The sequence below is a fragment of the Azospirillum sp. UENF 111221 genome (assembly GCF_058780625.1).
Window position 1 is genome coordinate 500,001 of sequence record NZ_JBSNCH010000001.1, and the last position, 55,127, is coordinate 555,127.

The 55,127-nt window shown below is 67.5% G+C and carries 54 protein-coding genes, 2 rRNA genes and 1 pseudogene (2 of these 57 cut by a window edge); 31 read left to right on the plus strand and 26 right to left on the minus strand.

Features of this window, described 5'->3' with window-relative positions:
* From ACWPN3_RS02260 to ACWPN3_RS02275, 4 genes are all read left to right on the plus strand, one after another.
* Positions 1-1,841 (plus strand): 23S ribosomal RNA (locus ACWPN3_RS02260) (it extends 906 nt beyond the left edge of the window).
* Between the two features lie 148 nt (positions 1,842-1,989).
* Positions 1,990-2,105, plus strand: a 5S ribosomal RNA gene (gene rrf / locus ACWPN3_RS02265).
* 220 nt (positions 2,106-2,325) lie between these two features.
* The gene (gene ada / locus ACWPN3_RS02270; protein WP_492242668.1) at positions 2,326-3,414 is read left to right on the plus strand and encodes a bifunctional DNA-binding transcriptional regulator/O6-methylguanine-DNA methyltransferase Ada; all 1,089 of its coding nucleotides are present in this window, start codon (positions 2,326-2,328) and stop codon (positions 3,412-3,414) included.
* A complete protein-coding gene (locus ACWPN3_RS02275) occupies positions 3,414-4,109 on the plus strand; it encodes a 2OG-Fe(II) oxygenase (protein ID WP_492242667.1) in 696 nt (231 codons plus the stop codon). Before ada ends, ACWPN3_RS02275 begins: the two co-directional genes overlap by 1 nt.
* 4 nt (positions 4,110-4,113) lie before the next feature.
* Here the strand turns inward: ACWPN3_RS02275 and ACWPN3_RS02280 are convergent, their stop codons facing one another.
* The 4 genes from ACWPN3_RS02280 to ACWPN3_RS02295 are packed head-to-tail and all read right to left on the minus strand — an operon-like array spanning position 4,114 to position 7,910.
* A complete protein-coding gene (locus ACWPN3_RS02280; protein WP_492242666.1) occupies positions 4,114-4,932 on the minus strand; it encodes an ABC transporter permease in 819 nt (272 codons plus the stop codon).
* Positions 4,929-5,693, minus strand: coding sequence for an ABC transporter ATP-binding protein (locus ACWPN3_RS02285; protein ID WP_492261036.1), 765 nt, complete (start codon positions 5,691-5,693; stop codon positions 4,929-4,931). The genes ACWPN3_RS02280 and ACWPN3_RS02285 overlap by 4 nt, the downstream gene beginning before the upstream one ends.
* Positions 5,694-5,715: 22 nt before the next feature.
* Complete coding sequence (locus ACWPN3_RS02290; RefSeq protein ID WP_395454852.1) at positions 5,716-6,693, minus strand: YVTN family beta-propeller repeat protein; 978 nt, start codon at positions 6,691-6,693, stop codon at positions 5,716-5,718.
* Positions 6,690-7,910, minus strand: coding sequence for an ABC transporter substrate-binding protein (locus ACWPN3_RS02295; RefSeq protein ID WP_492242665.1), 1,221 nt, complete (start codon positions 7,908-7,910; stop codon positions 6,690-6,692). Before ACWPN3_RS02295 ends, ACWPN3_RS02290 begins: the two co-directional genes overlap by 4 nt.
* A gap of 259 nt (positions 7,911-8,169) precedes the next feature.
* On the opposite strand from ACWPN3_RS02295, the gene ACWPN3_RS02300 reads away from it, so the two are divergent.
* The 6 genes from ACWPN3_RS02300 to ACWPN3_RS02325 all read left to right on the plus strand — a co-directional run bounded on the left by ACWPN3_RS02300 (position 8,170) and on the right by ACWPN3_RS02325 (position 14,058).
* Positions 8,170-9,045 (plus strand): substrate-binding periplasmic protein, encoded by an 876-nt coding sequence (locus ACWPN3_RS02300; RefSeq protein ID WP_492242664.1) that lies wholly within the window; start codon positions 8,170-8,172, stop codon positions 9,043-9,045.
* Positions 9,046-9,090: 45 nt separating this feature from the next.
* A complete protein-coding gene (locus ACWPN3_RS02305; protein WP_492242663.1) occupies positions 9,091-9,945 on the plus strand; it encodes a quinoprotein dehydrogenase-associated SoxYZ-like carrier in 855 nt (284 codons plus the stop codon).
* Complete coding sequence (locus ACWPN3_RS02310; RefSeq protein WP_492242662.1) at positions 9,942-10,907, plus strand: quinoprotein relay system zinc metallohydrolase 1; 966 nt, start codon at positions 9,942-9,944, stop codon at positions 10,905-10,907. Before ACWPN3_RS02305 ends, ACWPN3_RS02310 begins: the two co-directional genes overlap by 4 nt.
* A gap of 237 nt (positions 10,908-11,144) precedes the next feature.
* Positions 11,145-12,908 carry a methanol/ethanol family PQQ-dependent dehydrogenase gene (locus tag ACWPN3_RS02315; RefSeq protein WP_492242661.1) on the plus strand — a complete coding sequence of 588 codons (1,764 nt, stop codon included), beginning with the start codon at positions 11,145-11,147 and terminating at the stop codon, positions 12,906-12,908.
* Between the two features lie 206 nt (positions 12,909-13,114).
* Complete coding sequence (gene pedF / locus ACWPN3_RS02320; protein ID WP_395454860.1) at positions 13,115-13,543, plus strand: cytochrome c-550 PedF; 429 nt, start codon at positions 13,115-13,117, stop codon at positions 13,541-13,543.
* A gap of 56 nt (positions 13,544-13,599) precedes the next feature.
* Entirely contained in the window at positions 13,600-14,058 is a 459-nt protein-coding gene (locus tag ACWPN3_RS02325; protein WP_492261037.1) for a cache domain-containing protein, read from the plus strand.
* A gap of 120 nt (positions 14,059-14,178) precedes the next feature.
* Here the strand turns inward: ACWPN3_RS02325 and ACWPN3_RS02330 are convergent, their stop codons facing one another.
* Positions 14,179-15,975, minus strand: coding sequence for a tetratricopeptide repeat protein (locus ACWPN3_RS02330; protein ID WP_492242660.1), 1,797 nt, complete (start codon positions 15,973-15,975; stop codon positions 14,179-14,181).
* 190 nt (positions 15,976-16,165) lie between these two features.
* On the opposite strand from ACWPN3_RS02330, the gene ACWPN3_RS02335 reads away from it, so the two are divergent.
* From ACWPN3_RS02335 to ACWPN3_RS02350, 4 genes are all read left to right on the plus strand, one after another.
* Positions 16,166-17,149: a L,D-transpeptidase gene (locus ACWPN3_RS02335; protein ID WP_492261038.1), complete on the plus strand. Its 984-nt coding sequence runs from the start codon at positions 16,166-16,168 to the stop codon at positions 17,147-17,149.
* 103 nt (positions 17,150-17,252) lie between these two features.
* A complete protein-coding gene (locus tag ACWPN3_RS02340; RefSeq protein WP_098737640.1) occupies positions 17,253-18,122 on the plus strand; it encodes a branched-chain amino acid ABC transporter permease in 870 nt (289 codons plus the stop codon).
* On the plus strand, positions 18,119-19,138 hold the full coding sequence (locus tag ACWPN3_RS02345; RefSeq protein ID WP_492242658.1) for a branched-chain amino acid ABC transporter permease: 1,020 nt from the start codon (positions 18,119-18,121) through the stop codon (positions 19,136-19,138). Before ACWPN3_RS02340 ends, ACWPN3_RS02345 begins: the two co-directional genes overlap by 4 nt.
* A gap of 1 nt (position 19,139) precedes the next feature.
* Positions 19,140-19,868 (plus strand): ABC transporter ATP-binding protein, encoded by a 729-nt coding sequence (locus ACWPN3_RS02350; RefSeq protein ID WP_109450069.1) that lies wholly within the window; start codon positions 19,140-19,142, stop codon positions 19,866-19,868.
* A gap of 11 nt (positions 19,869-19,879) precedes the next feature.
* On the opposite strand, the gene ACWPN3_RS02355 is transcribed toward ACWPN3_RS02350, so the two are convergent.
* The 4 genes from ACWPN3_RS02355 to ACWPN3_RS02370 form a co-directional block, all read right to left on the minus strand.
* Positions 19,880-20,683 (minus strand): family 16 glycosylhydrolase, encoded by an 804-nt coding sequence (locus ACWPN3_RS02355; protein WP_492261039.1) that lies wholly within the window; start codon positions 20,681-20,683, stop codon positions 19,880-19,882.
* Positions 20,684-20,853: 170 nt separating this feature from the next.
* Positions 20,854-22,020, minus strand: coding sequence for a rod shape-determining protein RodA (rodA, locus tag ACWPN3_RS02360; RefSeq protein WP_492261040.1), 1,167 nt, complete (start codon positions 22,018-22,020; stop codon positions 20,854-20,856).
* Between the two features lie 200 nt (positions 22,021-22,220).
* On the minus strand, positions 22,221-23,411 hold the full coding sequence (locus ACWPN3_RS02365; RefSeq protein WP_492242656.1) for a GGDEF domain-containing protein: 1,191 nt from the start codon (positions 23,409-23,411) through the stop codon (positions 22,221-22,223).
* A gap of 197 nt (positions 23,412-23,608) precedes the next feature.
* Positions 23,609-24,238 carry a TetR/AcrR family transcriptional regulator gene (locus ACWPN3_RS02370; RefSeq protein WP_492242655.1) on the minus strand — a complete coding sequence of 210 codons (630 nt, stop codon included), beginning with the start codon at positions 24,236-24,238 and terminating at the stop codon, positions 23,609-23,611.
* 237 nt (positions 24,239-24,475) lie between these two features.
* On the opposite strand from ACWPN3_RS02370, the gene ACWPN3_RS02375 reads away from it, so the two are divergent.
* From ACWPN3_RS02375 to ACWPN3_RS02385, 3 genes are all read left to right on the plus strand, one after another.
* Entirely contained in the window at positions 24,476-25,585 is a 1,110-nt protein-coding gene (locus tag ACWPN3_RS02375; RefSeq protein WP_492242654.1) for an HlyD family secretion protein, read from the plus strand.
* A 163-nt stretch (positions 25,586-25,748) separates the two neighbouring features.
* A complete protein-coding gene (locus tag ACWPN3_RS02380; protein ID WP_109450080.1) occupies positions 25,749-27,302 on the plus strand; it encodes a DHA2 family efflux MFS transporter permease subunit in 1,554 nt (517 codons plus the stop codon).
* A gap of 94 nt (positions 27,303-27,396) precedes the next feature.
* Positions 27,397-27,924 carry a hypothetical protein gene (locus ACWPN3_RS02385; RefSeq protein WP_109048318.1) on the plus strand — a complete coding sequence of 176 codons (528 nt, stop codon included), beginning with the start codon at positions 27,397-27,399 and terminating at the stop codon, positions 27,922-27,924.
* A gap of 30 nt (positions 27,925-27,954) precedes the next feature.
* Here ACWPN3_RS02385 and ACWPN3_RS02390 read toward each other — a convergent pair whose 3' ends face one another.
* Both ACWPN3_RS02390 and ACWPN3_RS02395 read right to left on the minus strand, forming a co-directional pair.
* Positions 27,955-29,169 (minus strand): E22 family MetX-like putative esterase, encoded by a 1,215-nt coding sequence (locus ACWPN3_RS02390; protein WP_377810818.1) that lies wholly within the window; start codon positions 29,167-29,169, stop codon positions 27,955-27,957.
* A 98-nt stretch (positions 29,170-29,267) separates the two neighbouring features.
* Positions 29,268-29,588, minus strand: a complete 321-nt coding sequence (locus ACWPN3_RS02395; RefSeq protein WP_109450084.1) for a heavy metal-binding domain-containing protein — start codon at positions 29,586-29,588, stop codon at positions 29,268-29,270.
* 163 nt (positions 29,589-29,751) lie between these two features.
* On the opposite strand from ACWPN3_RS02395, the gene ACWPN3_RS02400 reads away from it, so the two are divergent.
* From ACWPN3_RS02400 to ACWPN3_RS02425, 6 genes are all read left to right on the plus strand, one after another.
* Positions 29,752-30,387 carry a hypothetical protein gene (locus ACWPN3_RS02400; RefSeq protein WP_109450086.1) on the plus strand — a complete coding sequence of 212 codons (636 nt, stop codon included), beginning with the start codon at positions 29,752-29,754 and terminating at the stop codon, positions 30,385-30,387.
* A gap of 318 nt (positions 30,388-30,705) precedes the next feature.
* Positions 30,706-31,668, plus strand: coding sequence for a YqaJ viral recombinase family protein (locus ACWPN3_RS02405; RefSeq protein ID WP_492242652.1), 963 nt, complete (start codon positions 30,706-30,708; stop codon positions 31,666-31,668).
* The gene (locus tag ACWPN3_RS02410) at positions 31,656-32,525 is read left to right on the plus strand and encodes a hypothetical protein (protein WP_492242651.1); all 870 of its coding nucleotides are present in this window, start codon (positions 31,656-31,658) and stop codon (positions 32,523-32,525) included. The genes ACWPN3_RS02405 and ACWPN3_RS02410 overlap by 13 nt, the downstream gene beginning before the upstream one ends.
* A 9-nt stretch (positions 32,526-32,534) precedes the next feature.
* Positions 32,535-32,810 carry a hypothetical protein gene (locus ACWPN3_RS02415; protein WP_492261041.1) on the plus strand — a complete coding sequence of 92 codons (276 nt, stop codon included), beginning with the start codon at positions 32,535-32,537 and terminating at the stop codon, positions 32,808-32,810.
* A gap of 100 nt (positions 32,811-32,910) precedes the next feature.
* On the plus strand, positions 32,911-33,171 hold the full coding sequence (locus ACWPN3_RS02420) for a hypothetical protein (protein ID WP_109450090.1): 261 nt from the start codon (positions 32,911-32,913) through the stop codon (positions 33,169-33,171).
* Between the two features lie 133 nt (positions 33,172-33,304).
* On the plus strand, positions 33,305-33,940 hold the full coding sequence (locus ACWPN3_RS02425) for a LysE family translocator (protein ID WP_492242649.1): 636 nt from the start codon (positions 33,305-33,307) through the stop codon (positions 33,938-33,940).
* Between the two features lie 3 nt (positions 33,941-33,943).
* On the opposite strand, the gene ACWPN3_RS02430 is transcribed toward ACWPN3_RS02425, so the two are convergent.
* The 4 genes from ACWPN3_RS02430 to ACWPN3_RS02445 form a co-directional block, all read right to left on the minus strand.
* Positions 33,944-36,298 carry a Tex family protein gene (locus ACWPN3_RS02430; protein WP_492242648.1) on the minus strand — a complete coding sequence of 785 codons (2,355 nt, stop codon included), beginning with the start codon at positions 36,296-36,298 and terminating at the stop codon, positions 33,944-33,946.
* A gap of 405 nt (positions 36,299-36,703) precedes the next feature.
* Positions 36,704-37,147: a periplasmic heavy metal sensor gene (locus tag ACWPN3_RS02435; RefSeq protein ID WP_492242647.1), complete on the minus strand. Its 444-nt coding sequence runs from the start codon at positions 37,145-37,147 to the stop codon at positions 36,704-36,706.
* A complete protein-coding gene (locus ACWPN3_RS02440; protein ID WP_492242646.1) occupies positions 37,144-37,572 on the minus strand; it encodes a hypothetical protein in 429 nt (142 codons plus the stop codon). Before ACWPN3_RS02440 ends, ACWPN3_RS02435 begins: the two co-directional genes overlap by 4 nt.
* Positions 37,569-38,144 carry a sigma-70 family RNA polymerase sigma factor gene (locus ACWPN3_RS02445; protein WP_109450100.1) on the minus strand — a complete coding sequence of 192 codons (576 nt, stop codon included), beginning with the start codon at positions 38,142-38,144 and terminating at the stop codon, positions 37,569-37,571. Before ACWPN3_RS02445 ends, ACWPN3_RS02440 begins: the two co-directional genes overlap by 4 nt.
* A 301-nt stretch (positions 38,145-38,445) precedes the next feature.
* Here ACWPN3_RS02445 and ACWPN3_RS02450 point away from each other — a divergent pair, with 301 nt between their 5' ends.
* The 7 genes and pseudogenes from ACWPN3_RS02450 (at position 38,446) to kdgT (ending at position 44,961) form a co-directional block, all read left to right on the plus strand.
* Positions 38,446-38,547, plus strand: a complete 102-nt coding sequence (locus tag ACWPN3_RS02450) for a small membrane protein YohP (protein WP_492242645.1) — start codon at positions 38,446-38,448, stop codon at positions 38,545-38,547.
* A gap of 487 nt (positions 38,548-39,034) precedes the next feature.
* Positions 39,035-40,132 (plus strand): annotated as a pseudogene (locus ACWPN3_RS02455) (GAF domain-containing protein); the annotation flags it as partial.
* A gap of 121 nt (positions 40,133-40,253) precedes the next feature.
* Entirely contained in the window at positions 40,254-41,258 is a 1,005-nt protein-coding gene (locus ACWPN3_RS02460) for a sensor histidine kinase (RefSeq protein WP_492261042.1), read from the plus strand.
* 4 nt (positions 41,259-41,262) lie between these two features.
* The gene (locus ACWPN3_RS02465) at positions 41,263-41,736 is read left to right on the plus strand and encodes a response regulator (RefSeq protein ID WP_109048332.1); all 474 of its coding nucleotides are present in this window, start codon (positions 41,263-41,265) and stop codon (positions 41,734-41,736) included.
* A complete protein-coding gene (locus ACWPN3_RS02470) occupies positions 41,736-43,256 on the plus strand; it encodes a sensor histidine kinase (protein ID WP_492242643.1) in 1,521 nt (506 codons plus the stop codon). The genes ACWPN3_RS02465 and ACWPN3_RS02470 overlap by 1 nt, the downstream gene beginning before the upstream one ends.
* Positions 43,253-43,621, plus strand: a complete 369-nt coding sequence (locus tag ACWPN3_RS02475; RefSeq protein WP_247873188.1) for a response regulator — start codon at positions 43,253-43,255, stop codon at positions 43,619-43,621. Before ACWPN3_RS02470 ends, ACWPN3_RS02475 begins: the two co-directional genes overlap by 4 nt.
* Positions 43,622-43,944: 323 nt before the next feature.
* On the plus strand, positions 43,945-44,961 hold the full coding sequence (gene kdgT, locus ACWPN3_RS02480; RefSeq protein WP_492242642.1) for a 2-keto-3-deoxygluconate transporter: 1,017 nt from the start codon (positions 43,945-43,947) through the stop codon (positions 44,959-44,961).
* A 54-nt stretch (positions 44,962-45,015) separates the two neighbouring features.
* Here the strand turns inward: kdgT and ACWPN3_RS02485 are convergent, their stop codons facing one another.
* The 8 genes from ACWPN3_RS02485 to ACWPN3_RS02520 form a co-directional block, all read right to left on the minus strand.
* On the minus strand, positions 45,016-45,546 hold the full coding sequence (locus tag ACWPN3_RS02485; protein WP_109450106.1) for a copper chaperone PCu(A)C: 531 nt from the start codon (positions 45,544-45,546) through the stop codon (positions 45,016-45,018).
* A gap of 210 nt (positions 45,547-45,756) precedes the next feature.
* Positions 45,757-46,098 carry a DUF2946 family protein gene (locus ACWPN3_RS02490; protein ID WP_492242641.1) on the minus strand — a complete coding sequence of 114 codons (342 nt, stop codon included), beginning with the start codon at positions 46,096-46,098 and terminating at the stop codon, positions 45,757-45,759.
* 229 nt (positions 46,099-46,327) lie between these two features.
* Entirely contained in the window at positions 46,328-47,005 is a 678-nt protein-coding gene (locus ACWPN3_RS02495; protein ID WP_492242640.1) for an ABC transporter ATP-binding protein, read from the minus strand.
* A gap of 34 nt (positions 47,006-47,039) precedes the next feature.
* Positions 47,040-47,807, minus strand: coding sequence for an ABC transporter permease (locus tag ACWPN3_RS02500; protein ID WP_492242639.1), 768 nt, complete (start codon positions 47,805-47,807; stop codon positions 47,040-47,042).
* A 4-nt stretch (positions 47,808-47,811) separates the two neighbouring features.
* Positions 47,812-48,789, minus strand: a complete 978-nt coding sequence (locus ACWPN3_RS02505) for an ABC transporter substrate-binding protein (protein ID WP_492242638.1) — start codon at positions 48,787-48,789, stop codon at positions 47,812-47,814.
* 141 nt (positions 48,790-48,930) lie between these two features.
* Entirely contained in the window at positions 48,931-49,635 is a 705-nt protein-coding gene (locus tag ACWPN3_RS02510; RefSeq protein ID WP_109450112.1) for an ABC transporter ATP-binding protein, read from the minus strand.
* A 47-nt stretch (positions 49,636-49,682) separates the two neighbouring features.
* Positions 49,683-50,420: a sulfite exporter TauE/SafE family protein gene (locus ACWPN3_RS02515; protein WP_109450114.1), complete on the minus strand. Its 738-nt coding sequence runs from the start codon at positions 50,418-50,420 to the stop codon at positions 49,683-49,685.
* A gap of 4 nt (positions 50,421-50,424) precedes the next feature.
* A complete protein-coding gene (locus ACWPN3_RS02520; RefSeq protein ID WP_492242637.1) occupies positions 50,425-52,041 on the minus strand; it encodes an acyl-CoA synthetase in 1,617 nt (538 codons plus the stop codon).
* A 180-nt stretch (positions 52,042-52,221) separates the two neighbouring features.
* Between ACWPN3_RS02520 and ACWPN3_RS02525 the strand changes: the two genes are divergently transcribed.
* Complete coding sequence (locus ACWPN3_RS02525) at positions 52,222-52,731, plus strand: RT0821/Lpp0805 family surface protein (RefSeq protein ID WP_109450119.1); 510 nt, start codon at positions 52,222-52,224, stop codon at positions 52,729-52,731.
* A gap of 16 nt (positions 52,732-52,747) precedes the next feature.
* On the opposite strand, the gene pseG is transcribed toward ACWPN3_RS02525, so the two are convergent.
* The 3 genes from pseG to ACWPN3_RS02540 form a co-directional block, all read right to left on the minus strand.
* A complete protein-coding gene (gene pseG, locus ACWPN3_RS02530; protein ID WP_492242636.1) occupies positions 52,748-53,830 on the minus strand; it encodes a UDP-2,4-diacetamido-2,4,6-trideoxy-beta-L-altropyranose hydrolase in 1,083 nt (360 codons plus the stop codon).
* 158 nt (positions 53,831-53,988) lie between these two features.
* Positions 53,989-54,714 carry a nucleotidyltransferase family protein gene (locus ACWPN3_RS02535; RefSeq protein ID WP_109450123.1) on the minus strand — a complete coding sequence of 242 codons (726 nt, stop codon included), beginning with the start codon at positions 54,712-54,714 and terminating at the stop codon, positions 53,989-53,991.
* Positions 54,715-54,868: 154 nt separating this feature from the next.
* Positions 54,869-55,127 carry the 3' portion of a hypothetical protein gene (locus ACWPN3_RS02540; protein ID WP_492261043.1) on the minus strand. 200 nt of this gene lie beyond the right edge of the window, so only the last 259 of its 459 coding nucleotides appear in the window; its start codon lies off the right edge, out of view — the gene reads right to left on this strand; the stop codon is at positions 54,869-54,871.

A 55,127-nucleotide genomic window follows, 5' to 3' on the forward strand; every position in this document is an offset into this window, starting at 1 on the left:
CGCGAGCAGAGCGCGGCAGACAGACGGTGGGTGCTAAGGTCCATCGTCGAGAGGGAAACAGCCCAGACCGCCAGCTAAGGTCCCCAAATCACGGCTAAGTGGGAAAGGATGTGGGAAGGCCATGACAACCAGGAGGTTGGCTTAGAAGCAGCCATCCTTTAAAGAAAGCGTAATAGCTCACTGGTCTAGTTAAGCCGGCCTGCGCCGAAAATGTATCGGGGCTCAAGCCGTGTACCGAAGCTGCGGATGTGATCTTCGGATCACGTGGTAGCGGAGCGTTCCGTAAGCCTGCGAAGGGTGTCCGTGAGGCCGCCTGGAGGTATCGGAAGTGAGAATGCTGACATGAGTAGCGACAAACAGTGTGAGAAACACTGTCGCCGAAAGTCCAAGGGTTCCTGCGCAAGGTTAATCCACGCAGGGTGAGCCGGCCCCTAAGGCGAGGCCGAAAGGCGTAGTCGATGGGAACCACGTTAATATTCGTGGGCCTGGCGGAGGTGACGGATTGGAAAGCGTGTACGATCTTATCGGATTGATCGTGCTGTGGACCGGTTCCAGGAAATAGCCCCGCCTTACAGACCGTACCCCAAACCGACACAGGTGGACTGGTAGAGTATACCCAGGCGCTTGAGAGAATGGTGTTGAAGGAACTCGGCAAATTGCCCTCGTAACTTCGGAAGAAGAGGGCCCCGTTGTGGCGCAAGCCATGGCGGGGGGCACAGACCAGGGGGTAGCGACTGTTTACTAAAAACACAGGGCTCTGCGAAGCCACACAAGGCGACGTATAGGGTCTGACGCCTGCCCGGTGCCGGAAGGTTAAGAGGAGGAGTGCAAGCTCTGAATTGAAGCCCCGGTAAACGGCGGCCGTAACTATAACGGTCCTAAGGTAGCGAAATTCCTTGTCGGGTAAGTTCCGACCTGCACGAATGGCGTAACGACTTCCCCGCTGTCTCCAACACCAACTCAGCGAAATTGAACTCTCCGTGAAGATGCGGAGTTCCCGCGGTCAGACGGAAAGACCCCGTGCACCTTTACTACAGCTTTGCAGTGGTGCTAGGGACTTCATGTGTAGGATAGGTGGGAGGCTTGGAAACATGGGCGCCAGCTCGTGTGGAGCCAACCTTGAAATACCACCCTTGAAGTCTCTGGCATCTAACCGTGGCCCGTTATCCGGGTCCGGGACCCTGCATGGCGGGTAGTTTGACTGGGGCGGTCGCCTCCCAAAGTGTAACGGAGGCGCGCGATGGTGGGCTCAGAGCGGTCGGAAATCGCTCGTCGAGTGCAATGGCATAAGCCCGCCTGACTGCAAGACTGACAAGTCGAGCAGAGACGAAAGTCGGCCATAGTGATCCGGTGGCTCCACGTGGACGGGCCATCGCTCAACGGATAAAAGGTACGCCGGGGATAACAGGCTGATGACTCCCAAGAGTCCATATCGACGGAGTCGTTTGGCACCTCGATGTCGGCTCATCACATCCTGGGGCTGGAGCAGGTCCCAAGGGTTCGGCTGTTCGCCGATTAAAGTGGTACGTGAGCTGGGTTTAGAACGTCGTGAGACAGTTCGGTCCCTATCTGCCGTGGGTGTCGGAGTTTTGCGAGGATTTGTCCCTAGTACGAGAGGACCGGGATGGACATACCTCTGGTGCACCGGTTGTCACGCCAGTGGCATGGCCGGGTAGCTAAGTATGGACGGGATAACCGCTGAAAGCATCTAAGCGGGAAACCCACCTCTAAACCAGAGCTCCCTTGAGAGCCGTGACAGACCATCACGTCGATAGGAGGCATGTGGACGGGCAGCAATGCTTGAAGCTAAGCCTTACTAATCGCTCGATCGGCTTGATCTCGACACCACTAACCGCGCCATGCGCAGCAGCAAGCCTGCTCCAAAGCAGTGCTTGACCAGCGCATCGCCGTTCGATACATCCTCAACTCACTTGCACTGAACAAGCATCAAGCGCTTTCGGTAACAGCGTCGGTCTTGTGCCTCGGTGACCTGGTGGTCATGGCGAGGTGTCAAACACCCGATCCCATCCCGAACTCGGCCGTGAAAAGCCTCCGCGCCAATGGTACTGCGTCTTAAGACGTGGGAGAGTAGGTCGCCGCCAGGTCGCTCAGGCACATGAGACGCTCAATACACAAAGCACGCATGCTTGCATCTTCATCCAGATCACGAACGCCCCGCCTCGAAAGAGACGGGGCGTTTCGCTGTTCGGGCCGTACATTTGCAATTCAAAAGCAAGCGGCGGAGTGTACCGGTTTGTCCGGTGGCTCAGACTGCTCCCTCATCACCCCACGGAACCTGTAAGGTTCGTGCAGAGAGAGGGACACATGACCGTCGCACTCGATACGGCCACATCTGAAATCATCGATGTCGAGGCGGAGCGCTGGGAGGCGTTGCGCCGTCGCGATCCTGTCGCCGACGGGCGGTTCGTTTATGCGGTCCGCAGCACCGGCGTCTATTGCCGGCCAAGCTGTGCCGCACGGCCGGCACGGCCGGAGAATGTCGCCTTCTATGCCACCAACGCCGAGGCCGAACGGGCAGGATTCCGGCCCTGCAAACGCTGCCGGCCCGATGGGCCGAGCCAGGGCGACCGCCGTGCCGGGGCGGTCGCCGCCGCCTGCCGCCTGATCGAGGAGGCGGAGGAAGCGCCGCAGCTGGACGAACTTGCGACCGTGGCGGGGATGAGCCCGCACCATTTCCACCGCATTTTCAAGCAGGTGACCGGGGTTACCCCGCGGGCCTATGTCCAGGCCCAGCGTGCCGCCCGCGTCGCCAATGCCCTGCAGCAGGCCGGCAGCGTGACCGAGGCGATCTATGAGGCCGGCTACGGATCCTCCGGACGGTTCTACGAAACCGCGGGAGTGCGCCTGGGGATGACGCCCACCAGCTACCGCAGGGGCGGAGCGGGGGAGACGATCCGATTCGCGGTCGGCGTTTGCTCGCTGGGCTCGATCCTGGTGGCGGCGACGGAGCGCGGGGTCTGCGCGATCCTGCTCGGCGACGATCCCGATCTGCTGCTCCGCGATTTGCAGGACCGCTTTCCGAAAGCGGACCTGATCGGGGGCGACCCGGCTTTCGAGGCCATGGTGGCGCAGGTGGTGGGGTTCGTCGAGGCACCGGGGACCGGCCTTACCCTGCCGCTGGATATCGGCGGCACCGCTTTCCAGCAGCGGGTATGGCAGGCACTGTGCGCCATTCCCGCCGGCAGGACCGCCAGCTATGCCGAGATCGCCACCGCCATCGGCGAGCCCGCGGCGGTGCGGGCGGTGGCGCGGGCCTGTGGGGCCAATCCATTGGCGGTGGCGATCCCCTGCCATCGGGTGGTGCGGTCGGATGGAGGTCTGTCCGGCTATCGCTGGGGCGTGGAGCGCAAGCGGGACCTGCTGGATCGCGAGCGCAAGGAGGCGACGCGGTGATGGTGATGCAGACTTTGGATTGGACGCGCATCGGCATGGAGCTGGACTCCGTTGGCCATGCCGTCGTGGGGCCTCTGCTGGACGGGGAAGCCTGCAAGGCACTGGCGGGGCTCTATGGGCAGGATAGTCCTTTCCGCAGCCGGGTGGTGATGGAGCGGCACGGCTTTGGAAAAGGCGAATATAAATATTTCAGTTACCCGTTGCCGGAACCGATCGCGGCGCTGCGCGCACCGCTTTATCGGCGGCTGGCGCCTGTGGCCAACCGCTGGGCCGCAGCGATGGGGCTCGACATCCGCTATCCGACGGAGCATGGGGAATTTCTGGAGCGCTGCCACACGGCCGGACAGCGTCGTCCCACGCCGCTGCTCCTGAAATACGGTCCCGGCGACTATAATTGCCTGCACCAGGATCTGTATGGTGAGACGGTGTTCCCGTTGCAGGTCGCCATCCTGTTGTCGGAACCGGGACCGGACTTCACCGGCGGCGAGTTTGTCCTGACCGAGCAGCGGCCACGCATGCAGTCGCGTGCCACCGTCGTGCCGCTGGGGCTGGGAGATGCGGTGATCTTCGCGGTCGATCAGCGCCCGGTGCAGGGCACCCGCGGCATCTACCGCGTCCGGCAGCGGCATGGCGTCAGCCCGGTGCGCTCCGGCGAGCGCTACACAACCGGCATCATCTTCCACGACGCAGCTTGAGACCTCACCCTGCCGCCGACGGGGCCCGCGATCCCATGCCGCGCGCGGGCGAGTAGCCGCGCACCGCAAGTGCTGCGAACAGCAGGGTGGATCCGGCGACGACCGCCAGCGCCAGCCCGTCGACCCGGCCATAGAGGGCGAAACGGATCAACTCCACCCCATGGGTGAAGGGGTTGAGGCTGCACAGCCACCACAACAGAGGGCCGGCCTCCTCCATGCGGTAGAGCGGGTAAAGGGCGGAGGACAGGAAGAAGAGGGGGAAAACCACGAAGTTCATCACCCCGGCGAAATTCTCCAGCTGGCGGATGGTGGAGGCCAGCACCATGCCGAGCGCCCCCAGCATCAGCCCGTTCAGCAGCAATGCCGGCAGCACGGTCAGCGGCGCCCAGACCGGAAGGTCGATGCCATAGAGCCAGACGATTAGCAGGAAGGCCGCCACCTGGAGGATCGACACCACCACCCCGCCCAGGAGCCGCGCCACCAGAAGGAAGGCGCGGGGCAGTGGGCTGGTCAGCAGGATGCGCATGCTGCCCATCTCGCGGTCGTAGACCATCGACAGCGACCCCTGCATGCCGTTGAACAGCTGGATCATGCCGATCAGCCCGGGCACGATGTAGACCTCGTAGGGAATGTAGGTCTCGTAGGGCGGGATGATGGCGATGCCGAGCGCCGCCCGGAACCCGGCGGCGAAGACGAACAGCCAGACCAGCGGGCGCACCAGCGCGCCGAGGAAGCGCTCACGCTGGTGGATGAAGCGCAGCACCTCGCGCGCGACGATTCCCTGGAAGGCGGTTCCCCAGACTTTCAGCTGCCGTCCGGTCATGCCGTGGCCTCCACATCTGCGGCCGGTCGGGCAGCGGTCAGCCGGTCGAAGCTCTCCGCCACGCTGGCGCAGCCGGTTTCGGCATTCACCGCGGCGACCGGTCCGCAGGCGCGGACGCGGCCACGGTGCAGGACCACCACATGGTCGGTGGCGGGATCGATCTCGTCGATCAGGTGGGTCGCCCACAGCACCGAGATGCCGTCCTCCGCGCACAGGGCATGGACATGGCGGATCAGGGTGCGGCGGGCGGGGATGTCCAGCCCGACCGTGGGTTCGTCCAGCAGCAGCAGGGTCGGGCGGTGCAGCAGGGCACGGGCGATCTCCACCCGCCGGCGATGGCCGCCGTTGAGCGCCCGCACCTTTTCCCCCCGCCGTTCAAACAGCGACAGGCGGGTCAGTTCCGTCTCGATCCGCCGGTCGGCCTCGCGCCGGCCGATGCCGTGCAGGGCGGCGAAATAGCGCAGATTCTGCAAGACCGTCAGGTCGAGGTCGAGGGTGGGCTGCTGGAACACCACGCCCAGTTCCGCCAGCGCCTTGCCCGGCGCCTGCACGATGTCGTGGCCGTGGATGCGCACCCGCCCGACATTGGGCCGCAGCAACCCGGTGGCCAGCGCGAACAGCGTGCTCTTCCCCGCCCCGTTCGGACCGAGCAGGCAGGTGAAAGCGCCGGGCATCACGCGGAAGCCGACATCCTCCAGCGCAAGGCGGTTACCGCCGTAGCCGTGGCGCAGCCCCTCGACCTCCAATGCCGGCACCGTCATTCCGCCTTCCCCTTCCTGTGCCTCAGCCCTTGACCGCCACGCCCCAGGGGTAACGGCCGACCTTGACCGTCTTGGTCACCTTCAGGCTGTCGACGTCGATCACCGACACGTCGCCGCTGACGCCGTTGGTGGTGTAGAGCATCTTCTGGTCCGGCGTCAGCGCCAGATGCCAGACGCGGCGGCCGACCAGCAGGTAATCCTTCACCTCGAAGGTCTTGGCATCCACCACCGCGACATGGTTGGCCGGGCCGAGCGCCACGAAGGCATAGCGGCCGTCGTCGGTCAGCTTGACGCCCACCGGCTGGATGCGGTCCTTGGCGACGCCCTTGATGTGGAAATCGACGACCTTCTTGACCTGCCGGGTGGCGGTGTCGATGACGCTGACCGTCCCGCCGATCTCCGACGAAACCCACAGCTGCGAGCCGTCCTTGGTGAACTGGGCGTAGCGCGGGCGCGGGCCGACCAGCGTGTTGTCGACCACCGCGCGCTTTTCCATGTCGATCCAGTGGACCATGCTGGTCGTCTCGGAGGTGTTGACGCCCCAGCGGCCGTCGGGACTGACATCCATTCCCTCCGGCTCCACCCCGACATCGACCTGGAAGGCGACCTTGCGCGTCGGCACGTCGACCACGGTGACGATGTTGCTGTCCTCGTTGGCGATGATCAGGCTCTTGCCGTCGGGGCTGAGGGCGAACTGTTCGGGATCCTCGCCCGACGGCAAGTTGTGGACCACCGTCTTGCTGGCAAGGTCGAAGACCTGCACCGTGTGGTCGTCGCTGGCGCAGATGAACAGCTGGGTTCCGTCCCTGGACAGGGTGATGCCGCGCGGGCGCTTGCCGACCTTGATGGTGTCGGTGACCGCCATGGTCTTGCCGTCGATCACCGACAGCGTGTTGTCCTTCTCGTTCGACACATAGATGGTCTGGGCCGAGGCGGCGGAGGCCAGGGTGGCGGCGATCAATGCGGCCAGGGATATGCCGGTGAAGCGGGCGGCGGTCATGGCGTGGTTTTTCCTCGCGTCTTGCAGAGCGTTTCCGGTTGGTCGTAGCCCAGGCTGTCCAGCTCGGTGCGCGGGTGGAGGAATCCCTCCTGTGGCGACACTGACACCAGCGAGCGGTCGGCGGCCAGCAGCACCGGCTGGCGCAGCTGCCCGTCCCAGGGTCGCAGGCTGAGCGGTGTGCCGCGGAAGGCGGACATGGTGAAGTCGGGCGACTGGATGAAGGCGATCAGGCGGTCGGGATCGGCGGTGCGGGCACGGGCGGCAGCCTCGCCAATGACGCGGACGGCGGTCCAGTCATTGTGGTCGCGCGCCGTCATCGGGCGCTTTGCCGCCGCCTTGAAGCGGGATTGCAGCTGTGCAGCCCCCCATTGCTCATGCGTGCGGTGCCAGACGGTGGGGACCAGCCCCTGGGTGCCGGCGACCGCGCGCGGATCGGCGGTGCGGTAGGACAGATAGTCGCCGAACTCCCCGACCTCGTCGGCGACGACCAGCACGTCATAGGCCTTGGCCTGGGTGAAGACCGGAATCTCGGATTCGGCGGTGCGGTTGACGTCGCTTTCGGCGGTCCAATCCTTCTCCGCGACGATCTGGGCGCCGAAGCGCTTGGCGGCGCGGCGGACGGCGTCGGCGTACAGCTTGTCCTCCGGCCGGCGGCCGGTGACCAGGAACCAGCGCGGCCAGCGCTTCTTCACCAGATATTGCCCGAGCGCGTCGGCCAGCATCGCCCGGCTGGGCGCCACATGGATGAGGTTGGCGGCGCAGGCGCTGCCGCGCAGGGCGTCGTCGGGCGCGGTGGCATTCAGCAGAAGCAGGGTGCGTGCCTCCGGCAGCCTCGACAGCGCCTCCACCGTCGCACCCGGCGCGTCGACGACGACGAAGCGGTCGCCGCGGCCGGCCAGTTCGCGCAGGGCGGCGGCGGCATCGCCGTCCGGCGGAACCTCCACGCTGTCGAGAACGAAGGACTGCTTCAGGAACTTGCCGGTCGTGTTGTTGTCGGCGATGGCGAGCGATGCTCCGGCCAAGCCGTCGTCGGCCGCCGGCTCGTCCGGGTTGGCGACGGAGGGCGGCGGCTCGGGCGTCTGCGACAGGAAACCGATGCGGATCTCGCCGACGACGTCGGCGGCTGTGCCGACACCGGGCGCCCCGGCCAGCAGCAGGGCGCCGAGTGCCGCCAGCGACACGCTGTTGAGAAGGCGGGGCAGGCGGAGCTTCGTCATCGTATCCGTCGCATCGTATCCGTCGGAATGCCAACAGTTTGGAGTACAGCCTATCGGGCGAACCACAACTCCGGAATGCGACTATGGAAGCATGGACAGGAGACGGGGTGGGCAGGGCCGGCCAGCCGGGGCTTCCCGAACCGGGGGCGGCCGGGCAAGCAGGGGGCATCTTGTACGAAAGTCCAATTATTGGCTATGCGGAGCGATGGCTATCCTGCCAGCCCGTTCCCTGACGAACCCACCACTGCCGGGACCTGCCATGGCGATTGTGACCCGCCGCCGTTTCCTGTCCGGACTGGCCGCAAGCTGCGCGTCCGCCGGGGCTGCGTCCACGCTCGGTGTCGGACAGGCTGCCGCCCGGCCGCTGGACGAGGTGATGGAGCGCGGGCGGCTGCGCGTGGCGGTCTATCGCGAGTTTCCGCCCTTCTCCTTCCAGCGCGACGGTGCCCTGGTCGGCATCGACGTCGATCTGGCGCGGGCGATTGCCGGGAAGCTGGGCGTCAAGGCCGACATCTACGAGCAGATCCCCGGAGAGACGGTGTCGGACGATCTGCGCGTGGCGGTGTGGCGCGGCAGCCTGTTCGGCGGCGAGCTGGCCGACATCATGATGCACATCCCCTATGACAAGCGCTTCGGCTTGATGAATCCGGAAGCGGTGCTGTTCGGCCCCTATCATCAGGAGGTCTTCGCGCTCGCCCGCGATCCGCAGCGGGTGCGTTCCGCCGTGCTGGCGACCCTGCCGGACGAACCGATCGCGGTGGAGATCGACAGCGTTCCCGACTTCTTCCTGCTGGGTTTGCAGGGTGGCCGGCTGCGCAGCCGCATCATCCATTGCCCGACGCCCGAAGCCGCCATCGAAAAGTTGACCGCCGGCGAGGCGGCGGCGGTGCTGGCGCCGCTGAGCCAGATGCAGGCGGCGCTCGGGGCCAGGATGGAGCAGTTTCCGGTCACCACCGTGACCCTGCCGGGCATGATGACCTCCAACTGGAACATCGGCATGGCGACCAAGGAGAATTCCCGCGACCTCGCCTACAGCATCGGCGACGCGGTGACGGCGCTGACCGAGGACGGAACGATGGCGAAGATCTTCGCCGCCTACGGCGTTACCCACACGCCGCCGCCGCTGGTGGAGTGAGGCGGGGACGAGCGAACGGTTTGCCGTATGGGTCGGGAGGGGTGGATGAGAGACGCGCTGCGCCATGTGGGACTTACCGGTGCGATGCTCGCCGTCGCGGCACCCGCCCTCGCCGCAAGCTCCCCGTCCGATCCACTGAAGTCCGTGATGTGGGACATATTGCGCGACCAGTATTTCGCCGGCGCCCCGGTCGTGTTCGACGCTGCCGTCAAGGTGACCGCTCCGGCGGCGGCGGAAGACACGCGCGCGGTGCCGCTCTCCGTCGACGCCACGGCGCTGGGACAGGTGGTTGAGATGGTGGCGATTGCCGACCTGAACCCCTTCCCGCTGGTGTTGCGCTACCACCCCGGCACTGCTGCGCCCTACATCGCCACGCGCATCAAGATCCAGCAGGCCACCGCGGTGCGCGGCGCCGCGCGCACCGCCGACGGGGTCTGGCATGTCTCCGGCGTGCTGGTCGACGCGGCGGGCGGCGGGTGCAGCGCGCCGCCGGCATCCTATGCCCAGAAGGACTGGGCCGACCATGTCGGCGAGGTGCAGGCCCGGCTGTGGCCGGCGGCTGACGACGGGGTGGCGCGGCTGCGGCTGCGCATCCGCCATCCCAACGACACCGGGCTGGTCGACGGCATCCCGGCCTATTTCGTCGAGACCCTGCAGGTGGATGCGCAGACCCCCGGCGGTTCTCCGACGCTGGCGCGGATCGACAGCCTGGAGCCGGTGTCGGAGAATCCGGTCTTTTCGCTGGATGTCCGCCCGCCGCCGGACGCCACCGCGCTGATCCTGCGTGGCCGGGACAACCAGGGCGGCGAAATCCGGGCGACCATCCCGATGCCGCCGACCGGCGCCAAGCCGGCGATGTCGCTGAAACCTGTCGGGCAGCCGTGGAGTGTCGGGCAATGAGCGTGCCGCTGTTGCGCCGGCTGGTGCTGTCCGCCGCCTTTGCCGCCGTCCTGGCCGCCGGGCTGATGTCGGGTGGCGCATGTGCCGCGGGGACGCTGACCTACGATCTGAAGCCGACGCGGATCGCCCCCGACACCTACGTCTTTGAAGGCTCCACCAAGCATTTCACCCGCGCCAACGGCGGCAACATCCTGAATTCCGGCTTCATCGTCACGGCCGACGGGGTGATCGTCATTCAGACCGGCCCGTCCCGCCGCTATGGCGAGGAGATGCGCGCGGCCATCCGCAAGGTCACAGAGAAGCCGATCCGTAAAGTCTTCGTCAGCAACCTGCATCCGGATTACTGGCTGGGAAACCAGGCTTTCGCCGACGTGCCCGTCGCGGCGCTGCCCGGCACCATCGCCGGCATCCAGGAGGAGGGCAACGGCATCGCCGAGAACATGTACCGGCTGGTCGGCGATTGGATGCGCGGAACCGAGGTGACGCTGCCGACCGAGCCGGTCTATGGATCGACCGTGAAGTTCGGCGACCACCAACTGCGGCTGATCCCGCTGAGCGGCCACACCGCCGCCGACCTGATGATCCTGGACGAATCGACGGGCGTGCTGTTCACCGGCGGCGTGGTGTTCTGCGACCGCACCCCGACCACGCCGCACGCCACCGTCGCCGACTGGCTGAAGGAGTTGGATGCGGTCGATGCGCTGGACATCCGGTTGCTGGTGCCCAACCACGGCCACATCCGTCCCGACAAGGCCTGCGTCGCCCAGACCCGCGACTGGCTGACCTGGCTCGACGGCACGCTGCGCCATGCCGTGGAGTCCGGCCTCGATATGGCCGAAGCGCTGGAGCTGCCGATTCCGGAGCGGTTCCAAGTGCTTGACGTGCTGCGCGAAGAGTATCGCCGCTCCGTCGCCCATCTCTGGCCAAGGATCGAGCAGGCAAGTCTGCTGCGGGTCAATTGACGGCCCGGTGACCCGGAGGAGAACTGACGCTTACGCCTGCTACTATCCGACAATTTACCCGACCGATCATCCGTCTACACTGCCGAATATCGTAGAGCGACGCGGCCCCTCCGGCCGCCAAAAGCTTGAAAAGCCGCCCCGATTCCGTTCGCCACCGCCGGACCCGCCCGTCCGGCGGCAACGGGCGGGTCTTGCCCGGGCGGTGCCGTCATCATCAGTTTTGGGAGGCAACCGCACATGAAGCGCCTGGTTACAAGTCTCGCCCTGGCAGCCTCGCTGACCGCGTTCAGCGCCACCGGCGTCCTCGCCGCCGACGCCGGTGGCCCGTCCAGCGACGATCTGCTGAAGAGCGCCACCAACACCGAAGCGGTTCTGACCTATGGCATGGGACCGCAGGCCCAGCGCTTCAGCCCGCTGACCGACCTGAACGCCGACACCGTCAAGAAGCTGGTTCCGGTCTGGTCCTTCTCCTTCGGCGGCGAGAAGCAGCGCGGGCAGGAAGCCCAGCCCATCATTTATGACGGCACCATCTACGTCACCGGTTCCTACTCCCGCCTCTACGCGGTCGATGCCCGCACCGGCCACAAGAAGTGGGAATACAACCACCGCCTGCCCGACGGCATCATGCCCTGCTGCGACGTGGTGAACCGCGGTGCGGCGATCTACAAGGACAAGATCTACTTCGCCACGCTGGACGCCCGCCTCGTCGCGCTGAACCGCGAGACCGGCAAGGTGGTGTGGAACAAGAAGCTGCAGGAATACAAGGAAGGCTATTCCAACACCGCCGCCCCGCTGATCATCGACGGCAAGATCATCACCGGCAATTCCGGCGGCGAGTTCGGCGTCATCGGCATGGTCGAAGCCCGCGATGCCGAAACCGGCGAACTGGTCTGGCAGCGCCCGACCATCGAAGGCAACATGGGCACGCTGAACGGCAAGGAGTCGACCGTCACCGGCAAGACCAACGCCAGCTGGCCCGGCGACATGTACAAGACCGGCGGCGGCGCCACCTGGCTGGGCGGCACCTACGATCCGGAAACCAAGACGCTGTTCTTCGGTACCGGCAACCCGGCGCCCTGGAACTCGCACCTGCGTCCGGGCGACAACCTCTACACCTCCTCCACGCTGGCCATCAATCCGGACAACGGCGAGATCAAGTGGCACTACCAGACCACGCCGCATGACGGCTGGGACTTCGACGGCGTCAACGAGTTCGTGTCCTTCGACCTGAAGAAGGACGGCAAGGTCATCAAGGCCGGCGGCAAGGCCGACCGCAACGGCTTCTTCTACGTCATCGACCGCAACACCGGTAAGCTGATCAACGCCTCGCCCTTCGTCACCAAGATCACCTGGGCCAAGGGCATCGACATCGAGACCGGCCGTCCGATCTACAACGACGACAACCGTCCGGGCGCCCCGGCGACCAGCGATGCGCATGACGCCAAGGGCAAGTCGGTCTTCGCGGCCCCCGCCTTCCTGGGTGCCAAGAACTGGATGCCGATGGCCTACAACCCGCAGACCGAGCTGTTCTATGTCCCGGCCAACGAGTGGGGCATGGACATCTGGAACGAGCCGATCACCTACAAGAAGGGTGCGGCCTATCTCGGCGCCGGCTTCACCATCAAGCCGCTGTATGACGACTACATCGGTGCGCTGCGCGCCGTCGATCCGAAGACCGGCAAGATCGTCTGGGAATACAAGAACCCGGCCCCGCTGTGGGGCGGCGTCCTGACCACCGCCGGCAACCTCGTCTTCACCGGCACGCCGGAAGGCTATCTGAAGGCCTTCGACGCCAAGTCGGGCCAGGAGGTCTGGAAGTTCCAGACCGGCTCCGGCGTGGTCGGCAGCCCGGTCACCTGGAAGATGGATGGCGAGCAGTATGTCGCCGTCGTCTCCGGCTGGGGCGGCGCGGTGCCGCTGTGGGGCGGCGACGTCGCCAAGCTGGTGAAGGACATCAACCAGGGCGGCTCTCTCTGGGTCTTCAAGCTGCCGAAGGCCTGATATCAGGCGCGGACAGGCGGGAGGAAGGCGGGCCGGAGCGATCCGGTCCGCCCATTTCCGTGTCTGCACCTGCCATAGTCATCTCAGGCATTGATTTGGTTATGTCCTACCATAGTCCAATTATTCGCAGGTCCCTCTGCTGATAACGTCCGCTCATGCGAAGCAAAGGCCGCAGGGCGGCCAGAAACAGAGGGAACGTCTTTCTCATGAATGCACGGATTGTTCGGCTTGCGGCAGCGATTGGTCTGATCGGCGCCGTCGCTCTTCCCGGTCTGGTTTACGCCCACGGCGATGTCGTCCCGCAGCCGGTGGACACCACCGGGCTGGAGAAGCTGGGTGAGAAGTGGCGGGACAGCAATCCCTACCGCGGCAACCCGCGCGCCATCGAGATCGGTTCGTCCGCCTTCAACCAGAACTGCGCGCGCTGCCATGGGCTGGGTGCGGTGTCCGGCGGCATCGCCCCCGACCTGCGCTACCTGGAGAAGGGGGATGCCGGCGACGAGTGGTTCAAGGAGCGCGTCACCAACGGCTCGATCCGCAACGGCGTGACCTACATGCCGCAGTTCGGTGAAGCGCTGGGGCAGGAGGCGCTGTGGTCGATCCGCTCCTGGCTGGAAACCGTGCACGAGGAGTGACCCCTGCTGGATCGTCGGCTCCTTCCCTCCCTTCCTCTCTTCCAAGGTGGTCATCCATGATTTGCAGAACCGCATCCCTGGTCGCCGTCGCGGCGGCCCTGCTGACCGCACCGGCCTTCGCCGCCGATCACGCCACGCCGGAACAGGCCAAGTCGCTGGTCGCCGAGGCCGTCGCCTATCTGAAGGACAAGGGGCCGGACGAGGCGACCAAGGCCTTTCAGGACCCCAAGGGCAGCTTCCGCCGCGGTGAGCTGTATGTGTTCGTCTTCGACACCGACGGCCGCTATGTCGCCTCCGGCGCCAACCCGAAGCTGGCCGGATCAAACGCCGCCGATCTGAAGGATGCGGAAGGCAAGCCCATCGTCCAGGCGATGATCACCGAGACCAAGGACAAGCCGAACGCCGTCATCGACTATGTCTGGCTGAACCGTCAGACCAACAAGGTCGAGCACAAGCATTCCTACGTCACCCGCGATGGCCGTTACATCGTCGGTGCCGGGACGTACGATCAGTGACGGCCTGAGACCTCCGCCGCCGGATAGCGTCTGAAACAATTCCGCCCGGCCCCCGTACGAAGGTCTGCTTCGTACGGGGGCCGGGCGGACGTCTGTCCGGGGCAGGGGAAGGGCCGGATTTCAGTACAGCTCCTGCGCCTCGCGGGCATAGTCCAGCAGCTTTTCCACCGACCGCGCGCGGTCGGCCGTTTCGGCGAAGCGGGTGCGTGCCGCTTCCGCCGCCTGCGCCCGCGCGGCGGCATCCTGTCCAAGCGCCGCGGCGCGGTCCAGGAAGGCCGTCTCGTCGGCAACGGTCAGGGCGGAGCCGACGATCCCGGCGACATCGCCCCGGGAATAGGTCACCACCGGCAGCCCGTCCGCCAGAGCGAAGGCCGCGCTGCCGCCGCCGCCCTGGCGCGGCGGGTTCAGATAGGCGGTCGCCACGCCGTACAGCCCGCGAATGGCGTCGACATCTCCCAGCGCCTGCATCCGCGCCGCGTTGCGGGCGGTGGCGATCCGGCCCGGCAGGTCGGTCACCGCGCCGGCGAAGGCGATGTGGGCGTCGGGCACGCGGTCGAGCAGGCGGTCGAGCGTCTCAAGGAACTCCGGTCCGACCTCCTGATCCAGGCGGTTGCCGACGACGACATAGAGCGGCCCGTCGGCCGGCAGGCCGAAATCGGCGCGGCTGCGCGCCGGACCGGCATCCGGCAGGGTCCAGCCGAAGAAGAAGGGACGGAAGCGCGCCCGCGCCTCCTCCGGCCAGCCGGCGGCGCTGTCCTCCGGGGCGTAGCCCAGCAGAAGCGTGGCGAGCGAGGGCGGCAGGCCGCTGGAGGTCGGCAGGAACACCACAGGCCGGCTGCGGGCGAACAGATCGGCCACCGTGTTGGAGCCGCCGAAGGCAACGATCACGTCGGGATCGAAGCGCTGCACCGCATCGACGATGGCGGTCAGCTTCTCCTCGTCGAAACGCGGCTGCGGGAAGGACAGCATGCGGACCTTGGCGCCGAAGGCGGTCAGGGTCTGCTCGCCGTCATATTCCTCGGTGACGTTGTAGCTGTATTCGGGAACGAAGCCGTTCTCGCCTTCCACCGCCATGGCGTTGGGGTTGACGATCAGCACCTCGCAACCATGGTCGTCCTGCAGACGGCGGGCATAATCGAAGGCGTCGGCGGTCGGCTGGTGCCCTTCGCCCAGCATCTGGTTGGTGATCAGCGCCACCCGCTTCACCGCAGTGCGCGGCGCCACCCGGCGCAGGCGGGTGTCAAGACCGTAGCGGCGCGCCGTCTCATCCACCAGCAGGCGGTAGAACCGGCGGAATTCGCCGGTGGTGAAGGCGCTGACGTCGCCCTTGCGCGTGTCGCCCTGGAACAGCCGCATGGCGATGCCCCAGTAGGCGTAGTGCATCGAGGGGATGGAGAAGCGCAGCGGGTCGTCCAGCGCCGTGTTCACCAGGGCGCGGTAATAGGCCACGTCGCCGGTCAGCAGGAAAAGCAGCGACTGGCGCCGCATCACGTCGCCCATGGTGTAGCGGGCATCGACCTCGGCGGCGGCGGCGGCGCGGATGTCGTCGTCATAGCGGCGGATCAGGTTGGCGAGCGCCCCGACATTGCCCCAGCCCTCTCCCTCGTTGGTCAGCAGGGTCAGGGCGCGGGCAAAGCTCATCGCCGCTTCGCGGTGGCGGCCGGACGCGTGCAGGGCGTGACCCAGATTGGCATGGAACAGCGGGGAACCGTCATCGCCGGCCACGGCCTGGGCGATGCGGTCGACCGCCTCGTCCGCACGGCCCGATTGCAGCGCGATCACCCCCAGCAGATGCAGGGCGTCCGGATGGCCGGGCGACGCGTCCAGCACGTCGCGGTACAGCCGTTCGGCCTCCGCGGTGCGGCCGGCGCGGTGGTGTTCCGTTGCGACGGCCAACGTCTGCTCGATCTGGTCCATGATGCACGTCCTTGCTGTCCGGGGCGGCCCCGTTCCCCGGCGACCGTCGTCCCATGCTGTTTACCCTGTTTTAGGGGACACGCGATCAACTTTCCGCATGCATGGATTTACGACCTTTCGGGGAGACCGCAGCCGTGGCGCCCTCCTCCGACCGACAACAGCCGTCACCGCCATCCTGGCACGGTGTCTTTTGTGGGCTCTCCTTGCCCTTGCCGGGATGAACGGTGCAGGTCCAGCCCAGGCGCTGGAGACGGTGACCGGCGGCCCTTCCATCGCCATCAGCCTTGCCGACCGCCGCCTCTACCTGACGGGTCCCGACGGGGGGATGCGCAGCTTCCCGGTCGCCATCGGCCGTCCCGGCGTGCCGATTCCCGTCGGCGACAGCAGCATCCTGCGCAAGCGCCGTGACCCGACTTGGCGGCCGACCGCCAACCAGCGGCGCGACAACCCCGCCCTGCCGCGGGCGGTTCCGCCCGGACCGAACAACCCGCTGGGCCGGTTCGCGCTCGATCTCGGCTGGCCGGCCATCGCCATCCACGGCACCAACGACCCGGACTCGATTGGCACACGGGCCAGCGGCGGCTGCTTCCGCATGCTGCCCGCCGACATCGAAACCGTCTTCGCGGCGGCGGAGGTCGGCATGCCGGTGCGGGTGGTGCGGGAATCGCTGGGCGCGGCCAAGCCGCCGCCGTCCCGACCGGCCGGGACGGTTCCGGTCGCGGCGAAGGCTGCGCCGCCGCCGCCGCCGCCGACCGTTGCCGCTCCGCTGCCCGCGGCCGCCATGACCCAGCCGCCGCCACCCCAGCCGCCGCCAGCGCCGGTCGCCGATCCGCGCTGTGCCACGGTGACGGCGCCGCTGCGGCGGATGATCTGCGACGTCCCGGCGCTCGCCCTTTCCGACGGACGTGCCCGCGGAATGCAGGAGCGCTTTCTGGCCGGCATCGCCGATCCGGCGGCCCGAGCCGCTGCCGCCTATGAACTGATCCAGGACGAGCGTCGCTTCCACGAGCGGATCGCGGCGCTCTGCTGGATTCGCAGCGGCACCGAAGGAGACCCGGCGGTGGCCGTGGCGGCGCAGTCCTGTCTGGCGACGGCACTCGACCGCCGGTTGAACGACGTGGCGGAGCGTATCGCCAGCCTGCGCAGCGGCACCCGGATCGCCGGCCAGCCATAGCGGGATCGGGACGAATTGCAGTGCCGGCGGTCGTTCTGGCTTGCCTGCATCCCCCTTGGACTGCTAACCCGCAGAACCCAACCGTTCGGACAATCCGCCGCCCATGCCGATCGACTATTATTTGAACATCGCGGCCTCCGGCCTGCTGACCGGCCTGGTCTACGGGCTGGCGGCGCTGGGGCTTTCGGTCATCTTCGGCGTGGTGCGCGTCGTCAACTTCGCCCATGGCGAGATGATGGTGGCGGGCATGTACGGCGCGGTGCTGCTGGGCGGCTGGCTGGGCCTCGACCCGCTGCTGTCGGCCCCGCTCATGGCGGCTCTGCTGTTCGCCTGCGGCTGGCTGTTGCAGCGCGGGCTGGTCAACAAGTTCGTCGAGCGGCCGGAGCACATGCAGTTTATCCTGCTGCTGGGCATCGCCACCATCCTGGTCAATGCCATGCTGATGCTGTTCGGCCCGGATGCCCGCAACGTCCAGGTGCCCTACAGCTTCGACACGGTGGAGATCGGCTCGATGCTGCTGGACGCCGTGCGGCTGCGTGCCGGGGCGGCGGCCATCGTGGTGGCGGCGGCGCTGTTCGCCTTCTTCCGCTTCAGCCGCACCGGCAAGGCGATCCGCGCCTGTGCCGACAACCCGCTGGGCGCCCGCGTGGTCGGGCTGAACATCGACGGGCTCTATGCCCTGACCTTCGGCATCGGTGCCGCGGTGGTCGGGGTGGCCGGCGCGCTGATGACCCTGCTGGTCGATGCCCGGCCGCAGCTGGCGCCGGAATACACGCTGCTCAGCTTCATCATCGTCATCGTCGGCGGGCTGGGCAGCCTGCCCGGCGCGCTGCTGGGCGGCGTGCTGATCGGCATGTCGGAGGCGCTGGCCGGCTTCCTGCTGACGCCGTCCATGAAATCCCTGTTCAGCTACGGGGTGCTGATCGTGGTTCTGCTGCTGCGCCCGCAAGGGCTGTTGGGGAAACGGTCATGAGCGGGCTTTCGGGAATGGTGCCTTCCGGGATTACCGGACGCGGGATGGTGCTGCTGGTTCTGGCGGCGCTGGGGCTGGCGGTGGCACCCTTCGTCGCCGACCGTTATCTGGTGTCGGTGCTGACCACCGTGCTGTGGTTCGCCTATGTCGGGCAGGCCTGGAACGTGATGATGGGCTTTTCCGGCCTGCTGTCGCTGGGCCACGCGCTGTATGTCGGCCTCGGCGCCTATGTCAGCGCGGCGCTGTTCGTCCATTTCGGCATCGGCCCCTGGGCCGGCATGGTCCTGGCGATGCTGGTCTCGGTGGTGGCCGGCTGCGTCATCGGCTTCCTGGGCTTCCGCTTCGGGGTGAAGGGCGTGCATTTCGCCCTGCTGACCATCGCCTTCGCCGAGGTGGCGCGCATCGGCTTCGACCACATCACCTGGGTCGGCGGCTCCGGCGGCTTCTTCCTGCCGGTGGAGGCGGGGGCGAGCGATCCGCTCAACCTGCGCGGCTCGCCGGTGCTGTTCTATTACGTGGCGCTGGCGCTGGTCGTCGGCGCGCTGTTCCTGTCGCGCGCCCTGCTGCACAGCCGGCTCGGCTACCAATGGCTGGCGGTGCGCGAGGAGCCGGACGCGGCGGAGGCCTCTGGCGTCGACCTGTTCCGCGCCCGCATGACGGCGGTGGCGGTGTCCTCCGCCCTGACGGCGCTGGGCGGCGTGTTCCAGGCCTTCTATTTCAACAACCTGTTCCCCGAGCAGGTCTTCTCGATGGGCCGCTCCATCGAGATCATCCTGCCGGCCATCGTCGGCGGCATCGGCACGCTGGTCGGCCCGATCCTCGGCGCCTTCATCCTGACGCCGCTGGGCGAGGCGCTGACCTTCCTGATCGAGGCCGGCGGGCTGGACCTGCCCGGCCTGAAGCAACTGTTCTATGGCGCGGCGCTGGTGGTGATCGTGGTGTTCCGGCCGGAGGGCGTGTGGCCCTGGCTGGCCCGCCGCCTGCGTCTTGTCCGCCAGCCGGGGGAGGGGGCCTGAGATGACCGCTCTGCTTGAGGTCGAGCGCCTGTCCAAGCGGTTCCGCGGGCTGAAGGCGGTGTCGGAGGTCAGCTTCGCCGTGCCGGAGGGGCGCATCCTGGCGCTGATCGGTCCGAACGGCGCCGGCAAGACCACCACCTTCAACCTGATTGCCGGCGTCTTTCCGCCCGACGAGGGGCGGGTGACGCTGAAGGGCCGCAACCTGACCGGCCTGAAGCCCAACCAAGTCTGCGCCGCCGGGATCGGCCGCACTTTCCAGATCGTCAAGCCCTTCGGCCAGCTGACGGTCGAGGAGAATGTCGTGGTCGGCGCGCTGGCCCGCGAACGGTCGGTGGAGACCGCGAGGCGGCAGGCCCGCGCCGTGCTGGAGCGGCTGGAACTGGCCGATCAGGCCAGCCGTCCGGCGCGAAGCCTGACCCTGCCCGACCGCAAGCGGCTGGAGGTCGCCCGCGCGCTGGCCACCCGTCCGACCCTGCTGCTGCTGGACGAGGTGCTGGCGGGGCTTCGCCCGACCGAGGTCGACCGGATGGTCGAGGTCCTGCGCGACCTGAACCGGCGCGAAGGCCTGACCATCCTGATGATCGAGCATGTCATGCGCGCGGTGATGGCGCTGTCCGACCGCGTGGTGGTGCTGGACCATGGCGAGAAGATCGCCGACGGCGCCCCGGCGGAGGTCGTCGCCGACCCCCGCGTCGTCGAATCCTACCTGGGCGCCGAAGCGCTGGACTGACCGGGCGGTCCTCAGTTGCTGAGGTTCGCCGGATCCTCGCGGTAGCTGACGGAGGCGACCTCCGCGGCCAGAGGATGGCCGGGATAGGTGAAGCGGCGCATCCATTCGGTATCGCCGGACGCGCTCCAGAAGCGCAGCATCAGCCGGCCGGGCATGCGCGGCAGCTCCTCCGGCTTGCCCGACACCTGATGGACCGGCTTGCCGTCGACGGTCCAGACGATGCCGGTGGGCTTCCAGTCGAAGCCGTAGCTGTGGACGCCCTTGGCGGCGTCGAAGCCGAGATCGACCACCGTGTTGCGGTGCCCGGCGCCGTTGACCACATAGCTGATCTCCAGCTTGGTGGTGTCCTTGCCGGCGATCCCCATGGTGATCTCGTCCCACGGATCGCCGAAGGGCGGGCCGGTGTAGTGCGAAACCGAGGTCATCACTCCATCGGCCTTCACCGCCTTCAGCGACACCGTGTAGGCGCCGTAGCCGTAGAAGCGGTGCGTCGAATATTCGCCGCAGGAATAGCGGTCGCTTCCGGAAACGCGTTCGCTGCCGGCAATCCGGTCGCTGACCGACAGGGCGAGGTGGCCTTTCCCGGCGGTGACGTTGGCCCGGCTCCAGGTGCAGTTCATGTGTCCGCCGGACTTCCAGCCGTCGGACCGCTGCCAGCGTGAGGTCTCGAAGGACCCGGCCGTCTCGCTGAAGCTGCCGCCGATATGGCTGAACAGCGAGTTCGCCAACGCCGGCGCACTGCCGAGCAGAAGGGCGGCGAGGCCCGCCCCGATCGCCGTCGTCCGTCCGCTTTGTCCTAAGGCATCTCTCCGCATCGCCATTTCCTCCCGCTGATACCGGGCCTACCCGCAAGATCGGTCGGCCTGCACCCCGATATCGCGAGAGCAGGGCCAAGCGGCAACGGCGCGGCCGGAGTGCGGCAGGCACTTGCCCGGCGTACCTCAGCCGATAACCGAACCGAATGGGGGATGTCGGAAGCGGGACGTCAGACGTCGGTGACGCCGCTCTTGGGGATGCGCACGTCGCGGTCGACCGACATGCTGAGCAGCAGGCCGACGCCGATCATCAGCGTCATCATCGCCGATCCGCCATAGGACACCAGCGGCAGCGGGATGCCGACGACGGGGATCAGCCCCATCACCATCGCCACATTGACGAAGACGTAGAGGAAGAACTGCGCCGTCATGCCGACCGCGACCAGCCGGCCGAACTGGCTGCGGCTGTTCAGCGCGATCACCCAGCCATAGATGAACAGCAGGATGTAGAGCGCCAGCAGCGTGGCGGCGCCGACCATGCCGAACTCCTCCGCCAGCACGACGAAGATGAAATCGGTGTGCTTTTCCGGCAGGAACATCAGCTGGCTCTGCGAGCCGGACATGAAGCCCTTGCCGAACAGGCCGCCGGAGCCGAGCGCGATCTTCGACTGCAGGATGTTGTAGCCGGCGCCGAGCGGATCGGTCTCCGGATCGAGGAAGGTGTAGACGCGCTGCTTCTGGTAGTCGTGCAGGAATTCCCAGGCGATGGGGATGGCGCTGAGGCCGCCGCCGATCACCAGCAGGAATTTCCACACCCGGACGCCGGCAGCGAAGAAGATGGCGCCGCTGCCCATGATCAGCAGCAGCGAGGTGCCGAGGTTGGGCTGCATCAGGACGAAGGCGACGGGCGTGAAGACCAGCAGCAGCGGCGGGATCAGCAGAAGCGGCCGGCCGATCTGGTCCAGCGTCACCCCGTGGAAATAGCGGGCGAGCGCCAGCGTCAGCGCCGGCTTCATCAGCTCCGACGGCTGGAGCTGGAAGAAGCCGAGGTCGATCCAGCGCTGGGCGCCCATGCCGATGCGGCCCATCAGCTCCACCGCAATCAGCAGGCAGAGCACCATGAAGAAGATGACGTAGGCCGACTTCATCAGGTGGCGGATGTCGACCAGCGCGATGCCCAGCATCAGGACGAGGCCGGGAATGGCGCGGACCAGCTGCGGCTGCGCCCACGGCTTCCAATGGCCGCCGGCCGCGGAATAGAGCAGTCCGACGCCGACCCCGGTGATCGTGCAGATCAGCAGGACCAGCCCCCAGTTGATGAGCCTGAATTTTGAGCCGAGCGTCAGCTGCGACCGCTGCGGCTCCAGGCCGCCGGAGCCGAGATGGGAAAGAACCACGACCTTGCGCCGATGTTGCCGGAAGGGACGGAGCCGGATCGGACCCGGCAAGCCGGCCCCGGACTATCGACCGGAGTAGACCGGCCGGCGGGGACCGGCGCGGATAATGCGGCATGCGGCCCCGCGGGTAAAGGCGGCCGTGCGCCATTGCCTGCGGGGCCGTTTTTTCTAACCGGTCCCGCGCGGATCTTTCCTGTCCGTCAGGCGTGCAACGCAGGGGTCAACGCCACCGCCGGGTAGAAACGCACCTGATTGCGCCCGGCATGCTTGGCGTCGTAGAGCGCGCTGTCCGACTGGGCCATCAGGTCGGAAAACTCGCTGTGTTCCCGCGTCAGGCTGACGCCGCCGATGCTGCAGGTCACCGTCACGCCGCCTTCGGCGCCCAACTGGGCCAACTGCCGCTCGATGGCGCTGCGCAGCCGTTCGGCCAGCAGCCGGCCGGCCTCGACGCCCGTTTCAGGCAGCAGGATGGCGAATTCCTCCCCGCCGATCCTGCCCACCGAATCCTCGCGCCGGATCTGCGCGGCACAGCAGTCGGCCACCGCCTGGATGACCCGGTCGCCGAACGGATGGCCGGCCCGGTCGTTGACCGCCTTGAAGCGGTCGATGTCGAGCACCAGCACCGTCAGGTCGCGGCCATGGCGGCGGGCGCGGCGGAACTCGACCTCGCCCAGTTCGAACAGGCGGCGGCGGTTCAGGCTGCCGGTCAGCCCGTCGGTGTGGGCGAGCTTCGTCAGTTCGCGGTTGAACTCGTCGCTGGCCATCAGGACGTAATTGATGGCACCCATGACGGTGCCCAGCATCGACAGCTGGAAGGTGACCCGCTCCACACGGTCGTCCACCATCTGATCGACCGGCATTTCCCCCTGAACCATGCCCGCCCCCATGCGGACCAGATACACCACGGCCAATGTGGCCGATAGCAGTCCGGTTACATAATGGGGAATGCCGCGATCCTCGTAACGAACCAGAACCTCGAAGGCGATGACGAGCAATATGGCAGAGGTCGCGAAGCTGGTCAGGATGCGGACATGGGAGATGCCGCCGACGAGCAGCAGCAGAGAACAGGCCAGGGCCACTGCCAGTCCGACTGCCGCCGGCATGAGACGCCTGACCGGCCGGTTCTGGAGATGGCGGACGCTGGTGTAGTTCATCGCCAACCCGGCGACCCCCAACCCGTTGGCAAGCGGCACCAGCAGCTCCGGCGCCGCCCCGCCGCGCAGGCCCGCGATCAGGAAGGCGGAGCCAAGCAGCAATTTTCCATAGGCATAGGCGCGCAGGGAGTTGCGGATGTGATACGGATAGCGGCCGGAGGCGACGGCAATGGACAGGCCGACCGCAAAGCCGATAACAGTGATGACCTGCGCGATGAAGGTCGTCTCGAAATCCATCCGCAAACCCGCCACGCACCGTTACGCCGGTATGTCATGGGCACGCTATACGAAGCCTTGGCCGGTGACAAGCCGAAGGGGGCGAGGTTTGCCGCTGGATTTATGACTATTGGATCTGGATTGCCGCTGGCACCAACTGAGGGTTTGTGAGCACTGCCGCTCAACTCTCATTGGGCGTATTTCAGGCGCAGCGGCCCTCAGCGTGCCTCGGGCGCATAGCCCTTGACGAACAGATCGACGGCGGCATCGACGAATCGCTCCAGATCCGCGTCGCTCGGCCGTTCGCTCAGGCAAAGCAGCAGCTTCATGTGCATGTTGGCCTTCAGCAGACCGAAGAACTGGTGGGTGGCGAGGTCGCAGTCGGTGATCGCCAGCTCGCCCCTTTTCACCATATGGGCCATGAACTGGTGCGCGCGCTGGAAGGTTTCGGCAGGGCCGCTGTCGTAGAAGGCCTGGGCAAGCTGGGGCTGGCGCAGAACCTCGCCCAGCACCATCCGGTACAGGCCCAGCGCCTTGGGCGAAGCGATGAAGCGGACGAAGGTCTTGCCGATCAGGCGCAGCCCGTCGGCCGCCGGCAGGCGCATCGCATCGTCCCAGATGCCGGCCATGACGGAGTTCGCGCATTCGCAGGCGACCATCGCCCGGAACAGTTCCTCCTTGCTGCCGAAATGGGCGTACAGGGTCGCCTTGGAAACGTTCGCCTTCTTGGCGACCGCGTCCATGCTGACGGCGCTGTAGCCATGTTCCAGGAACAGGGTGCCGGCCGCGTCCATGATCTGGGCCGGCTTCGATCCTGCTTCGGGAGTGGGGGCAACCAAGGTGGTCATGCGCGCCTCGCCTGAGTCCATGTGCTTGGCCCCTACCGCGTTCCGCATCGCCCGACAAGCCCCCTGACACCAATTGCCAAAAACTAAACCGTTCAGTTCGGTCTTGACAACAGATAGGCCGTCCGCCATCTTCCGGCAAGACTAAACTGAACGGTTCAGTTTCTTTTCCGTGACGGCGCCGGCAAGAGCGCATCGGCGGAATCCTGACCGGACCGCGGTGGATTGGGGATAGAGACAATGGCGAATGGCGTGCGGAAGATCGTGCTGTCGGGCGTTGCGCTGGCCGTGCTGGCAGGTGGCGCCGTCGCCGGCGAACGGTGGTGGACGGAAGGCCGGTTCATGGAATCGACCGACAATGCCTATGTGCAGAGCGACATCACCGTCGTCAGCCCGAAGATCTCCGCCTATGTCCGCGATGTGAAGGTCGCCGAGAACCAGCTCGTGCGGACGGGCGACGTGCTGGCGATCCTCGACGACCAGGATTTCCGCGCCAAGGTGGCGGAGTCCGAGGCCGCGGTGACCGCCCAGAAGGCGGCGCTCGGCACCCTGGACAGCAAGCTGGAGCTTCAGCGCACGGTGATCGACCAGGCCGCCGCCACGCTGGCGAGCGCCGAGGCCGAACAGCGCCGCGCCCAGCAGGACTATGAGCGCAACCGCTCGCTGGCCAGCGACAGCTGGACCAGCCGCCAGAAGCTGGAAACCGCCGACGCCGACCTGCGCAAGGCGGTGGCCCAGGTGGCGAAGGCGCGGGCGGCGCTGGCCTCGGAGAACGAGCAGGTCAACGTCCTGCATGCCACCCGGACCGAGACGGAAGCCCATCTGGCCCAGTCGCAGGCCACCCTGCAGACGGCGCGCAACGATCTGGACAACACCGTGATCCGCGCGCCGGTCGACGGCGTGATCGGCAACCGCGGCGTCCAGGTCGGCCAGTATGCCCGGCCGGGCGTGCAGATGCTGTCGCTGGTGCCGCTGCCCGACGTCTATGTGGTCGCCAACTTCAAGGAGACCCAGCTGTCGCGCATGCGCCCCGGCCAGCATGTCAGCATCTCCGTCGACGCCTTCCCGGACCGCCATCTGATCGGCACGGTGGAGAGCTTCGCCCCGGCCTCGGGGTCCAAGTTCTCGCTGCTGCCGCCGGAGAATGCGACCGGCAACTTCACCAAGATCGTGCAGCGCGTTCCGGTCCGCATCGCCCTGCCGCGCGACAACGCGCTGGCCGGCCTGCTGCGCCCCGGCCTGTCCGTGGTGGCGGAGGTCGACACCCGCGGTGCCGACAGCCAGCCGCACCTGGCCAGCGGCGGCGTCTTCGGCGCGCTGACCGACAAGCAGGCGGTGGCCGCCAAGTAAGCGGCCACGGCTCCGGCGGGGACGCCGCTCCTCCTCCCCCTTCGGGGCGGCGTCCCTGTCCGCAATTCAAGTCGATAAATCCAGCCAGCATATCGGCCGAAGTCGGCCCTGGGGCCACCCCCGGGGCGGCAGTCGTTCGGCCGCGACGGAAGGCAGCGGTTCCATGGCGACACCGGCCCAGGGCATGCGCCCCCTCACTTCCCGCGACATCGCCGGCTTCTTCGCGATGGTCGTCGGCATGTTCATGGCGATCCTGGACATCCAGATCGTCTCCAGCTCGCTGTCGGAAATCCAGGCTGGCCTTGCCGCCAGCGCCGACGAGATTTCGTGGGTGCAGACCTCCTACCTGATCGCGGAGGTCGTGATGATCCCGCTGTCGGGCATCCTGTCGCGCATCATGTCGACCCGCATTCTGTTCACCCTGGCAGCCGCCGGCTTCACCGTGACCAGCGTCGCCTGCGCGTTTGCCGGCGGCATCGAATCGATGATCGTCTGGCGGGCGTTGCAGGGCTTCATCGGCGGCGCGATGATCCCGACGGTGTTCGCCACCAGCTTCATGATCTTCCCGCCGGAAAAGCGCGCCGGCGTCACGGTCATGATGGGGCTGGTCGCCACCATGGCGCCGACCATCGGCCCGACGCTGGGCGGTTATCTGACCCAGCACCTGTCCTGGCACTGGCTGTTCCTGGCCAACGTCATCCCCGGCATCCTGGTGACCTCGCTGGTCTGGTTCCTGGTCGATGTCGACCGGCCGAATCCGGAACTGCGCAAGGGTTTCGACTTCCTGGGGCTGGGGCTGATGGCCGCCTTCCTGGGCTGCCTGGAATATGTGGTGGAGGAGGGGCCGCGCAACGACTGGTTCGACGACGAGACGATCCTCGCGCTGGCGGTGGTGGCCGCCGTCGCCGCCGCCGGCTTCTTCTGGCGGGTGCTGTCCTACCGCAATCCCATCGTGGAACTGCGCGCCTTCGCCGACCGCAACTTCGCCATCGGCTCGCTCTACAGCTTCATCCTCGGCATCGGTCTCTACGGGTCGGTCTATCTGCAGCCGCTGTTCCTCGCCCGCGTGCGCGGCTTCAACAGTTTGCAGATCGGCGAGATCATGTTCGTGACCGGCATCTTCCAGTTCATGTCGGCGCCCATCGCCGGCGCCCTGTCGAAGCGGATGGACCTGCGCGCCATGCTGGCGCTGGGGCTTATCCTGTTCGGCACCGGCGTCTGGCTGAACAGCCACTTCACCGCCGACACCGGCTTCTGGGAGCTGTTCCTTCCGCAGGCGGTGCGCGGCATGTCGCTGATGCTGTGCTTCATCCCGATCAACAGCGTGGCGCTGGGCACCCTGCCGCCGGACAAGCTGAAGAACGCGTCGGGCCTCTACAATCTGATGCGCAACCTGGGCGGCGCCATCGGATTGGCGGCGATCAACACCGTGCTCACCGACCGCAACGCGCTGCACCTGAACCGGCTCGGCGACAATATGAACCTCGCCCGTCCGGAGGTGCAGCAGATGGTCGACAGCCTCAGCCAGCGCTTCGACGGGCTGGTGGCCGATCCCACCGCCGCCGCGATGTCCCGTCTGGTCGGGCTGGTCCAGCGCGAGGCGCTGATCCTGACCTTCAACGATGCCATGCTGTTGATGTCGGCGGTGTTCTTCGGCGCGCTGCTGTTCATGCCGCTGGTGCGCCGTCCGGGCGGTCCGGTCAAGGCGGACCATTGAGCATGGGATAGGTTGCCGCCCGTGGGTTGTGCTATAGCTTGACCGAGCGTCCGAACGCCCGCCGGAACATCTGCACAGAACCCCGCCGAGTCCCATGAGCAAGCGCCAATACACCCGAACCGAGGTCAAGGAACTGCTGGGCGCGCTGGAGCGCCAGTGCCGCGAGGCCTCGAAGCTGGCCCAGTTGGCCGAGCATGAGGCCAGCAAGCACAGCTTCGGCGCCTACCGCGATTTCCGCGACAAGGTGGGCGAGTTCCAGGCGCTGGTCATCCTGATCGAACAGCGCCTGCGCAATCTGGTCGATGCGCGTTCCGACGATCTGCGCGACCAGTTCGAGAAGCTGGACATGGTGATGCTGGCCCTTCTTGTGCGGGCCAGCATGCGCTTCTTCTTCGTGCTGTCGGCCAACCCGATCCTGCCGATGGGTGCCCGCGAGATCTTCGTCGCCGAGCTGCGCAGCCTGCACGATGCCGCGGAAAAGCTGAAGCGGCCCAATTATGTCGGCAAGCTCGGCCCGGAACTGGACCGCGACCTGGAGACCGCGTCGCTGATCCTGGAAGAGATCATCGACAAGGCGCCGAGCCTGCTGAACTTCCGGGGAGCGCCGGTCAGCGGGGAGTAGGGGGCTCCGGCGTCCGAAGCCCCCGGCACCTCACTTCGCCAGGAACTGCGCGATGGTGTCGCCCGCCTTGCCGATGTTCACCACGCCGTCGAGATGGCCGAGCGTCGAGGTGATCGACTCGGTGTACTCCACCGCGTTCCCCTGCTTCTCCAGCCGGTCCTTCAGCGGGCGCATGTTGCGGTCGGGCGGGAAGACGAGGTCGTCGGCCGACGGGATCAGCAGGACCGGGGCCTTGATCTTCGCCAGGCCATCCTCCAGCGAGGCGCCGTTGCCGGTGACGAAGGTCTGGTTGGCCTTCACCAGATAGAGGAAATGGTTGGCGTCGCTGACCGCGGCGCGGCCGGACGCCGCCTTCTCCAGCCAGGCTTCGATGGCATACTGGTTGCCCATCGCGGCCTTCGGATCCTTGCCGTCCTCCGCCCATTTGCGGCCGAAGGCGGCGTCTGCCCATTTCCAGTGGCGGGCGTGCAGGGTGACCAGCTTCAGCGCCTCGGTCAGGCCGGCCTTCGGCTCCGCCTTGCCGTAATAGTCGCCGTTGTTCCAGTTGGGGTCGAGCTTGATCGGCGCCGCCCACAGGTTCAGCCAGCCGATCAGGAAGGGGTCGGCCTCCGGCCCGCCGATGGCGGCGATGACGCGCTTGACCATCTCCGGATGGTCGGCCCCCCATTCAAAGGCCTGGAGCGACCCCATCGAGCCGCCCATCACCGCTTGCAGGGTCTTGATGCCCAGGCTGTCGACCAGCGCCTTCTGGACATTGACGAAGTCCTGGATGGTGACGATGGGGAAGCTCATGCCATAGGGCTTGCCGGTGTCCGGGTTGATGCTGGCCGGGCCGGTGGTGACGACGTTGGGATCCTTGGGCGACAGGTTCACCAGCGTGTCGGAGGCGATGATGAAGTATTTGTCGGTATCCAGCGGCTTGCCGGGACCGATGATGCTGTCCCAATAGCCGGGAGCGGCATCATCGGCCTTGTATTTCCCGGCGGCATGGCTGTTGCCGCTAAAGAAATGGGTGATGAGGATGACGTTGTCCTTGGCGTCGTTCAGCTTGCCGTAGCTTTCCCAGCCGATGCGGACATTCTTGATCGTCCCGCCACCGGTGGTGGTGTAGGACGGCATCTCGAAGACCTTCTTCTCGACGATGGCGTCGAGTGCCAGAGCGGGCAGGGCGCCGAACAGGCACGCCGCCATGGCGAGGCCGCCGATGCAGCCTGACCGGATGGAACCGCGGACAACCCCACGCATGTGCATCCCCCCTCGAAGTGTTAGCTGGAGGGGGAGTCTACGCATAAGGTCGGGCCTGTCCAGACGCCTTCGCTGACGCTTACGGTCAGGGGCTGCCTTTAGCGGAGGCGCACGGCGGTGCCGTTGACCGACACCATCAGCATGCCGTTCTCCTTGCCCAGCACCTCGTAATCGACGTCCACGCCGACCACGGCATCGGCGCCCAGGGCGCGGGCCGAGTCCTGCAAGTCGGCGAAGGCCGCCTCGCGCGCCTCGCGCAGGGCCGCCTGATAACCGCCGGCCCGGCCGCCGACGATGTCGCGCACGGAGGAGAACAGGTCGCGGAACACGTTGACGCCCATGATCGCCTCGCCGGCGACGATGCCGAGATACTCGGTGATCTGGCGGCCTTCGATGGAATCGGTGCTGGTAACGATCACGGTCGCAACTCCTTCTGTTGGCTTCGATGCCGCACAGATGGGGCCGCCACGGCGGAGTCCAAGGCGGCACTGCGAAATCGCAGCGGGTTTGAGTCCATCGCGCCTTCCCCCATCCGGTCGCGACCGTGTAGGACAGGGCGGGGGACTGCCGAGGGGGAGAGCGATGGACGACACGCGGCGAGCCATCCTGCGCTGGATGACCGGCGTCATGGAGGCGAAGGACTGGAGCGCCGGCGGCTGGGCACGGCTGGCCGGCGTCACCGCCACCAACCTGACCCGCTTCCTGCGCGATCCGGCGATGGGCAGCGTGCCCAGCGCCGACACGCTGGCCCGTCTGGCCCGCGTCGCCGGGTCGGAGCCGCGCTTCCTCGACGACCATGCCTATGCGCCGGTCACCCGCGTGCCGGTGCTGACGCTGGAACAGGCGCACCTCTTCCTCGACCTCGGCCGCAGGGCGGGGGAGGCGTTCCTGGCGGGAGCGCTGAAGGAGGGGGCGGCATCGGTCGCCATGGACGGACACACCTCCCGCCGGGCCTTCGCGCTGCGCATCCTGTCCAAGAGCCTGGACGCCGCCGGCGTGCTGCCGCGCGACTGCGTGGTGCTGGAACCGCTGGACGTGCTGACGCCGCAGGCGGGCGACGTGGTGGTGACGGTGGGCGAGGGCACCATCTGCGGATACCGCTTCTTTCCGCCCCACCTGATGCCGGTGTCGACCGATCCCGATTGCCACCCCACCGCCTTCGACCGCGCCCATGTCGCCGGAGTCGCCGTTCACGTGGTGCGAGCGCTTCGCATGTAAAAGCCAGTGGCGGACAGAGTCGCGGTGCGTGTTCCCATCCGCCGCGACTCGCAAAAACGGCCAGCTCTACTCCGTCCGTTTTGACTTGTGACGACTCTCGTCAGGACACACCAAATATAGCGTGTTTTCAGGTCTTTGATCTGGTCTATGGCTAAGCCATAGGTTCATGTTTTGTTCTTGAAAGCTGCGTGTTCGCATCCCATATTCGGAGTCCGGTGAGGCGAGCCAAAACACATGCTGCGAAGTCGCAGCAGAGGCCGAGCTTCAAAGCCGGAAAGGCGGCCTGGAAGGGCCCGAAACCGGGAAAAGCGGGACAGCATGGCGATCACTCAGGCACAGCGGGACTTGCGGGCGGGGCGGATCGGGTCGTCGGATGCGACGCGCGTGATGGCCGGTGACTGGCTGTCGCTGTGGCGCGAGAAGACCGGCCGGGTCGAGCCTGAGACTCTCGACCTCGTCGCCGCCGTGCAGATCGGAATCGCGACCGAGCATCTGCACCCGCGCTTCGTCGCCCATGCCACCGGCCGCGCCTGCGTTGCGGCACCCGATACCTACCGACACGCCGAGCATGACTGGATGGTCGCCCATCCCGACTTCCTGACCGGCAGCGTGGCGGACGGTCCGCTCGACACCATCGTGGAGGCGAAGTTCAACAGCGGCTTCCAAAGCGATGCCGATCTCGCCCGCCGCTATCACTGGCAGGTCCAGCACCAGCTGGAGGTGGTCGGTCTGGACCGTGCGCTGCTGTCGATCCTGCGCCCCACCGGCCACAGCCTGGTGACGGTGGAGCGGCGGCCGGACGATGTCGAGCGGCTGGTCGAGACGCTGGAAGCCTTCTGGTGGCACGTCGTCAACGATGTCGAGCCGTCGGACCCGATGCCGATGGACGGCCCGTCCTATGAAGCTGGCCGCGTCTTCGACATGGGGCGGCACAACCGCTTCCGCGCGCTGGCCGACCGGCTGGTCGCCAACCGGTCGGCGGCGCTTGAAGTGAAGGAGGCCGAGGCCGCCCTCAAGTCGCTGATGCCCGACGATGCCCGCATCGCGTTCGTCGCCACCGGTCAGGCCGGTGGGCTCTATCTCGCGCGCGACCGTGAGGGCCGGCTCAGCCTGCGCTATGGCGCACCGCCGCGCCGGGCTCTGGCGGACGCGCAATCCTGGGTGCCCTCCGCTGACCCGAACGGGGTGGAATTCAGCCTGGAAGCAGCGCTGACCGCCGGCTGGGGTGAGGGGAGAGCCGAAACGTTTGGACAAGAAGGACCCAAGTCATGGGACGCATGAGCAAGACCGACCACGTCGTTGCCGATACAGAAAACGCCGAATCCAGCGTAGCCGAGTCCAACGTGACGGAGACCGTTCCAGCAGAGCCGAAGTCCGGCGGCAGCCGCGGCTCGCAGGGGTCCAGGGGCTCCGCCGGCGGCAGCCGGGTGGAGGAGCCGCCGCGCATCGACACCATGTTCCTGTGGAACCGGCTGAAGCGCACCGATCCGAAGGCGACCAAGCCCTTCACCCGTGCCGGCGGCTTCCGCGGAACGCAGATCGACCCGACATGGCGCTTCCAGATGATGACCGAGGTGTTCGGCCCGATCGGCAAGGGCTGGGGGTATGAGCAGGTCGACTGGACCATTGCGGAACGGATGATCTTCATCTGTGCTCGCGTCTGGTACGTCGACCCGGAGACGAAGGAGAAGTGCTTCACCGGCCCGCAGTGGGGTGGGACCGAGATGGTCCGCCGCCGCAACGGCATGGAGATGCCGGACGACGAGTGCTTCAAGATGTCGATGACCGACGCGGTCGGCAAATGCCTGCTGCAGATCGGTCTGGCCGCCGACGTCTATATGGGCCAGTTCGACGACAGCAAGTACCGGGAGGAGTCGGAGGCCTTCTATGCCGCCAAGTCCAACCCGGATCTGCAACCCGCCGCCGTCGAAGCCTTCGAGGCGGAGGTGAAGCGCCGTCTGGGGGCCTGCCTGGACCTCGATGACTTGGAAGAGGTCTGGCGGTCGGGCGTCGGCACCCGCCTGCGCGAGATCGGCGCCGTGGACCGCGCCGCCCAGCACCGCATCACCGGCCTGTTCGCCCAGAAGAAGGCCGAGATTCTGAAGCGCGAGGAAGAGGACGGGCGGGAAGCCGCCTGACGGAAGGCCATGACCCAGACCACTCCCAGGACGACTCAGAGCACCGGCGACCGGTCGCCCAGCGGTCTATTCCGCATGAGCGCCTGGGAAGGCGAGTTCGAACGTGCTAACGCGCAGCTGCCGCGCTGGTACTGGAATCGTGACCAGCGCCGCCGCCACTACGCCCGCTGGGTGGAGGCGGAGGCCGAAACGCTGGCGATGCGGCTGTCGGGACTGCTGCGGTCCGACACGCCGGCGGAAACCTCAGGTGCGGCCCGCATCCTTGTCGAACTCGCTGTCGCGTGACATCGACTGGGCTCGACGGTTGGAAGATTCTGAATCGGAAGACGGCAAGTTCGCTCACGCCGCCTGACCGCAGGCGGCATCAAGGGAAGGATATCATCCCATGACGATAGAAGAGGTCCAGGCGCGTCTGCGCGCCGCTCAAGCCCATCTTGGGCGTGAGGGCCGCTTCGCCCTCACCCTCAGCCTGGACGGGCGCGAGGAATGCTACATCACCCATTGGTTCCGCCCCGAACCGCATGCTTTCGAGGACTGCCGTGCGGTCGGCTCCGGAACCCTCAGCGAATGCCTGGACGCGCTCGACCGCTATGTGGCGGTGAACCGGCTGCGCGACGAGGCGCCGATGCTGATGGCGGCCGAATGACATCCCCGTAACGGCCAAGCCATCGGCCTTCGTCCCCTCGTTCCCCCCGCGGACGAGGGGACTTTTTTGTCCGCCATTCGCGGGCTGCCGCGGTTGTGCTATCGTCGCCACCTTCGAGCGGAAGGGGAGCGATATGGATCCCGCACTTGCCTTCGTCAGCATCGCCGGTGCCATAGCGGTCGGCGCCGCCAGTCCGGGGCCGAGCTTCGTGCTGGTCGCCCGCACCTCCATCGCCGTGTCCCGCCGGGCCGGTCTGGCCACAGCACTCGGCATGGGGATCGGCGGCGTGTTGTTCGCGTCTCTGGCGCTGCTTGGGCTGCATGCATTGCTGTCGCAGGTCGGCTGGCTCTATGCGGTGCTGAAGCTCGTGGGCGGTGCCTATCTGCTGTACCTCGCAGTCCGCATCTGGCGCGGTGCCGCGGCGCCGCTCGTGGTGGCGCAGGAGGGACAGACAGCCCCCGCGGGGCTGATGCGGCCGATGCTGTTCGGTCTGCTGACGCAATTGAGCAACCCGAAGACGGCGCTGGTCTATGGCAGCATCTTCGCAGCACTGATGCCGGCCGAACCGCCGGTCTGGCTGTCCGTCCTGCTGCCGCCGGCGATCTTCCTGATCGAAGCCGGCTGGTACGCCATCGTCGCCACGGTATTCTCCGCCGGCCGGCCGCGCGCCGCCTACCTGCGTTCCAAGCGCTGGGTCGACCGGCTCGCCGCCGCCGCCATCGGTGGACTGGGCGTCCGCCTGATGGCGGACGCTCTGCCCTCTCCCTGACCCTTACTTCTTCTTGCCCGACTGCGCCCGGGCGAACGCCTCGGCGAAAGCGCTGTTGACCGGCTCCGGCGCCTTGGCCGGCTTCGGCGCAGCTTTGGCTGCCGGGGCCGCCGGGCGGCGATCCTGCTGCTGCGGCGGACGGCCCGGTCCCCGCTCGTCACGGCGCTGCTCCTCCCGGCGGGCCGGACGCGGCGCTTCCTCGCCCATGCGCATGGTCAGCGCGATGCGCTTGCGGGGAATGTCGACCTCCAGAACCTTCACCTTCACCACGTCGCCGGCCTTCACCACCGTGTGAGGGTCCTTCACGAAGCTGTTGGCAAGCTGGGAGATGTGCACCAGCCCGTCCTGGTGGACGCCGATGTCGACGAAGGCGCCGAAGGCGGTGACGTTGGTGACGACGCCCTCCAGCATCATGCCGGGCTGGAGGTGTTTCAGTTCCTCCACGCCTTCCTTGAATGTGGCGGTCTTGAACTCCGGACGGGGGTCGCGGCCGGGCTTCTCCAGCTCCTTGATGATGTCCTCGATGGTCGGCAAGCCGAAGCGCTCGTCGGTGAACTCCTCGGCATTCAGCCCGCGCAGGAAACGGGCATCGCCGATGACGCTGCCGAGATCGCGGCCGGTCGTCTTCACGATGCGCTGGACCACCGGATAGGCTTCCGGATGGACGGAGGAGCCGTCGAGCGGGTTTTCGCCGTCGCGGATGCGCAGGAAGCCGGCGGCCTGCTCGAAGGTCTTCGGCCCGAGCCGCGCCACGTCGAGCAGCTGCTTGCGCGAGCGGAAGGCGCCGTTGCGGTCGCGATGCTCGACGATGTTGCGGGCGATGGTCTCGTTCAGGCCCGACACGCGGGTCAGCAGCGGGATCGAGGCGGTGTTCAGATCGACGCCGACGGCGTTCACGCAATCCTCGACCACCGCGTCCAGCGACCGCGCCAGCTTGCCGCCGGCGACGTCATGCTGGTACTGGCCGACGCCGATGGATTTCGGCTCGATCTTCACCAGTTCCGCCAGCGGGTCCTGCAGGCGGCGGGCGATGGACACCGCGCCGCGCAGGCTGACGTCGAGGGTGGGGAACTCGTGCGCCGCGGTTTCGGAGGCGGAGTACACCGACGCGCCGGCCTCGCTGACCACCAGCTTGGTCAGGGACAGCTCGGGGTGACGCTTCATCAGGTCGGCGGCCAGCTTGTCGGTCTCGCGCGACGCGGTGCCGTTGCCGATGGAGATCAGTTCCGCCTTGTGCCGGGCCGCCAGCGCCGCCAGCACGGCCAGGGAGCCGTCCCAGTCGTTGCGCGGCGGGTGCGGATAGATGGTGGTCGTTTCCACCAGCTTGCCGGTGGCATCGACCACCGCCACCTTCACGCCGGTGCGGATGCCGGGGTCGAGCCCAATGGTGACGCGCTGCCCGGCCGGGGCTGCCAGCAGCAGGTCGTGCAGGTTTCGGGCGAAGACGCGGATCGCCTCGTCCTCGGCACGTTCGCGCAAGGATCCCATCAGGTCGGTCTCGATGTGCGGACCGATTTTCAGCTTCCAGGTCCAGCGCACCACATCGGACAGCCACTTGTCGGCCGGGCGGCCCTGGTCGCGGATGCCGGTGTGGACGGCGATGGTGCCCTCCGCCGGGTGTGGCTGGCCCTCTTCGACCGGCAGATCCAGGCGGATGTCGAGCACCCCCTGCGCCCGGCCGCGGAACAGCGCCAGCGCGCGGTGCGACGGCAGCTTCGACCAGTTCTCCGAGAAGTCGAAATAATCGGAGAACTTGGCGCCCTCCGCCTTCTTCTCCTCGATCACCTTGGAGGTGACGACACCCTTGTCGGCCATGGCGGTGCGCAGGCGGCCGACCAGTTCGGCATCCTCGCCGAAGCGTTCGACCAGGATATGGCGGGCGCCGTCCAGCGCCGCCTTGACGTCGGCGACACCCTTGTCGGCGCTGACGAAGGCGGCGGCCTCCGTGTCCGGCTGCTTCTTCGGATCGGCCAGCAGGGAGTCGGCCAGCGGCTCCAGCCCGGCCTCGCGGGCGATCTGGGCCTTGGTGCGGCGCTTCTGCTTGTATGGGAGGTAGAGGTCCTCAAGCCGGGTCTTGGTGTCGGCTTGGCGGATTTGGCGCTCCAGCTCCGGCGTCAGCTTGCCCTGTTCCTGGATGGTGGACAGGATGCTGGCGCGGCGGTCCTCCAGCTCGCGCAGGTAGCCCAGCCGCTCCTCCAGGGTGCGGAGCTGGGTGTCGTCCAGGCCGCCGGTCGCCTCCTTGCGGTAGCGCGCGATGAAGGGGACGGTCGATCCCTCGTCGAGCATGGCAATGGCGGAAGCGACCTGGGACTCGCGGACCGACAGTTCGTCGGCGATGCGCTGGCTGATGGACAGCATGAGGCAGGGATCCTGCGGACTGGTGACGAAACAATGGGCGTCTGTCATAGCGCGTCGGCACCGGGTGACGCCACCCCGGCCTTTCGGCAGAGGGATGTGACAGAGGGGCAGGGCGCATCAAACTTCAGCGAAACCATTCGCCGGGGGATTTCGCAAATAAGTGGTAGGGGCTGATTTCCTCCAGCCATTCATCGGCCGTTAACCATATTGGCCTATATCTTTGCGTGCAACTTGGTTGCGTTTCCTCCCGAACCAACTCCGGGCGGCCCGACGGCGATACCGTCTGGCCGCCTTTTCTTTTTTGGCCGTCCGGTTCGTTTCCGGACAAAGGAAAAAAGGGCCGGGACGAACATGCCGCCCCGGCCCGACCCCGGATGTGTCTGCCGCCGGTCGAAACCGAAAGGATCAGGGAAGGCGGCTTTCAGCCAAACGCAGGCGGCCTTCGGGGGAGAGACGGGAAAGGGTATCGACGACGCGCGCCTCGACCTCGCTTCGCACGGCGGCGTCTTTGGCGTGGACGCTGTCGAACATCGCCTTGACGCCGGCCGCATCGAAGGGCTGTGCCATCAGGGCGGTGCGCAGACGGGGGGTGAACTCCTCCCGGCTGACATGCATGCGGACGAACAGCGGGCGGGCGTCGTCCAGCGCCTTGCGCAGGATCGCGGCATCGGCCGGCGACAAGCCTTGCGACACCTCGTCGACGAAGCGTTCCAGCATCCGGTCCGGCCCGCCGGGCGGCGGGGGCGGGCGGAAGCTGTGGGCGACGACGAAGCCGCCGGCCAGCATGTTGAGCGCAAGGGACCCGACCAGGAGGAACCAGGGCCAGCGGCGCCGGATCGACGGCGTCATCGCGTGTCTCCCAGATAGCTGACGATCATCACGCCGGACAGGCCGGGCGTGCTCGCCTTTTCAAAGGAAATCAGGCCCTGGCTGTAGCTGAGGAAGCCGACCAGCGCCATGCCGGCCAGGAATCCGGCCAGCGGGGCAGGGCGGAAGGGCGGCCGTGACAGGAACCACGGCACGAATTCGGGAACGACCCGCTGCGCCAGACAGTCGGCGATGCGGTCGAAGACCTCGGCCTCGCGCCGGGACGAGACCAGCGGGGCCGAAGCGGCATCGAGCAGCGCGTCGGTGACGGCGGCATCGGCCAGCAGGTCGCGGGCTTCGGCGCTGTCGTCCAGAAGGGCCAGGGCATCGACCCGGGCGGAACGCGGCCAGCGGTCCAGATCGGCGCCGTAAGCCTCGGTGTGGCGTTTGAACTCTTTGAGCGTCATGACCGTGCACCGTCCTTCTGACGGATCAGGGGTTGAAGCCGGGCCCGCACGACGCGGCGCGCCCGGACCAGCAGACTTTCCATAGCCGAAACAGACACCTGCAGTATTTCCGATGCTTCAGCGCACGTCATCTCCTCATGGTAGCAGAGGCTGAGCGCCGCCCGCTGCCGCTCGGGAAGGGCGGCGATCGCGGCATCCACCGCAGCACCGATGCGGATGCCGTCGATCACCGTCTCGGCGCTCCAGGCCGGGTCGATGATCTCGTCGGCGGCATCGAGGGGGGCGAAGCTGCGCCGCCGCTTGTAGTCGATGGCACGGTTCACCACGATCCTGTACAGCCAGGTCGTGAAGCGGGTTCCGTCGCCGCGCCAGCGGTCGGCGTTGGCCCAGATCTGCAGGAAGGCGTCCTGCGCGACCTCCTCGGCGTCGGCGGCGTTCCCGACAACCCGTTGGGCCAAGGCGATGCTGCGGCGCAGATGCCGGCGCGTGAGCGTTCCAAACGCTTTGCGGTCACCGGCCGCGGCGTCCGCCATCAACGCCTCGTCCGTCACCGTTTCCTCGGTAGGCTTCACGCCGTCGTCCGCCCGCTCCCGGTTGCTGTCAGGCTTTTATACGCCGCCGGGGCCGGAAGTCCTGCGCGGCGGCAGGCAATTTTCCCATAGGGGATTTCCCTGAGAACCGGCACTGCTCCGGCATATTATTTCCATAAGAATCCTTATGTGTCTTTTGTATGTGTTCGCGGGACCGCCCTCTCCCGGCGCGGTGCGCGGCTGGCATCGCTGCCCGCCCGACGGGAACTCCGATGCGGCCTGCCGGTTGTTCCAAGCATGAGCGTGGCGTCACCGGACATCGGCGGCGCCACCAAAGACGCCATTGAAGGACGACATCATGCTCAAGATTCTCGGCTGGACCATCCTGATCATCTTCATCATCGGCCTGCTGGTCGTCACCGGCATCCTGAAGTTGATCTTCTGATCCTGCACGGCCCGCACGGACAACCCGCTGCGGGCCGATGCGGGCTGTGTTGCGCATGCTGCACAGGTCAGGTTGGCGTCCCCGTCCCCGCATCCGATCCTTTGTCGCAGGCAATCATGGAACCGCTGCGGCATGCTTGCTTGCAAGCGATCACAAGCGTACGTTTGGAATATGCTCTTCGGCGTATGATGAAAGAGCGAAAATCTGAAAAATCCAAGAACGATCATACAACGTATCCTATGATAATGAAGCTTAGGGTCTGACAGATTATCCTGTCGCTTCGTTCACCTCCGACGCGGTGCGGGCGGCGAAAGCAGGGTTATAAAGCCGCTGATTATGCTGAATACCGGCGAAGGCCGGCGGGCTACATCAGCGGGCCTGAGTTGAAGACGGGGCCGGCCCAGGAAGGGACCGTCGAACTTGTGACCGAGACGAGCAAAGGACGATTGTGACGCCTGCAACCGGACCGGAACCGTGGCCCCAGACCATGGCGGGCACGCTCGACCTCGACGCCTGTGCGCGCGAACCGATTCACCTCCCCGGCAGCATCCAGCCGCATGGCCATCTGCTGGCGGTGGAGGCGGACAGCCTGCGTCTCGTCTGCGCGAGCGCCGAGGCCGGAGCTGTGCTGAACCGTGCGCCCGCCGACGCCTTCGGTCTGCCGGTCGACCGGCTGATCGACTGCACGTCGACGGCGTCGCTGGTCCGTGGACTGCGCAACGCCCCGGCGGAGCCGGTGCAGCTCGAAATCCTCAAGCTGCGCGGCGGCGCCGACCATCAGGCCATCGCCCACCGCTCGGGTGCCGTGGTGATCCTGGAACTGGAGGAACTGCCCGCCACCGGCGCCGGCACGCTTGAGGCGCTGTACCCGCAGATGCGCGAAGGCATCCGGCGCATGCAGGCCGCCCATGATTTCGACGCCCTGCTGGCCAGCACGGCCGAGGAGGTGCGGACGCTGACCGGATTCGACCGCGTGCTGGTCTACCGCTTCGACGAGCAGTGGAACGGCACCGTCATTGCGGAGGACGGCAACGACCGCCTGCCCTCCTACCGCGGCCTGCGCTTCCCGGCCTCCGACATTCCGCAGCAGGCCCGGCGGCTCTATGCGCTGAACCGCCTGCGGCTGATCGCCGATGCCCGCTACCAGCCGGTTCCGATCCTGTCGGCCAGGCGGGATGCGGAGCCGCTGGACCTCAGTTTTTCGGTGCTGCGCAGCGTCTCGCCGGTGCATCTCGAATATATGCGCAACATGGGCACGCCGGCCTCCATGTCGATCTCCGTGATGGACGGCGACAGGTTGTGGGGCCTGATCTCCTGCCACCATGCGGAACCGCGGCAGGTCTCCTTCGCGGTGCGCACCGCCTGCGACCTGCTCGGGCAGGTGCTGTCCAGCCAGATGATCGCGCTGGAGCGGGCGCTGGACGCCGACCACCGCATCCGCTCCAAAAGCACGCAGGCCCGCCTGCTCGCGCACATGGCGGCGGCGGAGAGCTTCATCGACGGGCTGAGCGAGGACCGCGAGGATTTGCTGGGGCTGGTCAACGCCGACGGCGCCGCGATCCTGTTTGACGGAGATTGCCGGCTGATCGGCCGCACCCCGCCGCGGGAAGTGGTCGAGGCCGTCGCCGCCGAGCTGGCCGGACAGGGCATCAAGGATTCTGTTCGTCAGCCACCAGCTTCCGGCCGAGATGCCGGCCGCCGCCGGGATGGAGCGGACCGCAAGCGGCCTGTTGGCGATCTCCATCTCACAGCTCCACCCGAGCTATCTACTATGGTTCCGGCCGGAGATCGTGCAGTCGATCGACTGGGCCGGCGATCCCAAGAAGGCGCGGGACTCCAGCGGCGTGTTGTCGCCGCGCAGTTCCTTTGAAGCGTGGAAGGAGACGGTGCGCGGCCAGTCCCTGCCCTGGCGCCATGGCGAGATCGAGGCGGCCGGCGATTTCCGCAACGCCATCGTCAGCATCGTCTTGCGCAAGGCCGAGGAAATGGCCGCGCTGAACGAGGAGCTGCGCCGCAGCAACGGAGAGCTTGCCGCCTTCTCCTATTCGGTCTCGCATGACCTGCGGGCTCCGTTCCGGCACGTCACCAGCTATGCCGAACTGCTGCGCTCGCGCGCGGGCGACAAGCTGAGCGAGCGGGAGCGCCATTATCTGGACAGCATCATCGAGGCGGCGAGTTCGGCCGGGCGGCTGGTCGACGGGCTGCTGCATTTCTCACAATTGGGCCGGGCCACGCTGGCGCGGGTGGAGGTCGATGTCGGCCAGCTGGTGGACGAGGTGCGGCATTTGCTGGAGCCGGATTTGCAAGGCCGCAACCTGCGCTGGACTGTGCATCCCCTGCCCGGCGTGACCGGCGACCCGACCATGCTGCGGCTGGTGGTGCAGAATCTGCTGTCCAACGCCATCAAATACACCCGCGACCGGACCGAGCCGGAGATCGAGGTCGGCTGCCGCTCCAACGCCGACGCGCACGAGTTCTACGTCCGCGACAATGGCCGTGGATTCGACATGGCCTATGCCGGTAAGCTCTTCGGCGTATTCCAGCGCCTGCACCGCGAGGAAGAGTTTGAAGGCATCGGCATCGGGCTTGCCAATGTCCGCCGCATCGTGGAGCGCCATGGCGGGCGGGTCTGGGCGGAAGGCAGGCTGGATCACGGCGCCACCTTCCATTTCTCCCTGCCGCGGTCCGCCGCCGCCACCGAATCGAGGTAGCCCGATGGCCACGCTGAAACCGATCCTGCTGGTCGAGGACAACCCCAAGGACCTGGAGCTGACGCTGGAGGCGTTCGCCGAGGCGCAGCTCGCCAACGACATCGTCGTCGCCCGCGATGGGGCGGAGGCGCTGTCCTATCTTTTCCATGACGACGGGCAGGCGGTGTCGAAACCGACCGACCCGAAATATCCGGCCGTCATCATCCTCGACATCAAGCTGCCGAAGGTGGACGGGATCGAAGTGTTGCAGCGGATCAAGGCGAACGAAAACACCCGCGCCATCCCCGTGGTCATGCTGACCTCTTCCAAGGAAGAGCAGGATCTCGTCCGCAGCTACCGCCTGGGGGTGAATGCCTTCGTGGTCAAGCCGGTCGGCTTTAAGGAGTTCTTCGACGCGATCCGCGACATCGGCAGCTTCTGGGCGATCCTGAACGAGCCGCCTCCCGGCTGTCTTCCCCGCCGGCCGCGCGGTACCTGATGGGTCAGGTGATCGACGCCGCCGGCAATACCGCGGGTCAGGACCCGCCGGCTCCCTGCCGCGTCCTCCTGCTGGAGGACAGCGGCATGGACGCCGATCTGGTGCGCGAACATCTTCGGATGATCGACGACCATGCGTTCGACGTCCATCGCGTCGAGACGCGGCAGGCCTTCATCGATGCCGTCACCGACGGCGGGCCCTTTGACCTGATCCTGTCCGACTTCGACCTGCCCGATTTCGACGGCATGTCGGCGCTGGCCATCGCGCGCGACCGCCTGCCGCGTGTGCCCTTCATCTTCGTGTCCGGCATGCTGGGCGAGGAGAACGCCATCGAGGCGCTGAAGAAGGGCGCCACCGATTATGTCGTCAAACTGCGGATGGAGCGGCTGCAGGTGGTGGTCCGCCGCGCCCTGATCGAGGCGCGCGACCGCAACGAGCTGGCCGACAAGCGCGCCGCGCTGGCCGAGAGCGAGGCGCGGCTGCGCTTCGCGCTGGAGGCCGGGCGACTTGGTTCGTGGGAACTGACGCTGGCGACCAACCGGCTGCGCGTCTCGTCGATCTGCGCCGCCAACCTCGGTCTGGCCGATCCGGCGGACATTCCGACCTACGAGCGGCTGTTGGAGCATGTCCATCCCGACGACCGCGAGCATCAGAAGACGATGGTCCGGCAGGCGGTGAGCAGCGGTTCGCCGCTCGACATGGAATACCGCACGGTCTGGCCCGACGGCAGCATCCATTGGGTGCAGGTGCGCGGCCGGGCCGTTTATGACAAGGACGGTGCGCCGACCGGGATGGCCGGCGTTTCGCTGAACATCACCGACCGCAAGAAGGCTGAGGAGCGGCAGCTGTTGCTGCTGGAGGAGCTGAACCACCGGGTCAAGAACACGCTGGCGATGGTGCAGTCCATCGCCAAGCAGACCCTGCGTGCCGCCCCGTCGGTGGAAGCCTTCCCTGATGCCTTCCAGTCCCGACTGCGCGCCCTGGCCCAGGCCCACGATCTGCTGACCCGCCGCCATTGGCAGGGCGCCTCGCTGAGCGAGATCGCCGCGCTGACGCTGGAGCCCCATGTCCATGCCGGCCGCGTCAAGGTTGGCGGTCCGCCGGTCAACCTGACCACCGGGGTGGCGGTGTCGCTGCACCTCGCCTTTCACGAGCTTGCCACCAACGCCGCGAAATACGGCGCGCTGACGGCGGAAAACGGCCGTGTCGATCTGGATTGGGAGATCGTCAAGCCGGAGCAAACGCCGGTGCGCGATGGCGTGAGCCAATCCTCCGGTCAGGCCGGTTCCGGCCAAGGTGGCGGCCGATCCGTCCGTGACGGTGGCGGCGCGCTGGTGCTGCGCTGGCGCGAGAGCGGCGGGCCGCCGGTGGTGCCGCCGACGCGCCGCGGCTTCGGGTCCCGCCTGATCGAGCGCGGTCTGGCGCATGAGTTGGAGGGCGATGTCGCCCTTGCTTTCGAAACCGCCGGCGTGCGATGCCGGCTTGTCATTCCTCTGTCGTCGCGAGTGAGCCCGCAGTGACCGACACTGATCTGTCGAACCTGACCGTCCTGATCGTCGAAGACGAACCGCTGATCGCCATGAGCCTGGAGGACGCCCTGATCGACCAGGGCGTCGCCTGTCTCGGCCCAGCGGGTTCGGTGTCGGCGGCCTTGGACATGATCGAAGCGGGCGGATTCGACATCGCTCTTCTCGATGTCAATCTGCGTGGTGAACGGGTGGACGCGGTGGCCGACCGGCTGGCCGGTGCCGGCATCCCCTTCATCTTCACCACCGGCCATGGTGCCGAGGGCCTGCCCGATGCCCATCGCACCCGGCCGGTGATCGGCAAGCCGTTCCGCGACATCGACATCACCGACGCCCTCGCCCGCCACCGGCCGCGCTGATCCTCTGTCCCGCCGGTTCCGCCACCGGGCGGGACCGGCCCGCACACAAGGCATCGCCATTGGACCGATCGCGGTCCGGCACGCAGTCCTGCGTGCCGCTTCCGGCATGCTGGCTCCTGCTCTCACCCCCCCGCCTCCTGCCCGGCGCGACAACCTGTCGCGGCTGACAATCAGCCGCTTTGACAATGACAAGCTAACTTGTATACTAGTATGCACAAAGCGGCGCTTCGGCTGCCGCTTCAACGAGATTGACGGCCGCTGAAACATGCCCAATGGCGAAGGGGCGCGGCGGCGACGGGATGAAATTCGCAGGAGTGTCTTCCATGAACATCAAATCCCGGATCGACCGCATCCCCGGCGGGATGATGATCGTCCCCCTGTTTCTTGGCGCCTGCCTGAACACGCTGGCTCCCAATACGGGGAAATTCTTCGGCTCCTTCACCAACGGCCTGATCACCGGCACGCTGCCGATCCTGTCGGTGTGGTTCTTCTGCATCGGTGCCAGCATCAGCCTGAAGGCCACCCCGCTGGTCCTGCGCAAGAGCGGCGTGCTGGTTTCGGTCAAGATTCTCACCGCTGCGATGGCGGGCGTCATCGCCTCCTGGTTCATCCCGGCGGAGGGCATCAGCTCCGGCTTCTTCTCCGGCCTGTCGGTGCTGGCGATCATCGCAGTGATGAACGACACCAACGGCGGCATGTACATGGCGCTGATGCAGCAGTACGGCACCAAGGAGGAGGCCGGCGCCTTCTGCCTGATGTGCCTGGAATCCGGCCCATTCATGACCATGGTCACGCTGGGCATCGCCGGTCTGGCCGCCTTCCCCTGGCAGACGATGGTCGGCGCGCTGCTGCCCTTCCTGATCGGCTTCGCGTTGGGCAACCTCGACAAGGATTTGCGGGCCTTCTTCACCCAGGGCGTCTCGGTGATGGTTCCCTTCTTCGCCTTCGCGCTGGGCAACAACCTGAACTTCTCGACCATCCTCAACACCGGCCTGCTGGGCATCGTGCTGGGGCTGGGCGTCATCGCCGTCACCGGCTTCATGCTGGTGCTGGCCGACATCCTGCTGGCAAAGGGCAACGGCACGGCCGGCATCGGTGCCGCGTCCACCGCGGGGGCCGCGGTGACAGTGCCGCCGATCATCGCTTCCATCGAACCGACCTTCGCGCCGGTCGCTCCGTCCGCCACGGCGCTGATCGCCACCAGCGTTGTCGTCACCGCCCTGCTGACGCCGCCGCTGACCGCTTGGTGGGCGCGCCGCTTCGGCGTGCTGTCGCCCCGCTATCAGGCGGCCGAAGCGGCGAGACTGGCCCAGCCGGTGGGGATCGCCCCGGCCGAATAAGGGCGTGGATTGTAAAAGGCCGCCGGCGGGTTTCCCTGCAGGCGGCCTTTTCCATTACTGCTTCTGGGCCGGTGCGGCGTTGTGGGTGTGGCCGGCGCCGGCAGCCCCCATGCTGTGGCCTTCGGCCGGCGCCGCGGCCTGCCCGGCCGCCTCGACGGCGATCTCGACCTCGACGGTGCCGGCCTTCTCGAAACGCAGGGTCATCGGGATATGGGCGCCCTTCACCAGCGGTTGCTTGAGGCCGAGCAGCATGATGTGCAGCCCGCCCGGCGCCAGCTTCACCGCCTCGCCCGCCGGGACCGGGATGCCGCCGGCGACTTCGCGCATCTTCATCACGCCGTTCTCGTTCAGATGGGTGTGCAGTTCGGCCTTCTCCGCCGCGGGGGTGGAGGCGCCGACCAGACGGTCTTCCGTCGTTCCGGTGTTGGTCAGCGACAGATAGGCACCGCCATTCGGTGCGGACGGCGCGGTGGCGCGGGCCCAGGGGTGGCCGATCTCGATCGCACCGGCCTTGAAGCCGTGGGCCAGGGCGGTGCCGGCACCGAACAGGGCGATGGCTGCGGCGATGCCGAGAATGCGCTTCATGAACTTGTCTCCTGGAATGCGGATGTGAAGAACAGGGGGATTGCCGCCACGGCGAAAGACACCGTAGGGCTCGGCAAACGGGGCCTGCACCGGGCAGGCCGTGTTTGGGATCGCTAGCGCGACCGGAACGCCGGAATCCGCACAGGGATCGGGCGTGGCAGCCGGCAGCGGCGATGAAGTCGAAGCGGAAGGGAAATCTGGCGAGCGACGTCAAGCCAGCGGTGGGGGAGCCCGTGCCTGGAGGGTCGACAGGAACCAGCCGGCGGCGACATGTTCGGCCCGCAGCAGGCGGGTGTCGCGGGCCATGGCAAGGGCGGGGCCGACCGTCAGCGGCGGCGGCGGCAAGGCCAGCCCGGTCACCAGCGGGCAGAGCGGACAATGGCCGGTTCCGGAGGGAGCTCCGTCCGGCGCCTTCCCATGATCGCCGTCACGGGCTATCCCGAACTCACCGATCCCGAAATCGGCCGCAGCGGCCTGGATGGTGGTCAGCCCGCCGGAGGAGCAGATCGCGAGGGACACGGTCCCGCCGGCCTGGGCGATCCCGCTGCTCATCAAGGGCATCCACCCCCAGGCGATGACCTGCAGCAAAAGGGCAGCCATCCCGGCCACAAGGCCGAGCCGCCGCACCCGCCGCACTGTCATCCGACCGAAAGCCATCCGGCTTCGACGCCCTCTGCAATTGCCGGGCGTTCCCGGCAAGGATGCCGCCACGATAGCGCAGCGTTCGTGAACGGACGAGCGGCAAATGGACCCACGGGCGGCGCAGGGTCGGGCCGGCGTCTCAGGCCAGCAGGCGGAAGGCCGGTTCCGGCCGGGACAGCAGGTCGCGGCGCAGCGCCTCGATGGTGGCATCGTCGCGGGCGGCGCGGGGCACGGTCACCGGCACCTCCGCCACCACCCGGCCGGGCGAGGGGGCCAGCAGGAGAAGCCGGTCGGCCAGGGCCAGGGCCTCGCGCAGATTGTGGGTGACCAGCAGGACGGTGGTCGGCCGCCGGTCCAGCCAGTCCGACAGCAGCCCGCGCAGCCGCAGCGCCGTCGGCTCGTCCAGCGAGACGAAGGGCTCGTCCATCAGCAGCAGGTCCGGCTCCACCACGAAGGCGCGGGCGAGCGCCACCCGCCGCGCCATGCCCAGCGACAGCTGGGTCGGGAAGCGGTCTGCGAAGGGCGACAGCTCCAGCGCCTCCAGCAGGGCGTCGACCGCCGGTCCGCGCCGCTGCGCCCGCGGCAGGACCAGCGCCAGATTCTGCCGCACCGTGCGCCAGGGCAGCAGGCGCGGCTCCTGGAAGACATAGCCGATGCGGGCCGGCTCGCCATCCGGCCGCGGTCCGATCTCCACCCTGCCGTCGAACGCACGGTCCAGCCCGGCGACGATGCCGAGCGCCGTCGTCTTGCCGCAGCCGCTGGGACCGACCAGGGCCACGACTTCTCCCGCCAAAGCGGACAGGGTCAGGCCGCGCACGGCTTCCACTGCGCCGAAGCGCTTGGAGCGGATCTCAAGCGTCAGCGGGCATCCGGCGCCAACGCTGGCAATGCCGCTCGGCCGGCTGGAGGACGCCGTATTCCAGAAGCTGGACCACGGCCACGAACGCGATGGTGTAAGCCAGGATTCCTGCGACATCGAAGGTCTGGAAAAGGAGGTTGATCTGGAATCCGACACCGTCGCTGCGGCCCAGCAGTTCGACCACCAGCACGATCTTCCAGATCAGTGCTAGGCCGGACCGCGCAGCCGCGGCGATGGTGGGGGTGAGTTGCGGCAGCAGCACATGGCGAAGCCGGTCCGCGGGCGACAGGCGGTAGACGCGGGCCATGTCGACCAGCCCCTCGTCGATGGCGCGGGCGCCGGCCCGCACCAGCACCACCGTGTTGGGGATCTTGTTGATGGCGACGGCGCCGATTGCCGCCGCCTCGGTCAGGCCGAACCAGACATAGGCCAGCACGATGACCACCAGCGCCGGCAGGTTCAGGAAGAAGACCAGCCAGGGGCCGAACAGCCGGTCGATGAAGGGCGTGCGCCCCATCGGTAGGCCGATGCCGACCCCGATGGACATGGCGAGCGCGAAGGCCGCCAGCACGCGCAGCAGCGTGACACCCATATGGTGGAGCAGTGCGCCGCTCTCCGCCTCGCGCAGCAGGGCCTCGGCCACCACCGGCGGTCCCGGCAGCAGGCGCCCGCCGACGATCATGGCCGTGGCCTGCCACAGCGCCAGCAGCAGCAGGATCGAGACCACCGCCATCAGGGCCGGCATCAGGGCGCGGCGCACCGGCTTACGCCCCGCCGGTCCAGAAGGTGCCGGGCGAGATGGCCGGCGCGTCGCCGACCAGATCCCGCCCGCCAAGCTTTGCCATCAAGGCGTAGAGTTTCGCGGCCCCTGCCCGCTCCTCCTCCGTCCAGCGGCGCGGGATGCCGTCGCGGTAGCGGTCGCGCAGCGTGCGGAAGGTGGCGTCATCCTCCGCCTGCATCAGCGGGGCGAGCCGCTCCCAGGCGGCGTCGGACTGCGCTAGCAGGGTCTTCGCCTGACCGGTGGCGGCCTGGAAGCCGGCGATGGCAGCCGGGTTGGCGCGCGCCCACTCTTCGCGGAAGACATAGCCGATGGACGGGACCGTCGCCGGTTGGCCCAGCGCCTCCAGCATGTCGGCCACGGTCATCGACACGCGCATGCCCTTCGCCTCCAGCCGGGCGGCGAAGGGCCAATAGGTCAGCACGGCATCGAGGTCGCCATCGGCGATCTTGCCGTTCAGCAGGGGCGGGGCGGCGAAGAAGGGCTGCGCATCGCGGTCGAGCGTCAGCCCGTGCCGGTCGGCCGCCACCGCCTTCAACAGCAGCCAGCTTTTGTCGAGCGGACTGCCGGCGACGCCGATGCGCTTGCCCCGCAGATCGCCGACCCCGGCGATCTTCGACCCGGCTGGAACCACCAGCGCGCCGACGGCGGTCGAATAAGGGATGAAGCACAGCGCTTCTCCCTTGCTGCGCATCCGCGACACCCACAGCCAGTCGGAAACGATGATCTCCACGGCACCGGCCTGGAGCGCCACCTGGGTGGCGGGGTTGCCGGCCAGCTCGACCAGCTGCAGGTCGATCCCGGCCTGCCTGTCGAAGCCGTTGGCGCGGACGGTGTCGAGTTCCCAGCTGACCGTGCCGAATTTCAGCACCCCGGCGCGGACGGCCGGACGGCTGGCGGCGGAATCGGACGCCGCGGCGGTTCGGACCAGTGCCGATGCCAGAAGCGCGCCGGCCGCCAGCAAGCTCGTCCGTCTGCTACAGCCTGCCGCCATGGTCCCCGTCCGCTCATTCTTTGGACTGCCAGCTTACGAGGACTGTAGATGGTTCGTATATTCAACGATAGGAGGATAAGGGGGGTATCGCCGGCTGGATGGCGGGTGGCGTCACAGCCCCAGATAGGCCTGCTTCACCGCCGGGTCGGCCAGCAGCGCCTCGCCCGTTCCCGACAAGACGACGCGGCCATTCTCCAGCACGTAAGCCGTCTGGGCGATGCGCAGGGAGGCGGCGACATTCTGTTCGACCAGAATGATCGTCATGCCCTCGGCGGCCAGCGAGCGGATGATGCGGAACAACTCCTGCACCAGGGCGGGCGACAGGCCGAGCGAGGGCTCGTCGAACATGATCAGCTCCGGCTTGCCCATCAGGCAGCGGCCGATGGCCAGCATCTGCTGCTCGCCGCCGGACAGGGTGCCGGCCGCCTGGTCCAGCCTTTCGCGCAGGCGCGGGAACAGGTCGAGCACGCGGTCGTAGGTCTGGCGCGCGCCGGCGCGGGCGCGTGGGATGACGGCGCCCATCTCCAGATTCTCGCGCACGCTCAGCGTCGGGAAGATCTGCCGTCCCTCCGCCACCTGCCCGACGCCGAGGTCGCAGACGACATGGCTGGGCAGTCCGGCGATCTCGCGGTCCTTGAAGCGGATGCTGCCGCGCGCCGGCTTCAGGATTCCGGCGATGGCGCGGATCAGCGAGGTCTTGCCCGCCCCGTTGGCGCCGACGATGGCGGTGGTCTGCCCCGCCGCCACCCGCAGCGTGACGCCGTCGAGCGCCTGGGCGTCACCATAGTACAGGTCGAGATCGGATACGGTCAGCATGGCGGCGAGAGTCCGGACAGGCGCGAAGTGCGCCCTCTATAGCGCGATCATTTCAGGAAGAACACCGCGCTCATCACCAGCCCGACGGCGATGATGCCGGCACGCAGCACGGGCTTTGGAATCCGGCGGCCCAGACGGGCGCCGACATAGCCGCCGGCAACCGCCGCGACCGTCATCAGCAGCGCCTTCGGCCATTCGACCGCTCCGCCGGCGGCGTACGCCACCACGGCAATGGCGGTCAGCACCGCCGAGAACAGGTTCTTCAGCCCGTTCATGGCGTTCAGGTCGGTCATGCCGAACAGGCTTAGCTGCGCCAGCAGGAGGATGCCGAGCCCGCCGTTGAAGTAGCCGCCATAGACCGAGACGATGAACAGCGTGCCCAGCATCGCCCCGTTGCCGTGCAGTCCCAGGCTGCGCAACCGCTGCGCCAGCATGGTGCCGAAGGCGAACAGGCCGGTCGCCAGCAGCAGCAGCCACGGCACGATTCCGCGGAACACCGAATCCGGCGTCACCAGCAAAAGCCCGGCCCCGGCCAGACCGCCGACCAGACTGACCGCCGACAGCAGCGGCAGGCTGAGCGTGCCGACCGGAGTCAAATCCTGGCGATAGCCGTAGACCCCGCTGGCATAGCCGGGCAGCAGGGCGACCGTGCCGGTGGCGTTGGCGGCGACCGGCGGCACCCCGGCATAGATCAGGGCCGGCAGGGTCAGGAAACTGCCCCCGCCGGCAACGGCGTTCATCGCCCCGGCGAAAAATGCCGCAGCCAATAAAATCAATTCGATCATGATATTACGAGCGGGTCCTCAACTCCCGGCGAATGATCTTGCCGGTGGTGGTCATGGGAAGGCTGTCCATGAATTCGATGGCGCGCGGATATTCGTGGGCGGCCAGCCGGGTCTTCACATGCTCCTGGATCGAGGCGACCAGCGCATCGTCCGGCGTCACACCCTCGTGCAGGACGACGAAGGCCTTGACGATCTCCGTGCGCAGCGGGTCGGGCACGCCGACCACCGCCGCCATGCGGACGGCGGGGTGGCCGATCAGGCAATCCTCGATCTCGCCGGGGCCGATGCGGTAGCCGGCCGAGGTGATGACGTCGTCGTCGCGTCCGACGAAGCGGATGTAGCCGTCCCCGTCCAACTCGCCCTGGTCGCCGGTGACCAGCCAGTTACCGATGAATTTGGCCGCGGTGGCGTCGGGGTTGTTCCAATAGCCGAGGAACATCACCGGATCCGGGCGGTGCACCGCGATCAGGCCGAGCTGTCCCGGTGCCAGCCGGTTGCCCTCGCCGTCGATTACCGCCACGTCATGGCCGGGGACCGGACGGCCCATGATGCCGGGCTTCGGCGCCATCAGCGTGGCGGCCGAGGAGACGATCATGTTGCACTCGGTCTGGCCATAGAACTCGTTGATCGTCACGCCGAAGGTCTCGCGCCCCCAGTCGAGCAGCCCGGCGCCCAGCGTCTCGCCGCCGCTGGCGACCGACCTCATGTCGATGGCGTGGCGCGCCCGCGGGTTCTTCACCGCCCGCATCATCTTCAGCGCGGTCGGCGGCAGGAAGGCGTTGCGCACCTTGAATTCGGCCAGCAGGGCGAAGGCGGCCTCGGCATCGAACTTCTCGAAGCGGTGGGACACCACCGTCACGCCATGGTGCCAGGCCGGCAGCAGGACATCGAGCAGCCCGCCGATCCACGCCCAGTCGGCCGGCGTCCAGATGCGGTCGCCCGGCTGCGGGAACAGGTCGTGCGACATCTCCACGCCCGGCAGATGGCCCAGCAGCACCCGGTGCGCATGCAACGCCCCCTTCGGCTGGCCGGTGGTGCCGGAGGTGTAGATGATCAGCGCCGGATCGTCCGGGCCGGTGTCGGCCGGGGTGAAGCTGTCGGACGCCGCGTCGCACAGCCCGTGCCAGTCGAGGCAGCCCGGCCCCGACCCGTCGATGCGGAAGACGGCGCGCAACTCCGGCAGGCGGTCGCGGATCTGGGCGATCTTGGCTGCGCCCACGGCATCGGTGACGACGGCACGGGCGCCGCAATTGGCCAGCCGGTATTCCAGCGCCTCCACCCCGAACAGCGAGAACAGCGGCACGGCGATGCCGCCCAGCTTGTAGACCGCGACATGGCTGATGGCGGTCTCCGGCGCCTGGGGCAGCAGGATGCCGACCCGGTCGCCGCGCGCCACGCCTTGCGCCGCCAAAGCGTTGGCGAAGCGGTTGGACAGGGCGCGGATGTCGGAGAAGCGGTATTCCTCGACCCCGCCGTCGCGCCGCCTGTTGATCAGGGCGATGCGGTCGGGCTCCGCCTCCGCCCAGCGGTCGCAGACGTCGACGCCGATGTTGTAGCGGTCGGGTACGCGCCAGGCGAAGGCGCGGGACACCCCGTCCCAGCTGTCCGCGTTGGGCAGCATGTTCGTTCCCTCCCAAGGGCTTGTCGTCGATTCCTTTGTGGAACCGTTGGGTCGATCATAGGAGCAACCGAGGCACCGCGTCACGCATCGGGAATAAGATGCGGGTCAGCCATGTTGATGGCGTCAGGAACGGACGGCTTCGTGCCGATCCCAACAGGACCCAACAGGACGAGAGCCACCATGAAAGCCAGCCCCTTCCTCGCCGCCGCGCTGTCCGCCAGCTTGCTCGCGGCCCCGCTTGCCGGCTGCGCCCAGCCCGGCTACGGCGACTCCTATGGCGGTGTCAGCGCCAACAAGCAGACGGCCGGCACCGTGCTGGGCGGCGTGGTCGGCGGTCTGGCAGGCTCGCGCTTCGGCGGCGGCAGCGGCAAGCTGGTGGCGGTGGGCGTCGGCACGCTGCTGGGTGCGGCGCTGGGCAATGCGGCCGGCGCCTCGCTCGACCGTGCCGACCAGAATTATGCCCAGCAGGCGGCGGTCAACGCCTACAGCGCGCCGACCGGCAGCACTGTGCGCTGGAACAACCCGGAAACCGGCAATTACGGCGCCTACACCCCGGTGCGTGATGGAACCGGGCCGCAGGGCCAGCTCTGCCGTGAATACCAGACGACCATCGTCGTCCAGGGCCGTACCCAGCAGGGCTTCGGCACTGCCTGCCAGCAGGCGGACGGCACCTGGCGCGTGGTCAGCTGACGTATCGTCCGCAAACTCAGGCGAGCGCCGCCCGACGCTGGGCGGCGCTGCCCGATTTGGGGGCGGGGCCGGTGAGGGCGCAGGCGATGCGCACCGCTCCCTCGCCATCCAGCGGCAGTGACGCTGCTGCGTCCTGCATCCGCTGTCGCAACCCCGCATCGGCCCATAGAGCGAGCGCTCGCTCGGCGATGATCCCGGCTGCCTCGGCCGGTTGGTGTCCACGGGCGTCCAAGGCGCTGCTCCAGCCCAGTTCCGCAGCGTCATTGCTCGCCATCGCCTGATTGTCGGCGGTGACCACCAGCAGGGTCGGCACCGCCAGTGCGGCCAACTCGCCCATGGTGCCGCCGCCCGCCGACACCGCCAGCCCGCTTTCCGCCATCAGCGCGCCCATGCGCGGGCAGTCGATCTCCACGGCAAGCCCATCGCCGGCAAGCCCGGCCAGTTCCGCCGCGCGCGGGTTGCTGCCGCCGACGACGGCGACGATCCGGCAGCCGTCCGGCCGCCGCTTCGCCAACGCTTCCAGGACCGGGCCGGTCAATCCCAGCGGGTCGGAGCCGCCGAAGGTCACCAGCAGCACCGGCCGGTCGGTGATGCCTGGCCGTGGCGCCTGCGCCGCCAGCCGCACCTCCCGCCGCAGCGGGGCATAGCCGGGGCCGAGCAGCAGGACGGCGCCGGGCGCCATCGCGTCATAGGGAAGGGCGGCGGCCTGCGGTGCCGCATTGACGACGAGGTCGGCGTGCAGCGGCGTGCCGTCGCCCAGATCGTCCCAGGCCAGCACCCGTGCACCCGCCGCCTGAAGCCCGGCACGGTAGGCCTCGCCGAAGCGGTAGCCGTCGAGCATCACCGCGCTGCCATGTTCCCGCCGCAGCAGCGAGCGGGTGGCGGCCAAATCCGCCGCCTCCCCCACCGGGCCGGCGATGGAGACATGGCGGAACCCGTCGGAAGTCAGGCGGCGGTCGATGGCGGGCGTGGATTCCACGGCGGCGAACAGCGCCTCGTGCCCCTGGTCGCGCAGAGCCTCCGCCACGGCGAGACAGCGCATGACATGGCCGGTGCCGATGGTCGGCGAGGCGTCGGCACGGATGAGGATGACGGCCATGGCGCGGGTCCGTAAGAAACGGCGTGGCTGTCCTACCACGGCACGCGGGATCGGGGTGGCCAGCATCTTGGCGCGGCACTTTGCGCCTGTCCAGCGACAGACCGGGGGCGTGCGGGGGTAAATTGCGGCCCCCGGCACGGCGCGCCGGCAGTCTCCCCTCAGGACTCCCGGCCGGCAATGACGCTGGCGGCGGTGGCGAGGCTTTCCGGCGTGCCGATGTCGAGGAAGCGGGCCTTGGCGACATGGGCGTTCAGCGTGCCGGCCGGCAGCTTTTCCAGCACGTCGCGTTCCAGCGACACCGCACCCGCCGCGACGAAGCGGTCGAGGAAAGCGGCGGAGAACAGATAGACCCCCGCATTGATGGTGCCCGCCCCGGGCGCCTTGTCCAGGAAGCGGCGGACGCGGCTGTCGGGACCGATCTCCACCCGCACGAAGCGGGACGCGTCCTCAACCGTCACGCAGAGCATCGACGCCTCGGCGCCCGACAGCCGGTGCGAGGCGATGAAGGCCCGCAGGTCGGCGTCGAGGAAGGTGTCGCCGTTCACCACCAGGATGGTGCTGCTGCGCAACTCCTTGCGGACATAGCCGAGCGCGCCTGCGGTGCCGAGCGGGCGCGGTTCGATCTGGCAGACCACGTCGATGGTGCCGGCCGAATCCCCGCGGGCGAGCCAGGCCGTCACCCGGTCGGCCAGATGGCCCAGGCACAGCACCACGCGGCGCGACCCGTAGGTGGACAGATAATCGAGGAGGTGACCGAGGAAGGCGCGGCCCGCAATCGGGGCCAGGACCTTCGGCGTATCACCCAAAACGCCCCGGATGCGCGTGCCGAGCCCGCCGGCGAGCACCGCGACGTCTATGTTGGCAAGAGCGTCCTCAGACCGCACCGACCGTCCTTTCGCTGAAGTCCCGCTGTCGTCACTCGGCTTGCCGGAGCAGCTTACGACGGAGCGGGCGCCGGGTCATCCACCCTGCGCGGGACCCGGCGGCCATAGTCGATAAAGGGGGCGCTCGGGAATCGCAATGCGGAATTGCGCCGAATCATCCACTCTCCGATGGACACCCCGACCGGGAGCGGTCTTCAGCCAGTCGGCGCAGGCGCCGCGCCGCTGCCGCAAGAGCGGCGTCATGGTCGCCGGACCGGCCGATCAGCGACATCGTCGGGAACCAGGGCCGCACCGCCGTTCCCAGGGCCGACCAGTCCCCGGCCCCGGCGATCCGCCAGACCGGCACGCCGAGTGCCGCGGCCAGTTCCCCCACCGCGGTCGGCGCGGATATGACCAGATCCAGACCTGACATG

Coding starts and splice junctions, on each gene's coding strand:
- ada (WP_492242668.1), top strand. CDS start 2,326: ATGACCGTCGCACTCGATACGGCCACATCTGAAATCATCGATGTCGAG.
- ACWPN3_RS02275 (WP_492242667.1), top strand. CDS start 3,414: ATGGTGATGCAGACTTTGGATTGGACGCGCATCGGCATGGAGCTGGAC.
- ACWPN3_RS02280 (WP_492242666.1), bottom strand. CDS start 4,932: ATGACCGGACGGCAGCTGAAAGTCTGGGGAACCGCCTTCCAGGGAATC.
- ACWPN3_RS02285 (WP_492261036.1), bottom strand. CDS start 5,693: ATGACGGTGCCGGCATTGGAGGTCGAGGGGCTGCGCCACGGCTACGGC.
- ACWPN3_RS02290 (WP_395454852.1), bottom strand. CDS start 6,693: ATGACCGCCGCCCGCTTCACCGGCATATCCCTGGCCGCATTGATCGCC.
- ACWPN3_RS02295 (WP_492242665.1), bottom strand. CDS start 7,910: ATGACGAAGCTCCGCCTGCCCCGCCTTCTCAACAGCGTGTCGCTGGCG.
- ACWPN3_RS02300 (WP_492242664.1), top strand. CDS start 8,170: ATGGCGATTGTGACCCGCCGCCGTTTCCTGTCCGGACTGGCCGCAAGC.
- ACWPN3_RS02305 (WP_492242663.1), top strand. CDS start 9,091: ATGAGAGACGCGCTGCGCCATGTGGGACTTACCGGTGCGATGCTCGCC.
- ACWPN3_RS02310 (WP_492242662.1), top strand. CDS start 9,942: ATGAGCGTGCCGCTGTTGCGCCGGCTGGTGCTGTCCGCCGCCTTTGCC.
- ACWPN3_RS02315 (WP_492242661.1), top strand. CDS start 11,145: ATGAAGCGCCTGGTTACAAGTCTCGCCCTGGCAGCCTCGCTGACCGCG.
- pedF (WP_395454860.1), top strand. CDS start 13,115: ATGAATGCACGGATTGTTCGGCTTGCGGCAGCGATTGGTCTGATCGGC.
- ACWPN3_RS02325 (WP_492261037.1), top strand. CDS start 13,600: ATGATTTGCAGAACCGCATCCCTGGTCGCCGTCGCGGCGGCCCTGCTG.
- ACWPN3_RS02330 (WP_492242660.1), bottom strand. CDS start 15,975: ATGGACCAGATCGAGCAGACGTTGGCCGTCGCAACGGAACACCACCGC.
- ACWPN3_RS02340 (WP_098737640.1), top strand. CDS start 17,253: ATGCCGATCGACTATTATTTGAACATCGCGGCCTCCGGCCTGCTGACC.
- ACWPN3_RS02345 (WP_492242658.1), top strand. CDS start 18,119: ATGAGCGGGCTTTCGGGAATGGTGCCTTCCGGGATTACCGGACGCGGG.
- ACWPN3_RS02350 (WP_109450069.1), top strand. CDS start 19,140: ATGACCGCTCTGCTTGAGGTCGAGCGCCTGTCCAAGCGGTTCCGCGGG.
- ACWPN3_RS02355 (WP_492261039.1), bottom strand. CDS start 20,683: ATGCGGAGAGATGCCTTAGGACAAAGCGGACGGACGACGGCGATCGGG.
- ACWPN3_RS02365 (WP_492242656.1), bottom strand. CDS start 23,411: ATGGATTTCGAGACGACCTTCATCGCGCAGGTCATCACTGTTATCGGC.
- ACWPN3_RS02370 (WP_492242655.1), bottom strand. CDS start 24,238: ATGACCACCTTGGTTGCCCCCACTCCCGAAGCAGGATCGAAGCCGGCC.
- ACWPN3_RS02375 (WP_492242654.1), top strand. CDS start 24,476: ATGGCGAATGGCGTGCGGAAGATCGTGCTGTCGGGCGTTGCGCTGGCC.
- ACWPN3_RS02380 (WP_109450080.1), top strand. CDS start 25,749: ATGGCGACACCGGCCCAGGGCATGCGCCCCCTCACTTCCCGCGACATC.
- ACWPN3_RS02385 (WP_109048318.1), top strand. CDS start 27,397: ATGAGCAAGCGCCAATACACCCGAACCGAGGTCAAGGAACTGCTGGGC.
- ACWPN3_RS02390 (WP_377810818.1), bottom strand. CDS start 29,169: ATGCGTGGGGTTGTCCGCGGTTCCATCCGGTCAGGCTGCATCGGCGGC.
- ACWPN3_RS02400 (WP_109450086.1), top strand. CDS start 29,752: ATGGACGACACGCGGCGAGCCATCCTGCGCTGGATGACCGGCGTCATG.
- ACWPN3_RS02405 (WP_492242652.1), top strand. CDS start 30,706: ATGGCGATCACTCAGGCACAGCGGGACTTGCGGGCGGGGCGGATCGGG.
- ACWPN3_RS02410 (WP_492242651.1), top strand. CDS start 31,656: ATGGGACGCATGAGCAAGACCGACCACGTCGTTGCCGATACAGAAAAC.
- ACWPN3_RS02415 (WP_492261041.1), top strand. CDS start 32,535: ATGACCCAGACCACTCCCAGGACGACTCAGAGCACCGGCGACCGGTCG.
- ACWPN3_RS02420 (WP_109450090.1), top strand. CDS start 32,911: ATGACGATAGAAGAGGTCCAGGCGCGTCTGCGCGCCGCTCAAGCCCAT.
- ACWPN3_RS02425 (WP_492242649.1), top strand. CDS start 33,305: ATGGATCCCGCACTTGCCTTCGTCAGCATCGCCGGTGCCATAGCGGTC.
- ACWPN3_RS02430 (WP_492242648.1), bottom strand. CDS start 36,298: ATGCTGTCCATCAGCCAGCGCATCGCCGACGAACTGTCGGTCCGCGAG.
- ACWPN3_RS02435 (WP_492242647.1), bottom strand. CDS start 37,147: ATGACGCCGTCGATCCGGCGCCGCTGGCCCTGGTTCCTCCTGGTCGGG.
- ACWPN3_RS02440 (WP_492242646.1), bottom strand. CDS start 37,572: ATGACGCTCAAAGAGTTCAAACGCCACACCGAGGCTTACGGCGCCGAT.
- ACWPN3_RS02460 (WP_492261042.1), top strand. CDS start 40,254: ATGGAGCGGACCGCAAGCGGCCTGTTGGCGATCTCCATCTCACAGCTC.
- ACWPN3_RS02465 (WP_109048332.1), top strand. CDS start 41,263: ATGGCCACGCTGAAACCGATCCTGCTGGTCGAGGACAACCCCAAGGAC.
- ACWPN3_RS02470 (WP_492242643.1), top strand. CDS start 41,736: ATGGGTCAGGTGATCGACGCCGCCGGCAATACCGCGGGTCAGGACCCG.
- kdgT (WP_492242642.1), top strand. CDS start 43,945: ATGAACATCAAATCCCGGATCGACCGCATCCCCGGCGGGATGATGATC.
- ACWPN3_RS02485 (WP_109450106.1), bottom strand. CDS start 45,546: ATGAAGCGCATTCTCGGCATCGCCGCAGCCATCGCCCTGTTCGGTGCC.
- ACWPN3_RS02490 (WP_492242641.1), bottom strand. CDS start 46,098: ATGAGCAGCGGGATCGCCCAGGCCGGCGGGACCGTGTCCCTCGCGATC.
- ACWPN3_RS02510 (WP_109450112.1), bottom strand. CDS start 49,635: ATGCTGACCGTATCCGATCTCGACCTGTACTATGGTGACGCCCAGGCG.
- ACWPN3_RS02515 (WP_109450114.1), bottom strand. CDS start 50,420: ATGATCGAATTGATTTTATTGGCTGCGGCATTTTTCGCCGGGGCGATG.
- ACWPN3_RS02520 (WP_492242637.1), bottom strand. CDS start 52,041: ATGCTGCCCAACGCGGACAGCTGGGACGGGGTGTCCCGCGCCTTCGCC.
- ACWPN3_RS02525 (WP_109450119.1), top strand. CDS start 52,222: ATGAAAGCCAGCCCCTTCCTCGCCGCCGCGCTGTCCGCCAGCTTGCTC.
- pseG (WP_492242636.1), bottom strand. CDS start 53,830: ATGGCCGTCATCCTCATCCGTGCCGACGCCTCGCCGACCATCGGCACC.